We start from the raw sequence: 57,671 nt of genomic DNA, 5'->3' as shown, positions 1-57,671 counted from the left end.
GTTTGTATCCCACCGGAGATATAAATCGAGCTGGCATCAAGATAGATAATTTGGTCTTTATTCCATGCATTAACCTTTCTAACTAGGGCATTATCAAGCACTTGTTTTGCAGGTTGTGAATCTTCACGACCAATTGCCGCATCACGGTCAATGACAAACATCCAATCTGGATTAAGTTTTAGCAGTAGTTCTGAGTTAACAATATTACCGTGAGAGCCTGGGCTATCGAAAGTATATGCAGGTTCAAAGCCCAATACATCGTAGATAAAACCAAAGCGAGAGCCTGGGCCATAAGCGGAAATTTTACCGCCACTGACTAATACGACCATTGCTTTACCCGCATCTGGGGTTTTTGCTTTTACCGTATCAATTTTGCTATTGAAGTCAGCTAATAATTTTTTAGCTTGTTCTTCTTTACCAAAAATTTGACCTAAAGTCGTTGTACGCTCAGTGAGGCTGTCAATAAAGCGTGTGCTGTCGATATCCATAGAAATGGATGGTGCGATTTCACTTAATTTGGCATATGCATCGCGAGCACGACTACCCGTTAAAATCAGATCAGGGGCAGTAGTACTGAGTTTTTCGTAGTTTGGTTCAAACAGGCCACCTTCGTTGATGTACTCATTTTCGTTGGTGTATTTCTCTAGAAATTTAGGTAAGTGGACGTTTGTTTGTGGTAGGCCAACAACAGGTACGCCAAGAGCATCAACAATATCAAGTGTTTCCATGTTCATCACAACCACTTTTTGTGGGTGAGCAGGGATCTCAGTGGTGCCTTGAGCATGTTCGATAGTGAGAGTTTGTTTCTCTGTGGATTGCGTTGTTGAGGTATCTTGTGCGTTATCACAACCTGCGATAACCAGAGAAGACAGCAATAAGAACAGTGGGCTTAATGATTTTTTAAACATTCTCTTTCCCATATTGTTGCGATATGAAATAGCACAGTTGACTAGCTGTGACCTAATAATGAGCTTCACAAAGGAAACAATGATTATACCAAAAAACTAAAGAGTAATGATACTAATTCACATTCTCACAATAATAAAGGATTAACTTATATTATTGTGCTGAATCTTTGCATCAGATCATGTGAAGAGAAGAATGGACAAATTTTGTAACGCGAAACAATGCTAAAGATTTTTTGCTTAATTTGTGAAGAGGGTCAATACACTAGGTCAATCAGAGACAATTATGTGTCAGTAAAAAATATCGTTAGTGAGTATCATTGCGTATACTTTATTCAATCAGAAACAATCTTAATTGCTAAATTTTACTTTAATTCTGTACTGACATCTTAATCAATGCACATGAGAAAGTAGCATTATCTCTAGGGCAGAGTGTGGCCAATTTGAGAGGGTTTTATGCAAAAGAAATATATTTATCTATTTTGTTCTGCTGGCATGTCAACATCTCTTTTAGTGACAAAAATGCGTGCACAAGCAGAAAAATATGATGTACCCGTTATTATTGAAGCTTTTCCAGAAACATTAGCAGAGCAAAAAGGCCAAGAAGCGGATGTCGTTTTATTGGGGCCACAAATTGGTTGGATGCTCGCTGATATTCAAAAATTATTACCCAATAAACCTGTCGAAGTCATTGATTCATTGTTATATGGGAAAGTGGATGGATTAGGTGTATTAAAAGCAGCAGTAGCCGCCATTAAGAAAGCATCAGCAACAACTAATTAATTATTTTTATTGTTATTTTTATTTATTCCAGTCAAAGAGTGAATTTTTCAGCTAGCCGAGCAATTAGCGGCATTTTAAGGGTATTTTTCTATGAGTAAGGTCATTGGTTCACTTGAAAAGGTACTCCTTCCTTTTGCGGTTAAAATTGGAAAGCAACCTCATGTTAATGCGATAAAAAATGGTTTTATCCGTTTAATGCCATTAACACTTGCCGGGGCAATGTTTGTACTTATCAATAATGTTTTTCTCAGTTTTGGTGAGGGCTCCTTTTTTTACTCTCTTGGTATTCGTTTAGATGCCTCAACAATTGAAACACTTAATGGTTTCAAAGCCATAGGTGGTAATGTCTATAACGGTACGTTGGGAATAATGTCATTGATGGCGCCGTTCTTTATTGGTATGGCGCTAGCGGAAGAGAGAAAAGTCGACCCTATTGCGGCGGGATTACTTTCTATCGCCGCCTTTATGACGGTAACACCTTATGACGCTGGTGGCGCTTATGCTGTGGGGGCGAACTGGTTAGGAGGTGCCAATATTATTTCAGGGATTATTATTGGCCTTGTGGTTGCCGAAATGTTTACCTTTATAGTGCGTCGTAATTGGGTTATCCGTTTGCCCGATAGTGTACCTGCCTCCGTTTCGCGCTCTTTTTCTGCCTTAATTCCTGGTTTTATTATTTTATCAATTATGGGAATTATCTCTTGGGGATTAGCGCATTACGGTACACATTTCCATCAAATCATTTTAGATTCTATTTCAACGCCATTGGCTTCGTTAGGATCGGTTGTTGGGTGGGCTTACGTTATTTTTACCTCTTTGCTGTGGTTCTTTGGTATTCATGGTTCATTGGCGTTGGCGGCACTTGATAGCGGTATTATGACACCTTGGGCATTAGAAAACGTCTCTATTTATACCGAGTATGGTTCAGTTGAAGCGGCACTTGCAGCAGGCAAAACGTTCCATCTTTGGGCAAAACCGATGCTAGATTCGTTTATCTTCTTAGGAGGAACAGGGGCGACGTTAGGTCTGATATTAGCTATCTTTATTGCATCGCGTCGAGCAGATCACCGTCAAGTGGCGAAGTTAGCATTACCTGCGGGTCTATTCCAAATTAATGAACCTATTATTTTTGGTTTACCTGTGATTATGAATCCAGTGATGTTTATTCCTTTTATTCTTATTCAGCCAATCCTTGCTGCTATTACCGTAACCGCTTATTACCTTGGGATTATTCCGCCGGTCACAAATATTGCACCTTGGACGATGCCAACAGGGTTAGGGGCATTTTTTAATACCAATGGCAGTATTGCCGCACTGTTATTAGCACTCTTTAACTTAGCTGTTGCAACACTGATTTATCTGCCTTTTGTGATTATTTCGAATAAAGCACAAACCGAAATTGATAAAGAAGAAAGTGAAGAAGATATTGCTAATGCATTGAAATTTTAACGAATAGACAATGGCTGTGCAGTGCTTATTTTGCACAGCTAAGCACCAAAGAGGGGGAATGATGTTAGATATTGAGAATTGCGTTGATAGCTCAGCGACAGATGATGAATTTGAAGAAATTATCATGGGGTTAATTATTAATTCAGGGCAAGCACGGAGTATCGCTTATGCAGCGTTAAAAAAAGCGAAGCAAGGTGATTTTGCACAAGCCAAGAAAATGATGGAACAATCTCGAGCAGCATTAAATGAAGCTCATAAAATACAGACCCGCTTAATTGGTGATGATCAAGGATTGGGTAAAACGAAAGTGAGCTTGGTACTGGTGCATGCTCAAGATCATTTAATGACATCTATGTTAGCCAGAGAGCTTGTCACAGAGCTTATCGAGTTACATGAAAAAATAAAGTAAGGCGAATGATGATGCACTCATTAAAAGCGCAAGCTGAAATACGCATGGTATATGAAAACCAATTATTTAATGGTAAGAATTTTCATGTGTTTATTTATAACAAAACAGAAAGCGTCAGTGGGTTGCATCAGCATGATTATTATGAATTTACTATTGTTTTAACAGGGCGCTATTATCAAGAAATTAACGGTAAAAAGGTGTTATTAGAGCGTGGTGATTTTGTCTTTATTCCTATTGGCTCACATCATCAAAGTTTTTATGACTTTGGTGTAACTCGTATTTTAAATGTGGGAATAAGCAAAGTTTTTTTTGATAAACATTATCTTCCTTTATTGCCCGCTTATTTTGTTGCTTCTCAAGTTTATGCATTAAAAAATGAGTTTCTTTCTTATATTGAATCCGTGATTAGCTCATTAAATTTCAGACATACAGAATTTAATGAATTTATTGAAATTGTCACCTTTAATGTGGTGAATAGATTACGACATTATAGAGATGATCGTATTGAAGATGATATTCCCTTATGGCTAAAAGACGCCATTGATGGAATGCATGATAAAAGCCGATTTGGGGAGAATGCATTGGCAAATATGGTGCAATTATCAGGAAAATCGCAAGAGTATTTAACTCGAGCAACTCGCCGTTATTATGATAAAACGCCGATGCAAATTATTCATGATATTCGAATTAATTTTGCTAAAAAACAATTAGAAATCACGAATTACTCCGTTACCGATATTGCTTTTGATGCAGGTTATAGTAGCCCGAGTTTATTTATTAAGACTTTTAAGAAGATAACATCGCTGACACCAAATAGTTATAGAAAGAATTTATACAGTATTAAAGAGACTAACTAATTTATAATTAAGCGTAAAAAGCAATCAATAATATCAATTGATTTTTATTAAATAGAGAGAGAAAGAAGAAAATAACGTTATTTTCTTTAGGGATTTTTACGCCTTAATTTTGCCATTAATAGACAAATAACAGCATGATTGTGCTGTATGGGAGTATTTTATGAGTCATAAGTTAAAAGTGGTCACCATTGGTGGAGGAAGTAGTTATACACCTGAATTATTAGAAGGATTTATTAAACGTTATCATGAATTGCCGATCATGGAATTATGGTTGGTTGATGTTGAAGAAGGCAAAGAAAAACTGGATATTATTTTTGCGCTTTGCCAGCGTATGATAAAAAAAGCGGGTATCCCTTTAACCATTTATAAAACTCTTGATCGTCGTGAGGCATTAAAAGAGGCTGATTTCGTCACAACACAGTTGCGAGTTGGTCAATTAAAAGCAAGAGAATTGGATGAAGCCATTCCGTTAAGCCATGGTTATTTAGGCCAAGAGACCAATGGTGCCGGTGGGCTATTTAAAGGATTACGTACTATTCCGGTTATTTTTGACATTATTAAAGATGTTGAAGAAATTTGCCCTAATGCGTGGATCATAAACTTTACTAACCCTGCAGGTATGGTGACGGAAGCGGTTTATCGCCATACCAATTTTAAGAAATTTATTGGTGTTTGTAATATTCCTATCGGTATGAAAATGTTTATTACTGATGTGCTTAAGCTAACGGAGCAAGATACGCTTTCTATTGATCTGTTTGGCTTAAATCATATGGTGTTTATTAAAGATGTGATTGTTAACGGTCAATCCCGTTTCCCTGAATTATTAGAAGGAGTCGCTTCGGGGACGTTAACCGCAGGATCGGTGAAAAATATTTTTGATTTACCTTTTAGTGAGGGGCTAATTCGTTCTCTTAATCTGTTGCCATGCTCTTATTTACTTTACTACTTTAAACAAAAAGAGATGTTAGCCATTGAAATGGGGGAATACTATAAAGGTGGCGCTAGGGCTAAGGTTGTTCAGCAAGTCGAAAAACAACTGTTTGAATTGTATAAAGATCCACATTTAAATATTAAGCCTAAAGAGTTGGAATTACGTGGAGGAGCTTATTATTCTGATGCCGCTTGTGAAGTGATTAATGCGATTTATAACGATAAACAGGCGGAACATTACGTCAATATTCCTCATCACGGCCATATTGATAATATCCCTGCAGACTGGGCAATTGAAGTGACGGCTATTTTAGGTAAAGACGGAGCCAAGCCACATCCACGTTTAACTCATTTTGATGAAAAAGTGCTGGGGCTTATTCATACTATCAAAGGGTTTGAGATCGCAGCCAGTCAAGCGGCTATTAGTGGTGAGTTTAATGATGCATTACTTGCGATGAATTTAACGCCGCTGGTACTTTCCGATAAAGATGCTGAAGTACTGACTCGTGAGATGTTATTAGCACACAAAGCGCACTTACCTAATTTTGCTCATGCGATTGCACAATTAGCAGCATCAAACTAAGTGATTTAGACTCAATAAATCATAAAAAGGAGACAGAATGGCACATTTGTTAATTGTCAATGCCGATGATTTTGGGCTGAGTAGAGGGCAAAATTATGGCATTGTTGAATGTCATCGTCATGGCATAGTGACATCAACGACAGCGTTGGTGAATGCTGAAGGTATTGAGCATGCTGCACAATTATGCAAGGAGCTACCTCATCTTGGTGTCGGGCTTCATTTTACATTGACTATGGGACAGCCGCTGTCTCCTATCCCTTCTTTAACGCGTAATGGGGTGTTAGGTAAATGGCTATGGCAAATGGCAGAGCAAGAGCAGTTACCTTTAGATGAGATACGAGTGGAGCTTAATGCACAATATCAGCGCTTTGTTGAGTTGTTTGGTTGTCCCCCCGACCATATAGACAGCCATCATCACGTGCATATGTTTAAACAAATTTTCCCCATCGTGGCAGAGTTTGCACAACAAAAAGCATTACCGATACGTGTTGATAGACTGTTGGCACAAAAAGAAAGTCTTAATACTCAAGGGGTTATTAGTAGTGATGGTTTTGATAGTCAATTCTATGGTGATGAAATCAGCCAAGCCTTGTTTTTAAAGACACTGGATGACGCTAAAGCACGTGGTGAACAATCGCTTGAAGTGATGACACATCCTGCTTTTATTGATAATCCTTTACGTGCGAGTGGTTACTGTTTCCAACGTTTAACGGAATTAGAGGTGTTGACGCAATCATCGTTAAAACAAGCGATTGCTGAGCGTGGATATCAATTAGGTACTTATCAAGATTTAATTTAATAATATTATCTCGTATTTTAAAAATATCCCAGAGTGTGTCTGTGAAATAATTTGCCTCTGTTATTGATAATGACAGAGGCTTTTTTTATAATTTAATTAAATCAATAATTAGAAGCTATAACCAATATTTGCAATAAAGCCATCAATAATTAATTTATTATCACTTAATTTATTCATTTTATAACGGCTGTTTTCATAGCCAACGGAAACAGAAAGCATATCGATAGGGTTAATGGTAACACCGGCTCCCCAGCTAAAAGCATTTTTCTTGATTATACTTTCAGGTACTTGTCTAGTATCTAAACCTTTAAATTCGATTTGAGCCATACCTGCCACACCATATACACTAATATAGTCATTGAGGCGTAGGGTTGGCCCCGCCATCACTGAATAATAGCGGGCATCAACATCTTTTATTAATTGTTTTAAAGGCTTATTTAAATCATATTCATTTTGCGCATAGGTAGCAATTGCCATAATACCTAGCTGTTGATTGAATTCTTGACGTATAGAAAGATTACCACCGCGCATAATACCTGATTGGCCGGCAATTTTTATTTGTGCATAACCTGCAGAAATTGTTGTTTTATCTAATGAGGTATTTTCATGTGCTTGAACGGTAGAAATAGAAAATATTCCACTGATAAATAATGCTGATAATAGTTGTTTTTTCATTTTTAATATTCCATTTACTTACTATTTAGAATGGTGAATTATAGTAATGACAATTGTTTAAATTGGAATAAAAAAAGATAAGTGAGATGAAATAGGTTTTTTTTATACAAAAATAATAATTTATTGGCGTGTTTGTTTTTATAAATAAATAGCGTTTATATCAATATAAAACGCTATTTTTAATTTTATTTAATACCTAAATTATTTATTTGTTGTTAGGTTATCTTGTTTATTAGTCGTATTAGTTGTAGCTGTCATCGTTGAGGTAGAGTGAGTTGCGACAGCGGTCGCTGAAGTATCATTGATAGAAGGCGTTGTATTGATATCAAAACATCCTCTTAACCATGAGACTAAGGCAATTAAAACCAATAATAATACCAGTAACCAACGTAACCAACGGTGGCGAGTTTTTGGTGATATTTTTGCAAGCGCCGCTCCGGCAGACGCTGCACTAGAGCCAGCAGTGACTTGTGCAACAGTCGGCGCTAAAGGTGTGGTACGAGGCCACCAAGTAATAATGGGTTTTCCATTAATGATATAGATGCTCTCTGCATCGGGTAGGGTTGAGGCGGTATCAAGCAGATGGCGCTCTTCATCGGTAATGCGTTGCTGTGAAGCAAGTAATGCCGTTTGCTCTTTAAGATTTTTTAAATCATCATCGAGAGCATCTCTTATCTCTTGGCGTTGTTGCTCTGACAATGCATTTAATGCCACTGGCTGACCGGATAATTCACCATACCATTCAATAGTATCTTCTGCGGTTTTTTGCGGGGTTGCAAACAAGGTGTGATATTTAGCAGGAAAGTGTTGTATCAGTAACTGTATTAATTGCTGTTGATGAGCTAAGGCAAAATCAGCACGAGTGGTATTGGTTGTTAATCGTGAAATGAGATCCATATGAGAGTGCCTTTATTGATAGCGAAAAGAAAATTATCAATCAACATGACTATCTAATCACTATAGCGCTTTTGTGTGCAAGAAGAAATCAAGGCCGCTATTTTTTATCCTTAATAAGAACACTATTTGGGCGACGTAATAGCGGTTATTAAGCTATCTGCGCAAATTGTTTCTAGATCTTCTCTATCGTCAGTATTAGCCTAAATTCTGTTTGCTTGGTATCCATTTTACACCTTACGATAACGCGTTTCGGTAAAAATCGATGTGAGTCAACGAAAGCCAGCTTGCCTTTGGAGAGCTAAAAATCATTGATATAGCACATGGAGGATCTCGAAACTAAAAGGTAAGGTGGCTGACGAAAACACACAATCCCCTTCTTTTTCTCGTTTAGGGAATTTTTACCTCTCTTATGTTGATACAACAGCAGGTTTTTGATGACAAATAAAATCGATAATAACCAATTACTTCATGATGTGACCCGTTACTGGAATATCCGCGCTGAAAGCTATAGTGCTGCCAACCAGCAAGAGTTATTAAGTGAAAAACAACAAAAATGGCGTCAGTTATTGTTAAGCCATGTCAAAGAAGGGGAGACATTAAAGGTTCTTGATATCGGTACGGGGCCGGGATTCTTTGCTATTTTATTAGCGTTGTCGGGCCACCAAGTCACTGCAATTGACGCCACGCCTGGGATGTTGCTTGAGGCTAAAAATAACGCCAGCCAACATAATGTTTCTATTAACTTTGTTTGTGGTGATGTGCAAGATCTTCCCTTTGGCGATGAACAATTTGATTTGGTCGTCAGCCGTAATGTGACATGGAATTTAAAATCACCCTGTGAGGCTTATCAAGAGTGGTTTCGCGTATTAAAACCTGGGGGAAGCTTAATTAATTTTGATGCCAATTGGTATTTACATCTGTTTGATGATGAATATTGGCAAGGTTTTCTTGCTGATAGAGAGCGAGCGGCGCAAAAGCAAGTTGCTGATCACTATGTTAATACTGATACAAAAGAGATGGAAAGAATTGCTCGCCAATTACCATTAAGCCAAGTTAAGCGTCCACAGTGGGATATTAATACACTACTAGATATCGGTTTTATTCGTTATAGCGTGGATATTCGTATTGGTGATCACGTTTGGGATGAAGAAGAAAAAATTAATTACGGCTCAACCCCTATGTTTATGATCCATGCTCAGAAAAATAATCGATGAGAATGATAAAAGGAAAATAATGTGAAACCTCTATTTACAGTTATTCCTACACTATTATTAACATTGGCGTGCGTATTTCCTGCTTTTGCCAATCAAAGTAATAATATATTGGATTATGCCAGTACAAAAGATATCCGTGATATTAACCCCCATCTTTATTCCGGTGAAATGGCCGCACAAAACATGGTATTTGAACCTTTGGTTTTAAATACCGATAAGGGTGTTGCACCTTATTTAGCACAACGCTGGGAAATTTCTCCTGATGGTAAAAGTTATACCTTTTTCTTGCGCCAAGACGTTACATTTAGTGATGGCGAACCTTTTAATGCGCAAGCGGTAAAACTTAATATTGAGGCTGTATTAGATAATTATCAGCGTCATGCATGGCTAGAATTGGTACGTCAAATCGACAGTGTCGAGGTTATCGATCAGTATACTGTTAAGCTAAATTTAAAAAATCCCTATTATCCAACCTTAACTGAACTTGGCTTAACTCGCCCATTTCGTTTTATTTCACCTAAATCATTTATTAACGGTAAAACTAAAACAGGGGTGAGTCATTATATTGGTACGGGGCCTTGGGTGCTCACGGAACATAAGAAAGATCAATATGCTGAATTTAAGGTTAACCCTCATTATTGGGGGCAAAAACCAGCATTAACTGGGGTGATGTGGCGAGTGATCCCCGATAGACAGACAATGCTATTATCCTTACAAAAAGGAGATATTCAGCTAATTTTTGGTGCAGATGGCGACATGTTAGATATGGACTCTTTTGACGCATTAATGGCATCTGATAAATTTAAAACACAAATGAGTGCACCTATTGCTTCTCGTGCTATTGTGCTCAACAGTAGTCGCCCTATTACTTCAAGCCAAAAAGTACGCCAAGCATTAGAGTATGCCGTTGATAAAGAAGGGATTGCTCAAGGTATTTTAGCGGGAAGTGAAAAAGTCGCTGATACATTAATGGCAAGAAGTGTACCTTATTGCGATTTTGATTCACCAACTTATATTTATCAACCGGAAAAAGCTGCCTCGTTATTAGAAGAGGAAGGCTGGCTATTACCTGCGGGTAAAACAGTGCGTGAAAAACAGGGAAAACCGTTGCAGTTATTGCTCTCTTATAATGTGAATAATGCGGTTGAAAAAGAGATAGCCGAACTATTGCAAGATGATTTTAAGAAAATTGGCGTGGCACTGACGGTATTAGGGGAAGAGAAACAGGCCTTTTTAGATAGACAGAAAAGTGGTGATTTCGATTTACAGTATTCTCTTTCGTGGGGAACACCTTACGATCCCGCCTCTTTTGTCTCATCCTTTAGAATTCCAGCTCATGCTGATTACCAGGGACAGAAAGGGTTAGCCAATAAAGCACAATTAGATGCGATGATTGGCGAGTTGTTGATTACGCCAGATGAACATCGCCGTCAGACATTATATCAACGCTTATTTACCTCATTAGCGGAGCAAGCCGTCTATATACCATTAACCTATTCGCGTACTAAAGCGATTTACCGTAGTGAATTGGAAAACGTTAGTTTTAATCCATCTCAATATGAAATACCTTTTGAAAAGATGCGTTTTAAAGCCGAATAACCGATTAATTTAAGAGGTTACTTCAATATGGCACTGATCCGGTGCCATATTGGTTAAAGCAGATGTTACGTTATCTATGTTGGCGCCTATTGGCGATATTGCCACTAGTGTTGATTATTTCGTTTATTGCCTTTGTTTTGCTGAATTTAGCACCGTCTGATCCGGCAGAAGTGGCTTTGCGTGTTAACGAAATTGTACCGACGCCCGAAGCGATTGAAGGTATGCGCCGTGAGCTTGGTTTAGATAAGCCTTTTTTCACACGCTACTTTTTATGGCTTGTAGCGGGATTTCAACTGGATTTTGGCACCTCTTTTTTGACCCGAAAACCGGTGATACAAGAGATGTTAACTGCTCTCCCCCCCACGCTTTGGTTAGCGGCTACCGCATTATTATTTACGCTTATTATCGCGTTGCCTTTAGCCTTATGGTGTGTGGCAAAACCACATAGCTTGATAGACAAAAGTATTCGGCTGATTGTTTTTGTGTTAACCGCAATTCCTAATTATTGGTTAGGGTTGTTGTTAATTTGGGCGGTGGCGGTTCATTTAGATTGGTTACCTGTCAGTGGTATGTTGACACCACAATCGGTCATTTTACCGGCATTTGCACTCTCTTTAGGTTATATCGGTACTTATTTACGTTTGTTACGGGGCGCAATGCTTAATCAATGGCATCAGCCTTATGTATTTTATGCCCGAACAAGAGGATTACCTGATAAGCTGATTTTGCGTCGCCATATATTACGTAATTCACTTGCTTCTGCGCTGACGGCGCTAGGAATGAGTATTCCGAAACTTATCGCGGGCACGGTCGTGATCGAGAATATTTTTGCATGGCCTGGGGTGGGGCGACTGTGTATTAGTGCTATATTTGGACGCGATTATCCGATGATACAAGCTTATATTTTAATGATGTCATTGTTATTTCTCTTTTTTAATTTTCTGATAGATATCATTCAGATGAAAGTCGATCCTCGTCTAAGGCGGTAACAATGTGGCGGTTATTCTGGCAACGACTTGCGCAAGATAAAAGTGCACAACTCTGTTTATTGGTGATGGTTATTATTACTATCGCCGGAATAGGTGCACCTTGGTTTGCACCTCATGATCCCACTTTAACATCGATACGCTTAAAATTTCAGCCAATCAGCTTTCACTATCCATTGGGTACAGACAATTTAGGGCGTTGTGTATTTTCACGTTTACTCTTTGGTATTCGAACCACCGTTTTTTATGCCATTTATGCGATGAGTATAACACTGCTGATCGGTTGGCTAATGGGGATGTTGGCGGGCTATTTTCACGGTAAAACGGATACAGTGATTATGCGTTTATGTGATGTGGTATTGTCATTTCCTGCGGAAATTATGATCTTAGCCTTAGTGGGCATAATGGGGCCTGGAATAGGTAACATCTTGATTGCGGTGATCTTGGTTAAATGGGCTTGGTACGCCAGAATGATACGAGGCATTGTTCGACAATATTCACATCGTCACTATATTGCTTATGCCCAAGTGATTGGCGCACCACCAACACATATTTTACGACGCCATTTATTACCCGTGACATTAGCTGAAACTATCGTTTTAGCCTCAAGTGATATTGGTAGTGTTATTTTAATGATCTCTGCTCTTTCATTTCTGGGGTTAGGGGTACAGCCACCCACCCCAGAATGGGGCAATATGCTGAGTGAAGCAAAAAATGTCATGGTATTACATCCCGAACAAATGCTACCTGCGGGGATAGCGATTACGGTTGTTGTTACTGCATTTAACTTTTGGGGCGATTTTTTACGTGATGTGTTCGACCCCGATAATCGTCAATCAGTCGGGGATAAATATGAACAATTTACTGACGCTTAATCAAGTCTCAATCTATGATCCTCACAGCGAAAAAAAGCGGGTAGATAATCTCTCCTTTAGCCTTAAACAGGGGCGAACGTTAGCTATTGTCGGTGAGAGTGGTAGTGGTAAAAGCTTAATCAGTAAAGCCATTATTGGCTTACTTCCAAGTACACTTGCACTATCGGGAGAAATTTTTTTTGATGAAAAGCCCCTTCATTTATATTCAGAGCAACAACGGCGTGCCCTATTAGGGACATCGCTAGGTATGATTGTGCAAAACGGCATGAGTGCTTTTGATCCGTTGATAAAAATAGGCAAGCAAGTCAGCCAAACTTTAATTTACCATTTTTCTTATACTAAATTGCAAGCATTCAATGCCACTAAACAAGCATTGGACGAGGTGTTTGAGCATCAATCTTTAATGATTATGCAGGCATTTCCTCACCAATTAAGTGGGGGGGCAATTACAACGTGTGATGATTGCCATGGCTTTGGCGTTATCACCAAGGTTATTAATTGCTGATGAACCTACTACCGCATTAGACGCTCCCTTGCGCAGAGAAATATTACAGCTATTGCAACGTATCACGATATCTAAAAACACCACCTTAATTTTTATCTCTCATGATCTAGGATTAGTCAGTCAGATTGCTGATGATATTTTAGTGATGAAAGAGGGAAAATTAATTGAGTTTGGTGACAAAAACAGCGTATTAGATACACCTAAGCAAGCCTATACCCGTTATTTAATTGAGGCTAGAGCTAAGCTTTCCCAACGTTTTGCACAGGTACTTTATGCTCGGTGATCAGCATGAAACGGCGATAAACAACAAGAGGATCGAATGCTATTACGAGTAGACAACGTCAGTAAATATTATTATCAAAAAGGGGCGCGCTTTTTTAAAGAAAAAGTGACTATTCTCGATGCGCTCTCTTTTAATATACAAAAGGGTGAAGCTTTCGGGTTAGTTGGAGAAAGTGGCAGTGGAAAAAGTACCCTTGCACGGTTAATCAGTGGCTTAGAATTACCTGATCAAGGGACTATTTATTTAAATGATAAGCCAGTGACGAAACGATGTTATCGACAAGGGGTAATAAGTATTGTGTTTCAGGATCATATCGCTTCAGTCAATCCGACTTTTACAGTGGGTGAAATGATTGCTGAACCTATTAAACTGATTAATCCGACTCTTCGTCATAACGAGTTAGAAACAATTATTTTTTCTTTTTTAGAGAAGGTGCAATTACCTAAAAGTTGTTATCAGCGTTATATTTTTGAATTGTCTGGTGGGCAAGCTCAACGAGTTTGCTTATGTCGTGCGTTAGCATCTTACCCACAACTAATTATTTTAGATGAGGCAATAAGCTCTCTCGATATACCTACACAAGTTGAAATATTGGATTTATTAAAATTATTAAAAGAGGAACTCCAATTATCCTATCTTTTTATTAGTCATGATATTCAAACAGTGACTTATTTTTGCGATAAAGTCATGTTCATTTTACAAGGTCAACAAATTGAATTATGCGAGATAAATAAATTAAGTACTGTTACTCATCCTTATGCTAAAAAACTAATTCAATCTGTTATTTAATCAACAAGCAATAATGTATTATCGCATCATTGCTTGCTATATTTACTCTATTTAGAGATTATTCATTAAATGCGTTTGAATAGCGTTGGCATCATTTGCAGCATTAAAATCAATACCAAAATTCAGTGTCCCATCTTTAAGTTCAATACTACGAGGTGACGCTTTAGAGCAGGTAATATTCTGTATTTTCTCTTTTACGGTTTCTTGTGCTATTTTCGAGCTTTCACAGGTATTAATGACACCTTTTAACCCTTCACTGCAATAACCATCAATACCTGTTGTTTTTAGATCCTCAACAGTAAATGCCGACCAATCAAACGCAACTTTTATATTAGCATCACAGCTTTTATTTAAGTCTACAACACGGGATTGAATATTTTCTTCAAATTTCTGTTGTAATTCTCTTTCTGCCAGTGTGGCTGAAAAAGCCGAAGAAGTGATAAGAAGTAAAGAAAGACTGATAGCAATATTTTTCAACATAATTTAATACTCCAAAAATGAATATATAACTAAAGATTAGTCTATTAAAAATAAAATGATTGAATATGATAAAAATAGAAAAATGGTTGTTTTTAACATATTACTCTTTTTAAAAATAAATTTTACTATTAGTTAGGTATATTTTAATAACATCCTATATTGATAGTGATATTAATATGTTAACCACGGTTTTTATTCTCATTGATAGCTAAATGTTCGTTTGTTTTATAACGAACATAATCGTTTCAGTTCGCTATTAAAATGGTGAACAAAGCGAAATAAATAAATTTCTTTCTAAATCAATGTATTAAATTATTGATGTAGATCTGCATCACAAACTAATCCTATTGTGATTGTTTTTTCTCCATGCTCGAATTAACTTGCTAACTCGAAGTAGCAAAAATTAGCATAGCGTTAGCAAATGATGAGGGTTCGCATGGAACAACAATATTTTATTGGCGTTGATGTTGGCTCAGCCAGTGTCCGTGCAGCAGTATTTGATAGCTTTGGAAAGCGTTTGGGCTTTTCAGTGCGTCCAATTGCACAATTTCGCCCGAAAACGGATTTTGTCGAGCAATCTTCCGCTGATATTTGGCAACAAGTATGCACCACTGTAAAAGAGTCGGTGAAATTATCGGCCATCGATCCTCTCCATGTGAAGTCTATTGGTTTTGATGCCACCTGCTCTTTAGTGGCCGTTGGTAAAGAAGGGCAAGCACTTTCGGTTTCACCCAGTAATAAACCTGAGCAGGATATTATTATGTGGATGGATCACCGGGCAGTACAAGAAACAGTGACCATTAATCTGACTAACGATCCCGTTTTGCGGTATGTCGGGGGCGAAGTGAGTATTGAAATGGAATTGCCTAAAATTCTATGGTTAAAAAATCACTATCCGGAGCGTTATAAACATGTCTGGCGATTCTTTGACTTAGCTGATTTTTTAGTGTGGAAAGCAACCACTGCTGATGTTGCCAGTATCTGTACATTAACGTGTAAATGGAACTATTTGGCACACCAAGGGCATTTTAGTGAAAGCTTGTTAGCTGATGTTGGTTTGGATGAATTATTAGAAAAAGTACCACAAACTATTTTGGCTTTAGGTGAATCGGCCGGATGTTTAACTACCTCTGTGGCTGAGGCTTTTGGATTACATACTGGCGTCATAGTTGCTAGTGGCATTATTGATGCTCATGCGGGTGGGTTGGCGTTAACCGCATCACAACCTGAGGGAAGTTTGGCCATTATCAGTGGTACATCTAACTGCCATATGATTGTCAGCCAATACCCGATTATGGTGCCCGGTGTGTGGGGGCCTTACTTTGGCGCAATGTTACCAGAGTTATGGCTAAACGAAGGGGGGCAAAGTGCTGCCGGTGCGCTCGTTGAATGGTCTATCCGCCGCCATGAGTCATGGGCTGACTTAGAACAAGAAGCGAAAGAAAAAGGTGTTAGTTACTATACCTTATTAAACCAAGCCGTCGCTGAATTGGAAGAAAATGAACCTTATCCAACAGCACAATTTCATGTTTTAGCTGACCATCATGGCAATCGCTCTCCACGTGCTAATCCTGCCGCCAAGGGAATGGTCAGCGGATTAACCCTTGAAAGTGGTCGAGTTGCCTTGGCTCGTTATTATCTTGCGACACTGCAGTCTATTGCCTATGGCACTCGCCATATTATTGACACCCTTGAAGATGCAGGGCACCAAATTAATCGCCTTGTTATGTGTGGGGGGGCGACCAAAAATCCACTGTGGTTACGTGAATATGCCAATGCAACAGGTCGTGAGATCCATTTAGCACAAGAAGAAGATGCGGTGAATCTAGGGGCTGCTTTATTAGGTGCCGTGGCATGTAAAGCCTTTGATAACTTTTCTCAAGCAGCAAATACCATGGTACGAGAAGGCGGCGTTATTACACCCGATAGTGACACCTTTGCTTTCCATCAAGCGAAATACCAAGTTTATTTACAGATGTATCAAGATCAGCAGCGCTATAACGACATGATGGCAGATTGCTGACCATAAATTTTTCCGATTATGAATCGAGTTTACCTTACCAGGGATATCTTATGTTGAACTTAAATCTACCAAAATTACCGGACGTTATCAGTGCAGAAGCTAATGAGATCCTGATGGTCACTAACGCAGACTTACGTGAGCCTGCAAACGTAACATGCTGGCCTGTGCAGAAAAAATTTGAAGATAAGCTAGCCGCTGCATTAAAAGCACAAGGTTACACCATGAAACGTGCACATAAAATTGATGAAGCACGAGGCCATGGTTTTATCAGTAGTCAGCGTGAAGGTTGCGATATGTTTGCGGCTATCGATCCTGATGCACCCGTTATTGTGCTATTAACCGCATGGCAATACTCACACCATATTGCCTCTTCATTAGCGCATCATCGCGGGCCAATTCTGTTGCTGGCTAATTTTGATGGTACATGGCCGGGGCTAGTTGGCATGTTGTGTTTAGCGGGGACGTTAACCAGTTTAGGTAAAAATTATTCACGCTTATGGTCAGAAAATTTTGACGATACATTTTTTATTGATGGCTTAGCAACATGGTTGAAATATGGTTATGTAAATCATCAGCTTAGCTATCTTAAAGAAGTTGCGCCAACACACAGGGTAATGGCGACAGAAGCTGGCGAAGTGGGTCGAAAAGTCGGCGAATATATAATTAAAAATAAAGAAATAATAGGTTTGTTCGATACATTCTGTATGGGAATGATTAATGGGGTCTTCCCACAACAGGCAATGATCGATATTGGTATGCCCATTGAATCACTCTCTCAATCTGCATTATTGGTCGAAATGGCAAAAGTACCTGATGCATTAAGAGAAGAGTGTGTGCAATGGTACGAAAATAATGGCATGACGTTTAAGTTTGGTACAGATGATAAAACTGAACTGACTCGTGAACAGGTGAAAGAGCAGTGTGCCATGATGATTGCAATGGCGCGTTTCGTTAAACGCTTTGGCTTAACCGCTGTAGGCGTGCAATATCAGCAAGGATTAAAAGATTGTTGTCCTGCCTCTGATTTTGCCGAAGGTGCAATTGGGTCAACGGCACGCTTCCCGTTACCGGATGAAAATGGCGACATTATCAGCCCTAACACACCGATCCCTTGTATCAACGAAGTCGATATGGGTACAGCTATTCCACAAACGATGTTATGGCGTTTATTAACCTCGTTAGGCTTGCCTGCAGAAACAACATTACACGATATTCGTTGGGGGAGTGAGTATCAGGGAACCTTCTACTGGGATATGGAAATTTCCGGCTCTGTGCCTTTTGAACACCTTAAAGGTGGGATCAAAGGCGCAACAGGTTACCGTCAGCCACCTATGTTTTTCCCTAAAGGGGGATCAACTATAGCGGGTCAAGGTAAAGCAGGGCGTTTGTTATGGGCACGTGCACACTATCAAGGTACAGATGTGATTATGCATATTGGTACAGGTATGGCGGTGGAATTACCGGAGGCAGAGTTTGAACGTCGCCGTCGAGCCACTAACTACGAATGGCCATTACTCAACTGTACTTTAGATGGTGTAACTCGTGATGATCTTATGGCGGGACATCAAAGTAACCATATTACAGTGGCTTATGTTGATGACGATAAATTGGCGTTTGTGCTACAAGCCTTTGTTGCTCAAGCACTGACTCAAGGTATTCAAGTGAAAGTGGCAGGTGATGCCATTAACTTACTGTAAGGAATTTATAATGAGTCAGCAAAAATACGTTGGTGTTTGGCCTGTGATGCTCACTCCTTTTGATACTAAAGGAGAGATTGATTGGGCGTCATTAGAGCGCCTTGTCGATTGGTATATCGATGCGGGCGTACATGGGTTATTTGCCGCCTGTCAATCAAGCGAAATGTTTTATTTGAGTGATGAAGAAACACAAGCACTCACCCGCTTTATCGTTGAAAAAGCGGATGGAAGAGTACCTGTTGTTGCTTCTGGTCATACGGCAACGGCCTTAAGCCAGCAAAAAGAACAATTGCAGGCAATGGCGAGTACCGGCGTTGATGGCGTTATTATGATCAGTAATCGCTTAGCGCAAGTGGGTGAGTCTGATGATAAGGCGCTGGAAACACTACAATCCTTAACCCATGCTGTACCTAAAGAGATTGATTTGGGTATTTATGAATGTCCTTATCCTTACAAACGCTTGTTATCTGAAGAGATAGTAGAATGGTGCGCACAAAGTAATCGCTTTACCTTTATTAAAGATACTTGCTGTTCTCTTCCTCTCATAGAACGTCGCTTAGCATTATCAAAAGGAAGTCGTTTGCATCTAGCCAATGCTAATAGTCAAACCTTATTAGCGTCATTCCAAGCAGGATGCCAAGCATATAGTGGTGTTATGGCTAACTTCCACCCCGAACTTTATGTCTGGCTGTATGAAAATTGGCAGGATAAACCAGAGCAAGCTGCGCTATTAGCTGATTATTTATCAACAGCTGCGATGACTGAAACGCTGGATTATCCTGCCTGCGCTAAATATCATCAGCGCCTGATCGGCAATTTCGCGACACTGGTTTGCCGCTCTCGTAATAGTAGTCAGTTTGAAAACTCATTTTTCCCTTCTGCTGTTAATAGCATGACGGCATTGGGTGAAAATATGAAGAAGTGGCTTTCGTTAAATTAATTTAGGACACAGGAGTAGGAATATGCCTTTCGTGATGAAGGAAACCCAGTTTGTGCTGGATAATGCACATTCACTTTTTAATCACTGCCATGCTTCAACGATTGTGCGTGTGCCTAACTCTGAGCGTTTATTAACCGCTTTTTTTGCTGGCGATAAAGAAGGTAGCGGTAATACCGCTATTTGGTTGGCGATAAAAGAGGGAAATGATTGGCAACCCGCTCAACCTGTGGTTAAAAATCCAGGTGTTGCGCACTGGAATCCAGTTTTACATGTTGACCCATCAACAGGTAATATCTGGCTGTTTTATAAAACGGGTCCTGATGTACATAGTTGGACGACCCAATACGTTATCTCGAAGGATGGCGGAAATAGCTGGAGTTTACCAAGTGAATTGGTTTCGGGTGATGTAACACCTAGAGGTCCTGTGAAAAACAAAGTATTAGTGATGTCAAACGGCGAGTGGTTAGCACCGGGATCGGTGGAGGATGATCGATACTGGGATGCGTTTGTCGATATTTCTAGCGACAATGGTCAACACTGGCAGCGAGTGGATATTCCGATTGCCCATCATCAAGGAGGGCAAGCGGAGCATGAAATCTGGCAAGGGCTAAAGGACGATGCCTTGTGGGAGACTGATCTACAACGTGTTTTTCAATGGGATGGCGTGATACAACCAACACTATGGGGATCTCAGCCTGGACATGTGCATGCCATGATGCGCAGTACGCGCGGTAAAATTTATCGTAGCGATTCAACGGATTATGGGCGCAGTTGGTGTCCGGCTTATGCAACAACCTTACCAAATAATAATAGCGGCATTGATGTCGTCTCCTTCGCAGATGGTCTGTTGGCATTGGTATATAACCCGAATTCAGGCAACTGGAGTCGTCGTTATCCTATCTCTGTCAGTCTTTCATCCGATAATGGCAGTACTTGGTCTGAACCATTCGATTTACTCGATGGGGAAGGCGAATTTTCATATCCGGCTATTATTGCTGAAAACAATACCCTACATGTGACTTTTACTTGGAACAGAAAAAACATTGTTTATCAGCAGTTAATAGCTACTCAATAAAAATGTGGAGAAAGGGTTTTATGAAAAAGAGTCTACTCGCAGCGTTGGCGCTTACGATGACATTGGGCATGGGGAATGCTGTAGCCCAACAGTTAACGTATCCTACTAAAAATATTGATGTGGTTATCCCAAAAAACCCGGGGGGAGGTACTGATACTTCTGCACGGACTATCATTGAATTTGCTAAAGATGTGATGCCAGCAGGGCGTATCTTTGTACCGGTTAATAAACCCGCAGGTAATGGTTTAACTGGGTTAATTGAAGTGGCAAATGCGCGTCCTGATGGCACTAAATTAGTCATGACGACGGTTGAATTAGCGATGTTCCCACATCAAGGTAAGTCACCCGTGACCTATAAAGACTTTACCCCGATTGCGACAACGATTGCTGATCCGGTTGTGCTCGTGGTGAATGCTAATTCACCTTATAAAACATTGGAAGAATTTATTGCCGGAGCAAAAGCGAACCCTGGTACATTAAAAATTGGTAACTCAGGTATGGGAGCTATTTATCACCTCGCGGGGGTGAATATCGAACGTACTACGGGAACTAAGTTTAATCATATACCTTATAATGAAGGTACAGGCCCCTCTATTGCGGCATTAGTGGGCGATCATATCGATGGCGTATTAACCACACCCGGTGCGGTTAAATCACAAGTTGATGCGGGTATTTTGCGTGTTCTCGGTGTGATGGATGAACGTCGTTTCCCTCTTATTCCGGATGTTCCAACCTTTAAAGAAGCCTTAAATCTCGATACCAACGTGAAAATGCGCGCATGGGCTGTATTAGCTACAACAGCAGGTGTGCCTGATAACGTTAAAAATGAGTTAGTGGGGGCATTTTCAGAAGTGGTTCAAAAACCAGAATATCAAGAAGCATTGAAAAAACAAGGTATTATGCCAGTATTTATCGTCGGTGACGATGCGTATCAAATGATGAAAGAAGATCATGAGATGTATGCTGAATTAATCTCAGCCACCCTAAAAAAATAACCTTTCTATAATAAACCACCCTATCCGCAAGTCGGATAGGGTCGGGGAGATCCCGACATGACTAAAATCAATACAATCATCGGTGCGATTTCAGTAGCTTTTGGGCTACTTATTATCTATCTCTCCCGTGATATGAGTATGTTTGATGAATATGGTGTACCTGGGGAGCGTTTTTGGCCTTACGGTTTAGCCATCTTATTTATTTTACTGGGGATTTTTCAATGGATAGGTGTCGTGGTTGATAAAATTAAACATGTACACCAGTCCGTAGATTTAAGTTCGACCGCAGTTAAGCGTGCTTATGGCTTAGGCATTTTTATGCTGCTATATGCAACAGGTTTATATCTATTTGGCTTTATTGTTCCATCATTGCTTCTTATCCCAATCATTATGTGGTTGATGAATGAGAGGAAACCTATTGCCATGGTGGTGATCCCGATTGTGATTGTAGCCGCGGTTTATGTTTTCTTTGACATTATTTTTAATTCACCTCTGCCAACCTCTGTCTTTTTTGAGTAAGCGGTAAAGGAGCCTTGGTATGGAAATTTTAGATGCTTTAATGGTCGTTTTTAGTTTAGAAACGATAACAATGATCCTGTTAGGGGTTTTCGCGGGGATTATTATCGGCGCATTACCGGGTTTAACAGTGAATATGGGCATTGCACTGTTACTCCCACTGACTTACTCCTTTCAAGGAATGACGGGGATCTTATTATTATTGGGAATGTATTGTGGGGCTGTTTATGGTGGCTCCATTACCGCAATATTAATTAGTACACCGGGTACACCTGCATCTGCAGCCACCGTCTTAGATGGCTATCCGATGGCTAAAAAAGGTGAAGCAGGGCGAGCATTAGGCTTATCAACCATGGGGTCGATGTTTGGTGGTGTATTTAGTACTATCGCTTTAATTGTTATTGCTCCTCAATTGGCAAAAGTGGCGACGGGATTCTCTGCTGCTGAATATTTTGCTCTTGCGGTATTTGGCATAAGTATTATTACCAGTGTATCATCGCAATCGATTGTGAAAGGATTAATGGGGGGCGCGATTGGTCTTGCAATTGCCACTATCGGGCTTGATCCTATGACAGCAGGGCCACGTTTTACGTTTGATACCGTGTATCTTATGGGGGGCGTCTCGTTTATTCCAATCCTCGTGGGACTCTTTGCATTTTCTCAAGGCTTGATTAGCTTTGAAGAAGAGTATCGTGAGCGCAAGCAGAAGAAAAGCGAGAAAATTAATGCCCGTATTCATCGTGTATTACCTACGTGGCTCGATTTTAAACGTGTTTTACCTACCTATTTTCGTTCATCAGCGATAGGAACGGCTATTGGTGCTATTCCTGGGACTGGGGGAGATATTTCATCTTTTATCTCGTATAACGAAGCAAAACGTTGGTCAAAACACCCTGAAGAATTTGGAAAAGGATCACCCGAAGGGGTTTCAGCACCGGAAGCGGGGGCTAACTCGGTGACGGGTGGCACCATGGTACCTCTAATGACTTTAGGTATTCCCGGTGATGGCGCAACGGCGATTATTATGGGAGCTTTTATGGTGCAAGGATTAGCGCTAGGGCCACAGTTATTTACGGATAATCCCGTTGAAGTGAACAGTATTTTTATCGGCTTAATGATGGCGAATATTTTTCTCGGTATCTTAGGCTTCTTGTGTATGAAACTGTTTGTACGTGTGATGGATGTACCAAGAAGAGTATTAGTACCCATTATCTTTGTGTTGTGTAGTGTGGGGGCTTATTCAGTTAACCATAGCATCATTGATGTTTTTGTGATGATGGGGGCAGGATTACTGGCTTATATTATGATTAAGCTCGATTTTTCGATGTCTCCGGTGGTGATAGGTATTATCCTTGGGCCGATGGCAGAATCTAACTTACGCCGTGCTTTAATGATGTCTCAAGGGGATTTATCGATTCTCTATACACGACCTATTACTGCGACATTCCTCGCTATTGCACTATTAACACTGCTGTTACCTATTGTCGGACCTGGGTTAAAATCAATGTGGAAAAAATGGCGTAGTCAATCTGCTTAATAAAGGTTAATCCGCCCTCATTGTTAGCAAAATGAGGGCAATATCAATGACGGAACATTAATGGCAAAAACAGTTGAACAAATTGCAAATGATCTGAATTTATCTATCACCACAGTGCGATTAGTACTCAATGGTAAAGGTGATCAATATCGGATCAGTGCAAAAACCCAGAAAAAAATTGCTGATTATGTCGAAGTTTTTGGTTATACCGTTAACCATGCGGCAAGAAGCTTAAAACTCAATAAAACAGATACCTATGGTCTGGTTATTCCTCGGCTGTCCAACCCCTTCTTTGCTGCTTTAGCGGAAAAGTTAGAGATGCATTGTCACCAGATTGGTTGCCAGCTGATGATAAGTTGTACCTATGGTGATATTAAAAATGAAAATAAGCTCGTAAAGTCTATGGATGAGCGTAATGTTGATGGGATTTTTATTGTTTCAGCGAGTCGAAAAAATCAGCAACATCACGTTAAACATCGTCAAAAGCCTTTAGTGTTCTTAGATAGAGATTTTTCTGTTAGTAATGCAATTTGCGTGGCGTCTGATAACTGTGATAGTGGTGCACAATTAACGAAAGCGATGATACAGCAAGATGCGCCAATCCACTTTTTTGCCGGTGATGCTCTTCTTCCTACTATTGCAGCTCGTTTGCGCGGTTATGTGCAGGCGATCAAAGCCCATTATGGTGATGAAAGCCATGTAACCGTTTCCTATGCAGAACATAACACCACCAAAGATGGTGAACAGATGATGAAGCAATATCTTGAACAACATCGGCAGATCCCCAGTCATTTTATTGCCTCATCACTGCCCATTTTAGAAGGCGTATTAAGTGCTATTCGCCAAACAGAAGGTGTTATTCCCGCACATATCAATATAGGTACTTTTGATGATCACGTTATGTTAAGTTTTTTACCTAATAATGTCTGGTCAATGAAGCAAGATGAAACCTTATTGGTAGAAAAAGCCTTTGAAATCATGACTGCTAAGATAGCAGGTAACGTAGTGAAAGCACCTCCATTAATTAAAACACAACTTATCAAACGCCTAATTGCAGGAGCATGAGTCAAATATCGTGATTATTCGCCTCACTTTGTGAGTAGAATAAGCTTTCTATTCGCCTCATTGGGGGGATATATGTGGTTAATGGCTATCCATTATCTTCTGATATGATGAATGTTATATCATCAGATATGCGACTTTAATGTAGGCTATGTATGAAAAAATATTTTCTTTTTTTTTAAAAGACCTTAAACAATCTTTAATATTAAGCATTATTGCTATTTTTTTTGTCCTTTATAGTGTTTTGATTGTTCGTTTTTTCCCTATTTCTATGGTCGAATACTATTAGTATCATTTGTGATTATTTGCTTAATATTTACCTTTCTTCCTATAAAGAAAGAAGGAAAGAGAAAATAATTATTTAGTCAGCGCTAGTGATCAGAAAATAAAAGAGAACTTAATGTAAATTTCGTGATCGAGTCGTTTTGATAATCAGTACAATGTATTGAGCACCTTTGGCGCTGGTGGACGTAGTGTAAGATATATTTTGCAAGATTAAATTTTTTATTATTGCAGCGATAATGGCCATTTTAATTTATGCGCTTTATGATCATTCTTTTGTATGGCTTGTCACGGTGTCATATTCTATTAAATCCCTAATGAAAATAGGGGCTCTTGATTATCTCTGGTTAGAGGCTCATAATTTAAGCAGATAGCTCCATTTTATTAATATAAAAGGATATTAAAGAAAGATGAACGATGATGTTGACCGATGTCCTGAGTGTCAAGTAAGGGCATACTATACGGATGATTTTGTCCGTGTTTACCAAGCCTATTCTACTACTATCGCTCAGAGCGCAGTCGCAAATGGTACTTTTGTTTCTCCCCCTTTTAGTATGACCCGTATGACTTGGGTAAAACCCTCCTTTCTTTGGATGATGTATCGCTCAGGGTGGGGGCGCAAAGATCCCAATCAAGCGTCTATTTTGGCTGTTGATATTACCCATGAAGGCTTTCAACAGATGCTAACACAAGGTGTGGTCAGTCATTTCGATCCAGACCACTATGTGAGTGCCAAAGAATGGCAAGAAGCAACAGAAACCAGTGATATTCGTATTCAGTGGGATCCTGAACGAGATATTTATCTTAATCGCTTAAGTTATCGCACTATTCAAATAGGGTTACGTAATCAAGCAGTAGAAAAATATTGCAATGAGTGGATTGTTAATATTACCGATATTACTGATAAAGTGCGTAAAATAGATACTTGTATTACTAATGGCGATCTAGATACTGCATATAGCTTACTTCCTATCGAGCAACCTTATCATTTTGCAAAATAATCTCGCCTAGAAAAACCCCGCCAATAGACTATGGGCGGGGTGATAAGACTAAACCTTCGCAAGTTGTGGGCGAACACCTAATGTATGGCAAATGGCGTAGGTCAATTCAGAGCGGTTAAGAGTATAAAAATGGAAATCTTTCACGCCCTCACGGCTTAAAATTTTCACCATATCAATAGCGATAGAAGCCCCAACCAGTGCGCGAGTTTCTGGATCGTTGTCTAAGCCATCAAACATTTTATGCATCCAACCGGGGATCTTCACATTGGTTAATCCGGCAAAACGTTTTAACTGTTTAAAATTGGTGACAGGTAAAATACCTGGAACAATTTCTACATCAATACCCGTTGAAACACAGCGATCACGAAAGCGTAAGTAACTTTCTACATCAAAGAAAAATTGTGTAATGGCTCGATTAGCGCCCGCATCCACTTTCTTTTTTAAATTAATAAGATCAGCCTGTGCGCTTTTAGCTTCGGGATGCACTTCTGGATAAGCAGCAACCGAAATATCAAAATCTCCTACATCTTTTAGTAAATGAACCAGATCAACGGCATACATATCTGGCTTCTGGCTGTTATCAGGTAAATCTCCCCGTAGCGCCACAATATGACGAATACCACTTTGCCAATAGTCTTGGGCAATATGCTGTAATTCTTCACGACAGGCATCAATGCAGGTTAAATGTGGTGCCGCCTCAAGGCCTGTACGCTCTTTTATATCTTTAATAATGGCATGTGTTCTATCTCGTTCACCTGAATTTGCACCATAAGTGACCGAAACAAAGCTAGGTTTTAAGGTATTTAGACGAGCCAGTGATTGCCAGAGTGTATTTTCCATCTCTTGTGTGCGAGGAGGAAAAAACTCAAAAGAAACTTGGATCTGGCCATCTAATTCAGCAAGATTTTGATTAAGCGCTTCATGCTGGCTTGCGTGATAAAAGCTCATACCTATACCTCATCAATCGTTGTGTCACATGTTGTTATTGTTATTCCGTTAAGTATCGCTACTTATTTACCCATCTAACCATTTAGACGTCTAGATGTAGATTCTCTTAATTCGGTTATTTAGTCAACAGTTATTCACCTTAGTTTCAATGAGGATAATTCAATCGGAAGAGGAGAAAATTTCATGTTGCACGATGACAACCTTAAATAACGTAAAGTCGCAGAAGGGATACGTTTGAAGATTTTCTTCTATAATAAAATTAACTCATTGATTGAATGGGAGTAGAAATGATCACTTGTAAACGTGTCTATGATGATAAAGACGGTAAGCATGAAGGTTATCGTGTATTAGTGGATAGATTATGGCCTAGAGGGGTGAAAAAGAGCGATTTTCATTATGATGAATGGAATAAAGCGCTCGCGCCTTCTACTGAATTAAGAAAATGGTTTCATGAAAATGGCGATTTCACACAATTTACGGCTCGCTATATAAAAGAATTAGAAGCAATACCGGAAAGTTGGCAACCACTATTGAAGGTAGCCAAAGAAAAACCATTAGTATTACTGTATTCCGCTAAAGATGAAAAACAGAATAATGCTGTGGTTTTAATGGAATTTTTGCAAAAACAGTGCAAAACCAGCTGAAGCAATTATCGATGGGTTTGTCAGGTGTAATGTCAATAGCATCATATGCGGCAATAAAAAAAGTGGCGCTATTATCGCGCCACAAAAATTGCTAATAAGAACATTGAACAGAGTCAGAGAATATTTTACTGCATTATGCTGTGTGCGTATTTGCCTCTAACCATTGCGTGATACGTTGTTTTTGTTCATCATTAAGCCACATACCAAGTTTGGTACGACGCCAAATAGCATCATCAAGATCAATCACCCACTCATGTTTAACTAAATAACGTAATTCAGCTTCGTAAAGATTATGACCGAAATTTTCGCCCATTCCGGCTAAATCAGTAATTCCTTCTAGCAACACTTCAGTATTGCTACCATAAGTGCGAGCAAAACGTAGTGCTAATGCTTCTGGTAACCAAGGATGACGTTGGCGAATAAGACGTGAATAGCCATCACGATCGTAACCTTCTAAGTTCCCCCCCGGTAATTGACCCTCTTTTGTCCACGCTTGACCCATATTAGGGAAATAAGCATTTAGCTTATCAACCGCGTGTTCACCGAGTTTACGATAAGTCGTTAATTTACCACCAAACACAGAGAGTAGTGGTGTTTTACCATTATCATCATGTACATCTAAGGTATAGTCACGAGTGATAGCTTGTGGCGAATCGGATTCGTCATCACATAATGGACGCACCCCTGAATAATTCCAGACGATATCGTCTTTGGTCAGTTGTTTCTTAAAGTGGTCGTTATAGACTTTTAATAAGTACTCAACTTCATTGTTATCAATAGCCACATCTTTTGGATCACCTTTGTATTCAACATCAGTGGTACCAATAATAGAGAACTCATCCATCCAAGGGATCACGAATACAATGCGGTTATCTTCATTTTGTAAGATATAGGCTTGGGGTTCATCGTGAGCACGTGGGATCACAATATGGCTACCTTTGATTAAGCGAATACCATAAGGTGATTTTAATTTTAACCCTTCATCGAATAATGTTTTAACCCAAGGACCGGCTGCATTCACTAATGCTTTTGCTTGATAGCGAGAAGTTTCACCGGTGCGTAAATCTTGTGCTTCCACCATCCATAAATCGTTTTCACGCCAAGCGCGCGTCACTTTGGTACGAGTACGAACTTCACCGCCACGACGAACGATCTCTTGCGCATTTAATACTACTAAACGAGCATCATCTACCCAACAGTCGGAATATTCAAAACCACGAGTTAATTCAGGTTTTAAGACAGAGTTTGCCCCGAATTTAATACTTTTACTGCCCGGTAAACTGACACGTTTGCCTAGGTGATCATAGAGGAATAAACCAATGCGGATCATCCATGCTGGGCGTAGATGAGGTTGATGCGGTAAACGGAAACGCATCGGAAATGCGATATGAGGTGCCAAACGCAATAAAACTTCACGTTCAGCCAATGCTTCACTGACTAAACGGAATTCGTAATGCTCTAAATAGCGTAAGCCACCATGAATTAATTTTGAGCTAGCAGAAGATGTTGCACTGGCTAAGTCTTGAGCTTCCAGCATTAATACTGAAAGGCCTCGGCCTGCTGCATCCGCCGCAATTCCAGCGCCGTTTATTCCGCCGCCGATGACAATCAAGTCTTTAGTTTCCATAACATCCTCCTAAGAATGCGCGAAACAATTCTTTAATGTTCGTTTTCGCTCATAATTGTAATGAATTTTGTTGGAAATGCCAACTATATAACCGATAAAAAACATTACTGCGTGATATAAATAACAATTTATTATCATATCCCTACATTTAGTGTGCTTATTAACTGAAAAGAACAAATGATGTTATTGATAAGAATAGGAAAGGGAATGGGGTTTGACAAAAGAATAAATAGGTAAAAAAAGCGGAAAATTTTAGGAAAAAGTACCCCGAAAGGTACTTTTTAATAGAGGGTTATCCTAGCAAAGCTCAAGCTGAACGTTATGTTGTTCAATAATTTTTTGAATGCCAGATGGTGGCTCTTGGTCGGTGAAAAGGTAATCAATCAGATTCATATTACCAAGATTGACCATCGCGTTACGGCCAAATTTAGAGTGGTCGGTCACTAGCATAACACAACGAGAATTTTCGATTATGGCACGTTTAGTGCGGACTTCATGGTAGTCAAATTCCAACAAAGATCCGTCCATATCAATACCACTTATCCCTAAGATGCCGTAATCAAGGCGGAATTGAGAGATAAAATCCAGGGTGGCTTCACCGACAATACCACCATCACGGGTACGCACTTCGCCACCCGCTAAGATCAAGCGAAAGTCTTCTTTATCCATCAATAAAGTGGCGACATTCAGATTATTAGTGACGATACGCAGATTTTTATGGTTAATCAGTGCATGGGCTACGGCTTCAGGGGTAGTACCAATATCAATAAATAGTGTTGCACCATCAGGAATTAAGCTAGCAACACGTTGGGCAATACGTGATTTTTCATCAGACCACATGATCTTACGGTCGTGGTAAGCGGCATTCACAGAGCTAGATGGTAATGCAGCGCCTCCATGATGACGTTGGATTTTGTTCTTTTCCGCTAATTCATTTAAATCACGTCGGATAGTCTGTGGGCTGACCTCAAAATGTTCCACCAATTCTTCGGTGCTGACATAGCCTTGTAAGCGTACCAGTTCGATGATGGCATCATGCCGTTGTGTTTGCTTCACAGGTGTCCCCTAAAGTTAAAAATATCATGTTAATTTTATTATGATTGACGAGATAATTGATGTCGATTATCCCACAAAGCCATCAATAAGCCGATAAGGAAGCCGGCAAAATGTGCAGCATTTCCGATAGAATCACCTAAAACGCCCATATAACCCGCGATTATCCACAATATGGAAAAAACAATTAAGCCGGTAGGAACACCGATCCCTTTTTCTGGAGCCCGCAAACCTGTTAAGCCAACATAGCTAATTAGCGCGTAAACAACACCAGAAAGTCCACCAAAGTTGGATTCTGCAAACAGTGATTGTGCCCAATTACTAAATAGCGCAGAAATGAGCATAATGACAAATAATTTGCCTGTACCCAGTTGTTTTTCTGTTTGGCTGGCTAAATACCACCACATCGCTAAATTAAAGGCGATATGCATGAGCGAAAAGTGAACAAATGCTGGGGTGATATAACGCCATAGTTCAAAATCGAGACTAGCATCGTATGGCCATGCAAGATGTAACATGACATTGTAATCGCCCACTATTTGCTGCCAGATAAAGACGAGCACACATAAAATAATGGTCAAAACCGTTAAAGGGCCTGATTGTTGCACCATGCTTTTGATTGAAAAAGCTGGGCGATATTGTAGACCCGTACGTTGAGGCGTACCTGTTTGCCAACTTGCCGCTTGGTAACGAGGGTGAAAAGGTTCACGAAGAAAGGTTTTTAGCTCACTTTCAACCTGATTGAGTTGTTGTTCGTTTTCCAACCAAAGGCTGACTTGTTGATTTTCTGTTTTTGCGTGGATCCGAACACCTTTTGTCGCCATATAATTGACGAACATATCAGCAAGTTGCGGGTTAGATAGTGTGATAATGTGGATCATTGAGAAACTCATCTGTAATTATTGCAGAGAAGTTATCGCTTGAGGAAACTCTCTTAGCCATGCTTCAAAACCGCCATTAATACTATATACGGTTTCAAAGCCCATATTGACCAGATATTGTGCTGCGCCTTGGCTACTATGACCGTGATAACACATCACCATCACAGGAACATCAAAATCCGCATCTTGTAGAAATTGGTTAAGCGTATCATTTGTTAAATGAAAAGCGCCAGTGGCATGACCAAGACGATAACTTTGCGGATCTCTTACATCAACTAAAATAGCCGATTGAGATACCCAAAATTGATAGGCTTGTTCAACACTAAGAAATTGAAAACTATCCATAATTGTCTTATTTATTATATTGTTAATTACATTGTTATGTTCTGAGCGAGAGAACGATATCACTATAATAACGTCAAATCAGTAAAGATGGCGTTACCTTTTGTAAATGATAATGGCATATACACAAATCCCCTAGGATATCTGTGCAGGTGAATATCAAAGGGGATTTGTAATAGAGGATCAGTAGTAGGAGTGATCACCACGTTGGTGTTCGGTTAAATCTTTCACGCCTTTTAACTCTTCTGGGAACAGGTTAAGTAGCTCTTTTTCGATACCATCTTTTAAAGTGACATCAATCATGGAGCAGCCATTACAACCACCACCGAATTGTAAGATAGCATAGCCATCTTCAGTGATTTCCATCAAGCTTACGCGGCCACCGTGACTCGCTAACTGTGGGTTGATTTGTGATTGCAGTACATATTCAACACGTTCAATTAAAGGCGCATCGTCAGCCACTTTACGCATTTTTGCATTAGGTGCTTTTAATGTTAATTGTGAGCCTAATTGGTCTGTGACAAAGTCAATTTCTGCATCTTCTAAGAAAGGTGCACTGATGTCATCAACATAAGCAGAAAGTTTTTCAAATTTAATTTCTGTGTCGTTCGGCTCTACTGCATCGGGTGGACAGTAAGAAACGCCACACTCAGCGTTAGGTGTTCCTGGGTTAATGACAAAAACACGGATTTGAGTATTGGGTTCTTGATTAGCCAATAGTTTGGCGAAGTGTGCCTGTGCGGCATCAGTAATAGTAATCATATCGTCTTGCTCAATAGTTGACTGTTCTGGTTGGTTATCATACGCCCAATTGACGGTTAACTACAAGGTTCGGCAAATAGCCCATACCTCAACAGAGCGTGCTCCAGCACGAAATAGCAAAGGTGCAATAGCATTGAGCGTCGCGCTTGTGGTGATAACATCATCAATCAGTGCCAGATCCTTGCCTGCCACTGACACTGTGCGATTTACGATAAAGGCATTATCTAAATTTTGTTGCCTTTGTTTGGCATTAAGATGTGTTTGTGCCAGTGTAGCACGAGTTCTTATCAAGGTATTAGGGTGATAAGGACAATTTAACCATCTTGCCAAAGGTTTAGCGATAGCCTCAACTTGGTCGAAGCCTCTACGCCAACGACGATGTCGATGTAGCGGTACGCTAATAATTTGCTCTGGCTTGCGAACTAAATTCTCGCGACGATGAGCAAGCCACCGTAATAAAAAAAGTTTCGCAAGACATAATGCTATCTGAGGGCGAGGATGATATTTATAAAGGTGTAATAATTTATTAAGCGGTGGGCGATAGTCAGTGACTGTCAACATCTGTTTCCAGCGAGGTGGTGATCGCAAACACCGTCCACACAATATCATTGAGTGGGTAGAGGGATACAAACATCCCGGACAACGATTATTTTGTTGTGGCAGATGACGAATACAACTTGAACAAATGCTGTGGTTACCATAACGCAATGGTTGACGACATAACCAGCAATATCCTGCTATTGTTATCAGCATAGTGAACATCCCTGTAAAATAAGAGAAGAGAGCATAACAATGAATAAATTGTATTGGCAGACTTTAGGTGAAGGAAAAACGCATCTTGTGCTGTTGCACGGATGGGGCTTGAATGCTCAGGTTTGGCAATCAATCATCACGCGATTAAGCTCGCATTTTACCCTGCATCTGGTTGATTTGCCGGGATACGGCAGAAGCCAAGGTTTTCCTGTGCTAACACTTAAAGAGATGGTTGATATTGTTTTTTCTCAGGCACCTGAAAAAAAAGCCATTTGGCTAGGATGGTCATTAGGGGGATTAGTGGCAAGCCGTATTGCACTTGATAATCCTAATAATGTACGGGCGTTAATTACCGTTGCCTCTTCCCCCTGTTTTGCTGCTCATGAAATATGGCCAGGAATTAAGCCAGACGTGTTAAAAGGTTTCGAGCAGCAATTGAGTGATAACTTTCATCGAACGGTTGAGCGCTTTTTAGCCTTGCAAACACTCGGTACTCAAAGTGCTCGTGAAGATACTAAGGCCTTGAAAGCGGTCGTGTTGGCACAACCTTTGCCTTCCGTTGAAACATTAAACGGCGGGCTGGAAATTTTACGTACAGAAGATTTGCGAGAACAGCTTACTACCTTATGTTGTCCTTTTATTCGGCTTTATGGTTATTTAGATGGTTTAGTGCCAAGAAAAGTCGCAGCTTTATTAGATGCTCATTATCCTGACTCTCCTTCGGTTATTTTTCGCCATGCCGCACATGCTCCCTTTATTTCTCATCCGGATGAATTTAGTGAAACCTTGTTAAAGCAGTGTGAGGCCTTATCAATTCTGGCATGAATGAAGAGGTTATAACGCTAATAGACTATTCAAGATGATATAGCGTTTCGCATTCTGGTGGGTTGGTTATGGTATCTAATATAGGGCAGGTTCGTTCAATAAAGGCGATAAAAGCTTCTATTTCTGTTTTACTATTATCTGCTTGGATATAGAAATGCGTCGTTATCTTACTAAAGCCGATTTTAGCCTGTTTATTCTTTCCCATAAAGCCATCGATATCTAGCTCGCCTTTTACCTCAATACGAATATTATGGAGATTAATATGGTGTAGGCGGGCGAAGCTCTTAGCAACAATGCATTTACAAGCACCGAGTGTGCCAAGTAGCGCTTCAACGGGGGTCATCGCGGTGTCGTTTCCACCCAATGAAATAGGCTCATCAAGTAATAATTGAAATTGGCGAGAAGCACATTGCATCTGCAACCCACCTTGTGTACCCGTAGAGATAATGGATGAGAATTCAGTAATCGGCATAATTTATTATCCTAATTAAGGTAAATGTATATAATTTCATTTTGGACATTTAGATGTCTTTATGGCTATTTAAGGATTGGATTATGCGCAGGTGGTGGGAAAAGTAAAATGAAGAATAACCAGCAAAAGTTGAAAAAAATTCATTTTGATTATCAGAAAAACCCCCTGTGAGATAGCAGGGGGATATGGAAGGTATGTGTTTAAAAGAGACAGTGAGTTAGGAGCGTAATTGATAAACTTTAGTCTGACATGCGGTGGCTTCAGGGCAGCTTTTACAGCTACCCACCAAGCACTCTTCTACATCGACCTCTTGTAATTTACCCATTAACGTAAGCCGCTCTAACATCGCTTTTACCATAGGTTCAGGCATATTAAGCTGATGGCTGACAAGACGAGCATCAGCCCGACCGTTAAGCGCGACACAATCACGAACTTGCATCAAACTTGCCATCTTATTTTTCCTTTTGTGACTTAGTGACAGCTACCTTGTTTACCACAGCACTGTTTCGCTAATGAGCGTTTGTTACTTAAATTAAAACTGAGACGATGACGAGATTTACGTAATAGTACAAAGACAATTAAGTTAAATATCAATACAGCAGCAATGGTGATGGTACTACTTTGTGGATGTTCGCTAAATGTCGCTGTTTGGTAGAATAACGCGGCAAGTGAGTAAGCAATATTTAATCCCCAAAGAATAGAGAATGTCATCCAACCACGACTGGTTTCACGAGCAATAGCCCCCATTACGGAGACACAAGGCACATATAGTAGAACGAAAATTAAGTAGCTATAGGCCGCTATTGCACTACCAAATTTGCTGCCCATGGTACCCATAGTCCCCGTATCCATTTCACCATCACCTTTACTTGCCTCAATAGGATTGGAAAGTGCGGCGAATGTAAAGGTTTCTTTTAAGCTATCCCAAGTTTCAGCAAAGGCGTCACCAATTTCGCCCCATAGATCAAACTCTTCAGGAACGAAAGGTTCATTAACAATACTTTCTGCGGTGTACAGTGTATTTAATGTTCCCACAACCACTTCTTTTGCCATTGCCCCAGTGACTAAACCAACGGTAGCTTGCCAGTTATCGTTATGCACACCAATAGGTTGCAATAACGGAGTGATTACTTTACTGACGGAAGCGAGGGCAGAATCATTAATACTATCAGCCGCTTTACCGGAAAAAGTGAAGCTATTTAATGCACCAATAAACATACTGGCGATGATAATCACTTTACCCGCGCGGATAACAAAGCCTTTTAAACGTTGCCAAGTTTGTATTAATAAGGTTTTGATATGGGGAACGTGATAAACCGGCAACTCCATGACAAAAGGAGAAGCTTCACCTCGCATAATGGTATGTTTGAGTAGTAAACCCGTCAAAATAGCAACAAGGATCCCTAATAAATAAAGTGAAAAAACCACGCTGGCGCCATTTTTACCAAAGAATGCGGCAGCAAAAACAGCAAATATGGCTAAACGTGCACCACAAGACATAAAGGGAGCCATTAAGATAGTAATTAATCGCTCTCTTGGGGCGTCTAGAGTACGTGCCCCCATAATGGATGGGACGTTACAACCAAATCCAACAATCAGCGGTACAAAGGATTTACCGGGCAATCCTAGCGCTTGCATTAATCTATCCATCACGAAAGCAGCACGTGCCATATAGCCAGAGTCTTCAAGGATAGATAAAAAGAGATACATCATGCCGATTTGTGGTACCAGAGGGAGTACAGTATTAATACCACCACCAACACCTTGAGCAAGGAAAATAGTTAACCATTCAGGGAAATTGAATGTTGCACCTAGCCATTGGATCCCATGTATAAAGATAGCTTCAGAGCCACCTTCAAACGCGGGCTGCAATGCTCCACCAATATTGATGGCAAGCACAAACATTAAATACATGACAAACAAGAAGATAGGAACACCTAACCAGCGATTTAATATCACTTTATCGATATTTTGTGTGAGCTGATTGGGCTTAATGAACTCCATATTAATGACTGCATGGCAAATACGCTCAATGTTTTGATAACGTGCATCGGCAATCACTAATTCTGGCTCATTACTATGCTCAGTTTGAATGCGCTGACGAATGGCTTTTATCTCTTGTGAGGTAATTTCAGCACGTTGATGAGTATAGATATCCCCTTCTAAACATTGTAATGCCATCCAACGGCGTTGCTGTAAATTGAATTCATCGTGATTAATTTTTTCAGCTAAAGATTCAACTTCGTTTAATAACCATATTGGATAAGAAGTTAGTAACTCTTCGGGTTTTCTTTTGGTAGCAGGAAAGCTATCAATAGTGTCTTTCAGTTTATCAATCCCTGATGCCTTGGTTGATACCATAGGGATCACTGGACAACCGAGTTGTTCAGAAAGCGCTTGAATATCAATTTGCATATTTTGGTGTTCAGCAATATCAAGCATATTTAGTGCCACGATACAGGGAATACCGAGTTCAAGCAGTTGTAATGTGAGATAAAGATTACGTTCAAGATTGGAAGCATCTACAACGTTAATCAACATATCTGCTTCATTACTTAAGATGAAGTGACAAGCAATTTGCTCATCAAGAGAGGTCTGTTCTGAAATTGTTGTTAAAGAATAAGTGCCCGGTAAGTCAACTAATTCAATTTTATGATTTTTGGTTGTAAAGCGACCTACCTTACGTTCAACAGTAACACCCGCCCAGTTACCGACACGTTGACGAGAGCCTGTTAACTGATTAAAAAGCGTTGTTTTACCCGCATTAGGATTACCGATAAGACCAATAGTAAGAGGAGTCATAATAGTGATGCCAGTAGTTGTATTGCCTGAGTAGTTGATAAATAAGCTGTTATTTTTCGTTATGAGCGATTTCGCTAAGATTTATCAAAGCGAGATCTTTTTTACGCAAAATTAAAGAGACCCGATGAGTTTCAATTTGGATAGGATCACCTAAAGGTGCGATACGGATCACATTGAAAATAGCGCCTGGCAGCATCCCTAATGATAATAGCTTCTGCCGATAGGCAGGGCTAATTTGCGGGGAATAGCTGAGGATCTTGTAGCTATGATTTGGAATGAGAGACATAAAACGTCCTTCCACTAATTATATTGATACAAAAAATAATGATACTGATAATTATTAACGCATTTAAAAAGAAAACGCACAAGAAAAATAGGGTGATTAGGTAAATATTTAATGCAAATGAGAATTATAACCATCTTTATTGAGTATAATTTAGCCCACAATGGCTATGTGTTCTCTTGATGTACATCAATTTAATTTATAATAATGGTCGAAAAGCTATCAGATAAATGCCGTGAAGGCTGTACTGTTATTCATCAAAAAACAAACTGTAACAGTTAGAGATAATTGCGCATCATTAGTGTAACAATCAGTGAATGCTATTAACGGGATCTATCATCAAGGTCATACTGACAGATCCCGTTGCAGAGAATAGTGCTACTTAATTAGTGGGATTAGTGAGTCTGCTGGTGGCTAAAAAGTTGATAAATCGTATTAGGGGTATAACTATAACCTTCATAAGAGATAACCCAATCAGTGATGAACGCAATATCAATGGGATAAATGCCACCTTCTTCCATTTCTTGTACATAGAATGGTACGTTAAGTAACTTAGCATAAATTCGGTCACCTTCTCGAGACTGAGGGATAAACCACATGTGCTCAAGCTCTTTTTCTTCCTTATCACCATAAGGAATACCAAACTTAATCATAAATTGCCATGGGCTCTCAGTTTCTTCATTGCTCTCTTTACTACCTAATAATTTTGCCAAGAAACCGGTTTTTTTCTCTACGGGGGGCTGATGGTAGTTATCAAACATGGAGAGAAAATATTGCCAACGCCTTTTGGCCTTTTCTGCCATTTCGTAGGTTTCTTCGTTACTGCGTAGTAGCATCATGGCTTGTTGTTCTTCATAACCTTTAAAGAAAGTTTCTAAAATAGGGTTTTCTTCATTAGTTCTAAATAACATCGATGATGGGTGCTGATGATATTCGTCTCTATCAGCCATATCGCCCAGAAATACGCCATGTGGTGCCCCTTGAGTGTTATAACGCATCTCTTCTAATGGTCTAAGACTATCTAAAGGTGTGGACTGATTAACGTGACGTATACCTTCTTCAAAGGGCAGCGCGACTAAATATTCTAACCCTGACGAAGTTTGTCCGCAAAGCATCGGCTCGCCAAATTCAATTTGGCGGTTGTTAATACTGTTATTGACAAAACAACGGAAAAGATCAGGAATACCGTAGTAAGATTCCAACATGCTTGGGATCACTAAATCAACTTCAGTTAAGCCACAACGTTGCAAGCCATGGGTATGAAACCAGAACATGGTTGGTGGATCATTTTCTGTATCGTAAACTGCATGAATAACATACAAACTTTCTACTTCAGGATAGAGATCGGGTGTCTCCAATTGAAAGCGTATCCATTCGGGAGTTAATCCTTTACCTGCGGCAGATTCATCCAGTGCGAGGATCATTTCTGGCGCAATTATGTTCAGTAGATTGAGCTGATGGCGATAACTCGCTAAAGGATGTAGGGTGTCAGAGAACATCGTTTCTAATAAGATGTCTTGAGTGGTGGCATTGGCATGGGCTAATAGCTCAGGAGTCATCTCATCTGTCGCATACATAGGACGTATTTGATAATCTTCTGATCGTGGTAGCAGACAGATAAAAAAATGGAGCTCATCATCGCCATGTTGGCAATGATAGAAAAAACCTTCATCAAGATCATCACTAAGATAGCTTATCTCACCATCTGTGTATTCGGTCTGTTCCTCTAGGCGTTGTTCTATCAATGCATAGTTTAGTGGCTGTGCAGGGAATGCCACTATACGAGAGGGCTCTTTTTTTCCTTGCCCTGCGGCGATATCTAAATAGTGTTGTTTATTATCCATACTTATTATTACTCGTATATTAAAAGAAGAAAAATAGAATATCAGGGTTATTTAATAAGAAATAGATAGAGTTGTCTGAGCTTTTATTTAAAAAATAAATTTAAATAAAAAATCATAATTTCTAATTATGACTCTCTAAAATAGAGAGAAAGGAAATGAACAGATACCAATATATATTTGGTATCTGTCAGATTAAGATAGGGTAACGATAAATTACTTACCTTTTAATAACTGCATAATATCTTCTGTTTTTTCTTCATCGTCATCTTCTTCAAACTCAATGCCTAATTCCGCCATTAACGCATCGATGCGATCAAGGGTTTTTTCAGTATAAGCTTGCTCTTCAGGATTGAGTTTACCCCCTTCTTCCAGACGAGAGAGTAATTCATCTAAACGAGTATCATTCTCTAAGAGTGCTAACTCTTCTTCTAACGATAAGCGCATAGGCTCCATTTTTGTTGGCGCGGATTTTTTCTTATCTACTTTAGGCGCCTGATTATCCACGATGAGTGGAATTGGTTTTTTACTACCAATACGTGGATCTTTCTGTTCATTGGTTTGCGCTTGCTCTTTTTTCATCGCTTCCTGCTGACGGTTACCAGCAGGATTGCCACGATGCTTTTTCTGGCGCTTACGTTCACGTCCTTCTGCATTTAGCTCTTCACGTGTTTTTTTACGCGTTTTAGCTGCGGGTTTTCTTTTAATCATATTCATAATGGTAACTCGATTTGTGATCTTATTGGTTGCGCAATCTATCAGAAACTATTTTGCGATAAAAGCACGAATTTAAGACAATTTAATATTTACTCACGTACAATGTAGCGCTCGGTTTACTATACTTTACTGTATTGTGATAGCAATTAACTATAAATTTAAACTAATTAACTTAACATTCTGTTTATTATGACATTATCATTTGCTCGATTACGCAAACCAGTTTATTGGTGGATAATTGGTTATGCGGTTTTATGGATTATCGTCAGCTATTTATTTGATCCCACCGTACCTTATGATGCCGTAGAAGCGGTTAACTGGGGTACTAATGGCGGTTGGGGCTCACCTAAAAACCCTTGGTTTGTTGGTTTTATTATGTGGCCAGCCATTTATGGTGGTATTGATTTTAGCTTTTATTGGTATTTTATCCACTTTGTGATGATAGCCATCGGCTTATTAGGTGTTTGGAATTTAGCCTATAAGTTAACCAAAAATTATCACCTAGCTTGGTTTGCCATGTTAGGTTTAAATTTATCAGGAATTATTAATTTCGATATCATTCCTTATAACGATAATTATATTTTAGTGGGTTGCTGGCCTTGGGCGCTCTATTTCTTTTTATGCGCTATCAATGACAACCCCAAATATTGGTGTGGATTCGCTGCAGTGATGGGGGTGGCTACTATGGGGAAATACTCCTCATTAGCCCTGATTGGTGCGGTATTCTTATTAAGCGTATTAGTACCTAAAGTTCGTCAAAGCTATCGCTCCCCTTATTTTTACTTTGCGATAGCTATTTGGTTGGCGTTTGTCATACCTAATTTTATTTGGTTGTGGCAAAACGACTTTGCCGCCTTTAAATGGGTCGACTCACAAATAGAAGCACGTTTTAATTTACGTACGTTACGTGCCGCTTTAACGGTTTTCTATCCAGTGCTACTAATGTGGGGAATTGTACGTCTTTATGGTGGGCGAGTTAGTTGGCGTACTTCTCAAGATAGTCAATTATTGAATTTTATTTTGCTATTCCCATTAGCGATTATTTTTATTTGGTTTAGTTTCCATGAAGGGGGACGTATCACTGAGTGGTTACAACCTTTTATGTCAGTGGCTACTGCTCTTTTTGTCGGCTCAATTAGCGTCATACCTAAGCGTTCATTACGTGGTGTGTTATATGGTTTAGCGGTTTTTGGTATGTTAGTGGTATCTGGTTATACGGTAGTACAAGCTGCTAATGTGCGTAATGCGGGTCAAAAGTTTATTGGTGTTAAAACCTTTGTACAAGATGTCGAGAATGCTTGGCATCAGCATTATCATCAGCCTTTATCTTATGTAGGGGGTGAGTATATGCATGAGTGGGTCACTTTTTATGGCAAAGATAGACCGCTATCAGCCCAACCCTGGATTGTCGAGAAAGATGTTCAGCCCCCTAATATTTATAACCGTCATATTACGTTGGCGCAATTAGAGGACAAAGGTGTCTTATTGATTGGCCCGGTGGGGTATTACTGTGATAAAGCCCATTTCGATGCGGGATTACAATATTGGCCGAGTTTAAAAATAGCAGATACTCAAGAGATCATGTTTCGCTCTGAGCCTGATGCACTGGCAGAGCCGGTATGTATCGCTTTTGTCTCGCCTAAACAGCAATAAGAGAAGTTGTAAAATGCGTTATGCTGATATTCGTATTGAAACAGAGCGATTATTATTACGCTCTTTTGCCATGAAGGATGCTCAAGAGTGGTTCCAGATCATGAGCTCTCCTGAGGTTACTCGTTATTGGAGCCATCTTCCTTGGCAAAATATACAACAAGCGAAGGAAGATATTATTCAGGATATTACGCATATGGAGCGTAAGGAATATCTGCGTTTAGCCATTATTGATAAAGCAACAGATAAACTTATTGGCATGTGTGTATTCTTCAATCATCATCTCCATTCTTGCCGTGGTGAAATTGGTTATTGTCTTGATAACGTCTTTCAAGGAAAAGGGTTGATGTATGAGGCAATGATTGCTTTTATTGATTATTTAAGAACACATCTATCAATACGCCGTTTAGAAGCGGATATACATCCCGATAACCAAGCCTCTAGGGCATTATTAACCAAGCTTGGTTTTGAGCAAGAAGGCTATTTAAAGCAACGCTGGATTGTTGGTGATGAAGTGTCTGATTCCGCTATTTTTGGTTTGTTGCTACCAACTTATATCAAGTAATTTAAGATAATAAAAAGCACCAGTGATGAATATTATTGGTGCTTTTTTATTATCAATAAATTAATTTATTAAATATTAAAATAAATTATTTAAATCAATGACATGAGTGTCAATTAATAATATTTTTAGAATAAATAACAGTGAAACGATCACCACACAGAGATTAATTTCTTTCCAGCGTAGAGTACCCACTTTCATCACACAATAGGCGATAAAGCCAAGGGCGATACCTTCGGTGATAGAAAAGCTAAATGGCATCATCACGGCGGTAATAAACGCTGGTACGGATTCAGTTAAATCATCCCATTTTACGCGCGTTAAGCTGGAGGTCATCAGCACCCCGACGTAAATTAATGCCCCTGCGGTAGCGTAGCTTGGCACCATTCCAGCCAGTGGTGATAAGAAAATGGCGAGTAAGAAAAGAATACCGACCACAACTGCAGTTAATCCGGTACGACCACCAACAGAAACACCAGAGGTACTTTCAATAAATGCGGTAACAGATGATGTCCCCATGGCGGAGCCTGCGACAGAACTTAAACTATCTACATAGAGCGCTTGTTTCATCCGTGGAAATTTACCTTTATCGTCAGTTAAACCCGCCTTATCGGTGACACCAATTAATGTACCGGATGAGTCAAATAAGTTAACCAACATAAAAGCAAAGATAACCCCAGACAAGCCAATATCTAATGCGCCAACAATATCAACCTGCCCTACAACGGGAGCAATAGAAGGGGGGATATCAAAGATACCTTGATATTGAACATCCCCTAATAACAGGCCAATCACCGTAGTGATAATAATCGATATTAAGATTGCCGCATGAATATTACGAGCCGCAAGGATGGCGATAATAAAAAAGCCTAGAGCACCTAATAACACATTGTGGGAGGCAAAATTACCGATAGTCACAATGGTGTCGTTGTTAGGAATAATGATCCCAGAGTTTTTTAGGCCCATCATGGCAATAAACAGACCGATACCGCTGGTGATCCCAACACGTAAACTAAGCGGAATATGCGCTATTATCCAATAGCGTATACGAAAGAGAGTAAGCAAAAAGAGACCTACTGCGCCCCAAAAAATAGCGCCCATGGCCACTTGCCATGAATACCCCATCGCTCCTACTACGACAAAGGCAAAAAAGGCATTTAGACCCATCGCGGGTGCGACGGCGATAGGTAGATTAGCCACCAGTCCCATTAAAATACTACCGAACGCGGCAATTAAGCAGGTAGTAACAAACACTGCTTTAATATCCATATGGGCTGCAGCAAGAATTTGTGGGTTAACAAAGATAATGTAAACCATGGTTAAAAAAGTGGTGACACCGGCGATCAGTTCTGTGCGAACCGTGGTGCCGTGTTCCTGAAGTTTAAACAGGCGTTGGAGCAAACTCTGCGGAGCAGAATTTGGTGGTGACATGCTCATAGACAAAAGATCCCAAAAAAAAATGTTTTTCGCTTTATCCTACACAAATAAATTAGAAACTGCACCTAAAAAGTAATCGATTGCGTTTTAAGACGAACATATCACGAAAAAGTGTTGTAGAGATAAAGGAGGTATAGGTTTTAATTAAGCATTAATACCTATAGTAATAATGCTTGTTATTAGAAATAAAATGATATCTCTATTGGTATTATTTTTATCAGAGTAATTATTTATATTGTTTTCATTTTATTTAGTTCGGGATCTAATTAATTATGAATATGCTTTCCTATTGCCAAATAAATATATTTCTCTAAAGTTAACTCACCAGTAAATTTCAATCGATTTTTTGTTTTATATTTTATTTGTCACCTGTTAGTGCTTAATAGATCTTTTAAATAAAGAGAGATCTTATTATTTAATTAACTTTTGTGCTTAATATAAGGTAATTATAATGAATAGGAAAAAAATTGTTTCTTTTAAAATTAATTTATTAGTTTTCTCTGTATTATCAACGTTAAATATGGCGACTGTAGTACAGGCGGATCCGTCTGCTCATATTGTTGTGCAACAACAGCAAAAAAATAGTAGTGTTGATATTCTTAATATTGCCGCAGCGATTAATGGCTATTCCAGTAATTCATTAACCAGTTTTGATGTTTCTGAAGCAGGGTTAATATTAAATAATAGTCCTGATGGCGCTGATACTCAATTATCGGGGCATATTGACGGTAATAGTAATTTATCTAGCGGTGCGGCAAAAGAGATTACTCTTGAGGTTAATGCTAAAAAAGCCATTACGTTAAATGGCCCTGTTGAGGTGGCCGGAACAAAAGCACGGGTTATTTTATCTAATCCTGCTGGAATTATTTGTAGTAGCTGTAACTTTCTTAGTGCTGACCGTGTTGTGTTGACTACTGGGAAAGTGAATACACAAAATGATACCGTTGATAGTTATAAAGTGGAAAAAGGGAATATTACTGTTAAAGGTAATGCCACTTTTGATAAAAGTGCGCAACAGATTGATTTAATTGCCCGCAATGTTTCCATTGAAACGCCTCTTGATGCATCTGGTATTAATGTGAATGTGATAACTGGCGCTAATGAAGTTAAAGCACAAGATAATACGGTGGTTGCACAAAAGCCAACAGGCGTTGCTAGTAAATATAGTTTGCAGATAGTCAAGAATGCAGGAGTGAGAAGCTCATCGCTAAAATTTATAGGTACTGAAGCTAACTCACCACTGAAAAATAATGGTAATGTTGAAACTGCTGGGGGAGGGATCGAGCTTATTCATAGCGGTGCACTTGATAATAATAAAGGTAACTTCTTATCTGAGGGGGATATCTATTTTGCTTTCGATAAAGGTGTTACAAATAGTACTGGTGAAATACAAAGTACTAAAACTATCTCAATAGAAACAAAAGAAGCGAAAGTTGATAATATCTCTGGTGGTAATATTTCTGCGGATGGAAATGTAACTATCAATAGTGGTGAATTTAAAAACAATGCCTCCTATATTGCAAGTAAAGATAAATTAGATATTCAGACAAACGGTAAACCAATAACGAATACTGCAACGGTCGGTGAAGGCGTCGGTATTTCTGCTACTAATGGTATTAAGATTAATAGTGGCTTATTTAATAATAAAGAGGGTGAAATCAATTCTAAAAGTGTCATTGATATTAATACTAACCTAAAAGATTTCAATAATATTGATGCTTATATTGATGCGTCAGGGGATATTAGTATTAATAGTGGCGCAATGAATAATACCCATAGTCGTCTACGCTCAGTTACTCGTGTTGAAATTGATACTAATGGTAAGGCACTGAAAAATACCGGCATGACGGCAGATACTGCTAGCGATGATTCATTAGGTATTCTTAGTGGTCTGGATGGTATGACAGTTAATATTGCTGGACTGAATAATGACCAAGGGATTATTGCCACCGATGGCGATATGAACTTCACTAACAAAGGCGACATTACCAATAAATGGGGACATATAAAATCAGGGGGATACTTGACATTTAGTAGTGATAAGATCAAAAACCTCTATGGTGGCTTAGCATCTAAAACTGGTGCTAATGTGACTTTCTCCCAGACATTAGATAATAACTTTGGTGTTTTTTACTTAGAAGGCGATAGCGTTACCATCAGTGCGCCTTATATAAATAATAATAAAGGTGTTATTAAAGGAGACGCTATTTATTTTAAAACAGATAAATTTAATAACACATCAGGATTTGTGATCACTGAACAGAAATTAGAGATTGATACACCAGAACTGACGAATAACAGCAGTTTAGATTTCAAAACAGAAATGGGCTTTTATCTGGGGCAACCTGATCAGAAAGGGGGATTAATTAGTAAAGGAGAAATGAAATTAAGCGGTAATAAATTAGTGAGTAATAAAGGACGTATTGTAACAGAAAATGGGGATATGGAGCTTAAATTCACCTCTGTTGATAATACCAGTGGTACTATTGCATCACATAAAAATGCCTCTGTAGTGACAAGCACCTTTACCAATTCACAAGGCACATTGTTTGGCCAGGATAAATTAACACTACAAACCGATACACTGAAAAATAACAGTACAGGTTCGGTTGAAAGTAATACCTTAAAAGGTGTTATTGCGTCGAGTGGTGATACTGAAGTGACGGTTAATCGTGATTTTGAAAACAATGGCGTCATTTCTGGTGTAGAACATTTACGTGTAAATATAAATGGTAAATATACCAATGCCAGCAATAGTATTATGTCAGGTAAAAATAGTTTCGAATTAGGTGTGACAGGAAATATTATTAATCGCGGTATTCTTAATTCAATAAAAGACACGACTATTTCTGGTGAGAATATTACTAATGAAAAATCAGGTATTATTGTTGGTAGAGAAAGTATTACTATCGATAATAAAGGCACTTTTACTAATAAAGGTAAAGTTGTCGGGCCGTTAAATAAATAACATTTTAGCCTATCTATGAGCGATATTTTGTCGCTCATAGATCAAAGGATACACCATCTTGAGTATGAAATAATATGGGAATAGGAACTGATATTATAGAAATAAAAAAGGTGGCTATTGCAATATGTAGAAGTGGTGAACCGTTAACTCAGCGATTATTAACTGAATATGAAAGAAACAGTATCGGTAGAATTCATGAAAATTATCATCGTGTTGCAGGGTTTTGGGCTGCTAAAGAAGCCGCTGTAAAAGCAATAGGTACAGGATTTCGTTTGGGGATTTTATTTCATGATATTGAAATAAGGCATGATGAATATGGCGCACCTTGTTATTTTTTTACAGGCCATTTTTCTAATTTATTAAAGCAGAAAAAAATAACCCAATCATTATTAAGTATTTCTCATTGTGATCATTATGCTGTCGCTGTTGCAATTTTTAATTGATGCTTTTATAGGTGTTTTATTATGTTTATATATTCTGATCTAAAGAATAAGAATGTGATTGTTACAGGAGCTAATGGTGATATAGGTATTGCAATTTGCCAGAAATACCTTGAACAGCAGTGTCATGTTTATGCATTATATCACCAAAATAGAAATAACTTAGATAAGCTAAAAAAAGAGAGTGAATATTGTCAGCGCTTACATATATTACAATGTGATATCAATAATGATAAATCAATTCATGATTTTTTAGATAAACTAAAGGCATATGCTAATGCTATTCATATATTAATCAACAATGCAGGTGTGATTAAAGATGAATTATTTTCTGCTATAAATATAAGTGAATTTGAATATGTTATTAAAACCAATTTATTAGGAACTTGTCAATTTACTAAACAGTTATTGCTTTTATTAAGATCGGCAGAAAAAGCGACCATTATTAATGTTGCTTCTATTGCAGGGATTGTTCCAAGTATTGGGCAAAGTAACTATAGCGCCGCTAAGGCTGGAATTATAGGTTTTACTCATACGTTGGCTGCAGAGTTGGCAGGTAAAGGAATTCGAGTCAATGCGGTGGCACCAGGTATGATTGAGTCTGACATGGTCAAAAAAGTGTCACGCCAAGTCGTCCGTCATATTAAATCGGTTATTCCATTACAACGATTGGGAGCAAGTGCTGAAGTTGCCAATACCATTGTATTTTTAAGCTCCGAGGCATCGAGCTATATTGTTGGGCAAACATTAATCGTTGATGGTGGGATGGTGATGCGATGAGAGGTAACCCTTATGAGTCTCTATAATCAATCGTTATTGCCTCCTACACTATTTTTAAAATTAGGCGCATGGCGACAACCGACCATTATGGTTGATAGGATAGTCGATTTTGTCCCTAGTGAAAAACCTATTATCAAAACGATTAAACATGTCACCTTTAATGATCCCTATTTATTAGGACATTTTCCAACCGATCCTGTTATGCCAGGGGTTATGGTGGCGGAAATCTTTGGTCAAACGAGTGAGTATTTATCTTTTATTGATGACTTTTGTTCAATTTATAAAATAGAACACAATATTGAATTAACTACATTTAAAGAAATAGCCAAAGCCCTCAATGAGCCGAGATCAGAACGAATTTTAATTCAGCATCGAAGAAAGATTTCCGGTGTATTGGCCTCACAAAATTTAAGGTATAAAAATGCTGCTTACCCAGGGGATACCATAGAGATAACAAGCATTCTATTATTTTCTGATAAAAGCAATTTTAAACACTATTCTGTTGAGGCAAGAGTGGGAAAGAAAATTATTGCTAATGGCACCATAGTTAATTTCAGAGAATATAATCATTCTGAACAAAATAAAAATTAGGATATTAATAGTATGGAAAATGACGATAAGTTAAATGAAAAAATTGAACAAAGAAAAAAAATGTTAAAGCGAGTCAAAGAAGGGCTTATTGAACGACTCAATTTAAATAAGAGTATTAATCAAATTGATGATGATACTCCGTTATTTGGTAGTGGTTTAAAATTAGATTCTGTTGATGCCACAGAGATAATTGTCTTTCTTAATGATGAATTTAATATTCAAGTTACAGAAGGTGATGATCCTTCTTATATGAGAACAATAAATAGCCTAACAACCTTTATTTTAAATAAACAGCGAGAAAAACAAGAAAAAAATGAGAGTAATAATAATTAAGTTATATCATTTTTATTTATTGGAGATGTTATGAAATACTTTGAAATGGAAAATAAAGCGAATGTATTATTCGGTGAATATAATGGAGTGACACTTCCCAAACGTTATACTAATGAACATGAGGCTTATTTCTCGGTAAGAAATAGCATATTAATGACAGACTTTTCTCATTATGGCATGGTGAAAATTTCTGGTGAAGATGCTTGGCGGTTACTCAATTATCTTATTTCTGCAGACATTTCATCTATTCGTGATGAACAACTACTTTATACATTGTTGCTAGATAAAGAAGGGAAAATAATAAGTGATGCCTATGTACTATGTGATAATGAACACTATTTTTTAATTTCAGAGTGGATGAATAGTGATGCCATATGCCAGCAGATAAAAAAAGTATTAGATAAGCAAGATGAATGGGGTGAATGCTACCTAATTGATGCTATCGCTTCTCTTACTCCAGATTGGCGTATGATCTGTCTAGAAGGCCCCTATGCTTGGGAAATTTTATCTGAAATCGTCGGTATGGATATTATTGGATTACCTTTTCATGAGTTTATGTATGTTGATGAAGATGTCATTACTATGCGTGTTGGTAAACACGGTGAATATTGTTATCACATTATGGGAGATGAAGAGAAGTTAATGTCTATTTGGCGACATTTATGCACTTTATCTGAGAAATTTGATTTAAAGATTGGCGGGGTTGATGATTTAAAAAATATACGACTAGAAAACCCTTGTTGGGAGCCTCAAGTGATTAATCCTTTTAGTCGCTGTCCTATTGAGTTACAAATGCAATGGGCGATTAGTTACGATAAAGATGTATTTATTGGTCAAGATGCAATAAAACAACGTGCTGATAATGGGGTAGATCAGAAAATAGTGGGCGCAAGAATAATTAATATGCCTCAGAATGCTGCAATTTTACAAGGCGATGCAATCTATTACCAAAATGAACAAATAGGCGTAGTTATTCAAGTGGGATACTCTTTTATATTAAAAGAACATATTGCTAGAATATTATTAAAACGAGAATTTGCTTATGTTGATATTGATGACTATAAAATAAAAACGGCTTATGGTGATATTGATTTTATCACAACGAGTATTCCCTTTGTTAATAATTTAAGTTTAATAATTAATCCAACCGAAGATAGTTATCTTGAAAGACATCAATAATGAAAGATTAAATTTATAGCAAAGATATTTATTAAACATAATAAATATTATATAGGAATTAACATGAATAGTAGACGCCGTCGGGTTGTAATAACCGGAATGGGGATTTTATCATCTTTAGCTAAAGATGTGCCTCAATTTAAACAGGTTCTTTTTAATAGACAATGTAATATTAAGCCCAGCCAACGTTATTTAAAATGGTTTAAAAATGCCAATGCATCTGAGATTGAGATGGCATTAGATTATTCAGATATACCGCAGCATATCGCTCGATCACTAGATAATGCGGCATTATGGGCATATCGAGTCTGCAATGAGGCATTACAACAAGCAAACTTAATAGATAATCAGTCTATTTTAGATAATACCGCGATGATCGTGGGCGTCTCTTCAGCAGGAACGGAAGCCTTTCTGCCATTATTTGAACAACATATTGATGATTTTTCGATAAAAAAAGCCATTTTATCCGGTGGATTTTCATCATGTTGTTCGAGTGTATCAAGTCTACTTGGCTTACGTGGTGGCCTTGAATTAGTGGCGACGGCCTGTACCGCAAGCCCTAACGCGATAGGTATGGGGTATGATTATATCCAAAATGGCAAAAATCCTGTTGTGCTAGCGGTCGGAACAGAACCCATTTATCTTCCTACCTTTGCGGGTTTTTATGCCCTTAATGTGATGAAAACAACACCAACTTCCCCATTTTCAGGTACTCCTGGTATGTCTATTGGTGAAGGTGCTGGGGCGTTAGTATTAGAAGATTATCAACATGCGGTTGAACGTGGTGCGACAATATATGGTGAAATTGTCTCTTACGCGACATCTTGTGATGCTTACCATGAAACTAGCCCTGATCCTCGAGGAAATGGTGCAGTGCAAGTTATGTATAAAGCACTGGATAATGCGGGTATTACTCCTAATGATATTGATTATATAAATGTGCATGGTACAGGTACTGAAGCAAATGATCGCATTGAAACCATGTCGATGAAAAAAGTATTTCCTAATATTTATCATATCCCATTAAGTTCAACAAAATCTTATGTTGGTCATAATATTGGTGCTGCGGGTATTGTTGAAATCATCGCGTGTTTTATTTGTTTAGCCGAAGATAAACTTCCCCCTACATTAAATTTCACTCAGCCAAGGCATAGCTGTGATTTAAATTATGTACCGAATTTCTTTCAAGATAAAAAAGTAAAATTTTTTATGAAGAATAATTATGCTTTTGGAGGAAATAACTGCTCTATTATCGCAAGCCCTTATATTACAGATAAAACACCGACGGAATATAAAGCTAAAAAAGTGGTTATTACCGGGGTGGGGGCGATTACGTCTATTGGCAATAATATAATGGAGATAATAACAGCGATTTTGGCAGGAGATAAAACAGGTACATTAAAACCTATTGTATTTGCGAGTGATGTGCAGAAAGATATCGACAATTTGATGTCTGTTGTCATAAAAGATAATGATTTTGAGCAATCGTTAGGACATCCTTATTTTGATCTCGACATTGATCATCGCTTAAAAAATAACGCCTGTTATCATGCTATCACTGATGTTAATCCGAAAAAAACATTACGTTATTATGATCCAAGAAAAGCTATTCCTAGCGGGACTTATGCTTTATTCGCTTTAAATGAAGCACTTGCTAATGCTGGACGCAAAATTAAACGTGATGGTGATAACTTAGGTTTTATTGTTGGAATGTCAAAAGGGCCACAAAGTACCGTTAATCGTTATTTACAAAGTTTAATTCCTGATCCGCAAAAAGTAAGAACATCAGAATTTCCTGGTACTTTAATGAATGCAGTACCGACATTTTGTGCCATCACAGAGGGAATAAAAGGTTATACCACGACATTGGCAACAGGGGTTAATGCTGCATTAGGAGCGTTAACTTATGGTTATGAAATTATCAGGCAAGATCTACAACCTCAGGTAATTGTCGGAGGGGCAGATGAGCACTTCAGTTCTATTTCACTCTATTTTCAAGCGATGAGTAAGAAAGTTAATCTGACCAAGAATGCGACAGATTATCAGGTTTATTCTAATGCAAGTGCCGGCTATATCCCCGGAGAAGGGGCAGGGATGTTATTTCTTGAAGATAAAGAGTATGCCAAGCAACGAGGCGCTAAAATTTATGCTGAAATTATTGGCTACGGTAAAGCGAATGATAATACTTTTTTAGTAGACGAAAATATTACTGATAGAGTGGCCGCCTTATGTAAGGCTATCCAACAAGCATTATCTGAGGCGCAACTCAGTTGCCAAGATATTGATATTATCTGTGGTACCAGTGATGGTAATAAAGAGAATGATGAAGTTGAAATCCGTGCGATTCGGCAACTATTTTATCAAGCGGCAAATCATGTACCAGTAGTTAATTACAATGCCTTTTTTGGTTTAGTTGAATCATGCGCTGGGATATTGGCGATCTCTTTAGTGATTCATATGATGCAAAGCAACACGATAATACCTATTCCTTATACAAAAAGTTTTATAGCTGATGATATTCATTTTGTTACCCAACCGATTAATAAGCAGATAGAAACTGCTTTAGTTCTTGGTTCATCAGAAGGATGTAACCACTATGCAATTATCATCAGGAAACCGTTATGAAAAATGTTGCGATAAGTGGATGGGAACTTAATTTACCTTCAATAGTAAATTTTGAACAACTTTCTGAACAACTCTTATTAAAAAGAACAATTAAAACAGAGAAATACTTCTCTGATGATTATTTTGTAGAATATTTTAAATTTAATCATAATCCGGCGGTGATCCCCTATCAAAATATTCCCAATGATCATTTTGAAATATTAACGCGATTAATTCATAACAGTTTAAAACGGGCTAATATCACCCTAGAAAAGCTTCGCGCTTCACGTACCATAATGTATCTTGCAGGTCACGGGCCTAGAGCCGATTTTATGGATTACCAAGGGTTTTATGATAAAAACGATGCCGAAGATGTTCAATATTCTCCGCAGATAAAATCACTCCATGCAGCCTCTTTTGCACAGGATGAATTAGCGAATAAATTGTGGGCTGAATATCAGTTAGATTTTCCACCTATCCCTATCTATTGTGCCAGTAATTCTGCGTTAATGGCTGTGCATATAGGACATAATGAAATAAGCCAAGATATGGCGGATATTGTAATAGTATTGTCGTGGAATAGCTTACTTTTACAAGATATAGCCTTTATGGATAGCCAAGGCATGTTAGTTGAAGCGCACGCTCAACCTTTGAGTAAATACAGTGATGGGGTCACCTTATCAGATGGTTATGCCGTGATGATTTTAGAAAGCCAACAACAGATAAACTCGAGACAATATCTTGCACCTGCTTATATCTATCATTCCGTTTTTATGCAAAGTAATGCTGAACGGACAATGGGAGGCACATTATTTAACTTTTATACAATATCAAAAGTGATTTCTCAGCTTCTCGATCTTAGTCATTATTTACCAAGTGATATTGGTGCTATTTTTATTCATGGTAATGGTTCGATTATTAGTGATAAAGCTGAGACGGTAGCTATTACTAACATCTTTAAACAACCCATCCCTATTATTAGCTATAAAGGGCAGATAGGTTATATTTCTAATTGCTCTGGTATTATTGATTTAATGATTATAGCTGATTCATTAAAAAATAATCGATTGATCCCCTCAACTACACATTATCCAATAGATGATGGAATGGAGGTTAATTTCCTCACTAATCAAGAGTGTGTGAACTATAGCGCTAAACCTATTTTAAAAATCGGCTTAGGTATGGATGGCTCTATTATTGCCATGTTATTAATCGCAAATGGAGAGCAAGGATGAGGCGATTATTACCCTATGATGCTATTAATTTGGCCGCTTATGCTTTTTTTGAGCCACAAGAGCCACTGATCCCTTTTATTCCTTCATGGTATAACGTATGGGAATCTCATATGTTACGTTTAGCGGGTAAAAAAAGCGCAGGAAAAAGTTGGAGTTTTCAACGCTATGGGGTCAATCATGATATGTATCTACGTGAAGGAATAAGAAAAACAAATTGTCGTCCTTACCTATCTGCAATAGAGCATGTGGTCGATCATGCTGTTGGTCAATTAGATACAAAATCACAATTCCTCTTAAAAAAAGAGCGAAATGGACTGATTTATATTGATGCATGGGGAGAGCTAACTGCTTTCGAGCAGATAGATAGTTTAAGAGATGTGTTCACTCTTAATATTATTCCTAGAAATATCGTAAAAAAATACAGTATAAAAAATTTCTCTTGCAAAATAAGAGGCGAACGTAATGGTATGATGTCGGCACTATTATTAGCACAAAAGCTCATTAATAGTGATTTACTTGATAATATATTTATTTGTGGTGGTTTTCGGGCTGTACCAATTTTATCTTTTAGTGAAATAGAAAGACAACCGATAACCCTTTTTTTCAAGCCTAATACATTGGAAAATATAAATAGTATTGAAAGAGTCGCCTGCATCATTATCAATAAAAAACAGTGTTCAGATATTTCGATTTCTATCAATCATTATTTTTCTATGAGTCAAAATAGAAAAAAGGCAATAAAGCAATTAGTTAAAAATTGGCACCGTTGTATTAATAAACAGACGGGTTCAATTTATATAACTGCGTTACTGACTTATAAATATATTTCTATACTTGAAACCGCATTCACAGCGTTACCTGTTAATCTTAATTGCTATTTTTTAAATTGTCTTTATGGTGATAGTGGGTTTATCACACCGGCTCTTATGTTCGATCATTTACAAAAAGCAGCAGATAGTGCCTCTCATTACCTTTTGAGTGCGTTTGATGGAGAAAATGGTGTTTGGCTGGTTGATTGTTGGAAACAATAATAAGGTATTTTATGTATGGAATAACAAAAGCACGCCAATTAGCACTATTTTCACTAACAAATATTAATAAATTTAATCATGATAAAAGTAATGCTGAAATAATTTTTAAAAATCTCACATTCGATATTAATAATGAGCATTTTACATTAATAAAATATCAACAAGAGAATGAAAAGAATGCATTGTTTGATATTATTTCAGGAGTTGATATTCAATATACTGGTTATACTTATTTTTTAGGTAACTATATAAATATTCTAGATGAAAAGCAGCGAGCTTTATTAAGGAATAGAATGATCGGTTTTGTTTTCAAAGAAAATTACTTTTTTAATCATTGTAATGTATTTGATAATATTTATTATTCAGTAGTCGATCATAAAGATAAAAAAAAGCTAAAGAATAATATTATAAATACACTTAAATCTATGGGCATAGAAAAACTCTATAATAAAACCCCAAAATCGTTATCAACAGATCAATTGCTAAAGGTTGCCTTTAGCAGAGCTTTAGTGAAAAAACCTAAGTGTATCATTGCTAATTATAATAATGATTGTTTCAGTCAGAATAACTTTGATTATTTTATCCAATTATTATCACAAGTACATAAAGATTTATCTATACCAATATTATTAATCACTAATTGTAATCATCTAAACATGACTGTAGATAAAATTATAACGCTTAAACATGGAGAGTTATATGATGGGGAGAAAACTTAATTGTATCGGTATTATTTTAATAATAATTTCTCTATTGCTCTCGCAAGTAGAGAGTAAAATAGACATTAAAAATAGTGATAAACGTTTTTTATTATTTATATCACTGAATACATTTACTGCCAGTGATAAATTGACCTCATTAATTTCAGAGTTAGAATACAGTATAAAACAAGGTGATCATCCATTTGATAAAGTCATTTATGGTTATGTTAGTGTATTTTTATCCGCTTATTATCATAAAAATAAAGCTTATTCTCAGGCTGCACAGACAATAAAAAAGGCCTTTTTTTATCTTGATGAAGTTGTTGAAAAAAATCCAACTAATTGGCGGTTGATCTATCTAAGATTAAGAATGGATGCTTTTACACCTCGTTATTTAGGGCGCTGTGTGGTGGCTAAAAAAGACAGTCAGCAATTACTTGAGAATATTAATATCAATAGTGAACTTATACCCATGATTAACTATATGTATGCGCGTGCATTATTTAGTTGTGAGCAAGTGACACAAGCAAAAAAGATCATGGCTCAATTACTTCAAGAAAATGAAGCGAGTAAAAAAATTGCTCGATATAGTTTCACTAGCGTTCCTCCTTGGTTATCTATTGAAAAGACCGCGGTTATTCAACCAATAACATTAGAGAGTGATTAATGGAAAATATTATTATATTCATCTCAATATTTATTTTGATAGTATTACTTTCTAGTTCATTATCTTGGTTTTATATCAAATACACATTAGGGTTACTTTATATAACCCTTAGCCATTTTTATCGAAATTTATGTTTTATCGTTTTACTCTGTGTCGCCATCTCGATTTTGGAGGGTTTTTATCATCACCTCACGCTACTGCTCAAAGAGCAAGTAGCATATTCCAATTTAGGGCATATCGAAATTTATAAAAAAGATAATAAACAGGATATTACTGATAAGAAAGATTATTTGGAAATAACCAATGCTGAAGAAATCATCCATTTATTAACTTATGATAAGCAGTTATTAGAAAAAATTCAGGTAATTTCACCACAAATTATTTTTTCAGGCATGATAGAAAATGTTATCAATAAAAAAACAGTATTGTTTTCTGGCCTAGCTATCGAGCCTAAGTCATTATTAACCATAGGAGCATACGATCTAACTGTTTCAGGGAGTGAATTGTCTCATGTCAGAAGAACAGAAATCACGATAGATAAGTTTATTGCTGATGCTATAAATATAAACTATGGGGATTTAGTTAATGTTGTATTTATTCATAATAATGAAAAAATGGTATTACCAACTTATGTACGTGGTATTTTTAACACACAAATAAATAGTTATCCTTATGCCATGATCAAAATTCCATTAGAAACACTACAATATATAAAAAAAAGTAAAAGTGTCTCAAAAATAAATATTCTATTAAAAAATGTGCATGATATGGATAGCGTAATAGCTAAAATAACAAGGATTAATAAAGAAAAATCTTTAAATTTGCAAGTGATCCCTGTTATTGAGAGACAAAGTTATATTATTTCTATTGTGACATTCTTTAAGTGGTCAATGCTATTATTGTATAGCATTATTGCTATTTATTATTATTTTTTAGTGAATAAAATCATTATCATCACTATCAAAAAAGCTATTGGTGATCTGTTCGAATTTAATCGATTAGGTATTTGGCGAGGTAGTTTTTCTCGATTATTTATTTTATTGGCTATTTTTATGACTATAACAATTTCTATAACGATATTATTAATTAATCAGCTATTATCTTGGTTGATTAATTTGAAACAAATCAATATTTCTTTATCTGATAATAATAGCTATTCATTAATGATCCCTTGGCTATGGCAATATGATGCTATGTTTAAAATCCCTCTATTATTATTTTTTTCCGCAACAATCGCTTCGTGTAACTCTATTTTTAAAGTTAGCCACTATTTACAAAAATATCAAAAAAATAATATTACTATTTAGGAGTATGGTCTATGCCATTGAGAGAGAAAAAGTATCACCAAAATCAAGAGAGCATTTTATTTTTTCCAGGTCAGGGTAGGCCTTATTTAG

The 57,671-nt window shown here is 38.1% G+C and carries 57 protein-coding genes (2 of these 57 cut by a window edge); 39 read left to right on the top strand and 18 right to left on the bottom strand.

Going from position 1 to position 57,671, the window contains the following annotated elements; all coding sequences use genetic code 11:
- Positions 1-908, bottom strand: the 5' portion of a protein-coding gene (locus tag ACYUCW_RS00540) for a siderophore ABC transporter substrate-binding protein (RefSeq protein ID WP_004250023.1). It extends 64 nt beyond the left edge of the window; 908 of the gene's 972 nt are visible here — the first part of the coding sequence; it begins with the start codon at positions 906-908; the stop codon falls past the left edge of the window.
- A 453-nt stretch (positions 909-1,361) separates the two neighbouring features.
- Between ACYUCW_RS00540 and ACYUCW_RS00535 the strand changes: the two genes are divergently transcribed.
- From ACYUCW_RS00535 to chbG, 6 genes are all read left to right on the top strand, one after another.
- Positions 1,362-1,688, top strand: coding sequence for a PTS sugar transporter subunit IIB (locus ACYUCW_RS00535; RefSeq protein WP_004246718.1), 327 nt, complete (start codon positions 1,362-1,364; stop codon positions 1,686-1,688).
- A gap of 90 nt (positions 1,689-1,778) precedes the next feature.
- The gene (gene chbC / locus ACYUCW_RS00530; RefSeq protein ID WP_012368566.1) at positions 1,779-3,137 is read left to right on the top strand and encodes a PTS N,N'-diacetylchitobiose transporter subunit IIC; all 1,359 of its coding nucleotides are present in this window, start codon (positions 1,779-1,781) and stop codon (positions 3,135-3,137) included.
- 61 nt (positions 3,138-3,198) lie between these two features.
- Positions 3,199-3,546: a PTS N,N'-diacetylchitobiose transporter subunit IIA gene (gene chbA, locus ACYUCW_RS00525; RefSeq protein ID WP_012368565.1), complete on the top strand. Its 348-nt coding sequence runs from the start codon at positions 3,199-3,201 to the stop codon at positions 3,544-3,546.
- A gap of 8 nt (positions 3,547-3,554) precedes the next feature.
- A complete protein-coding gene (gene chbR / locus ACYUCW_RS00520; protein ID WP_074923989.1) occupies positions 3,555-4,403 on the top strand; it encodes a transcriptional regulator ChbR in 849 nt (282 codons plus the stop codon).
- Between the two features lie 160 nt (positions 4,404-4,563).
- Positions 4,564-5,916 carry a 6-phospho-beta-glucosidase gene (locus ACYUCW_RS00515; RefSeq protein ID WP_074923991.1) on the top strand — a complete coding sequence of 451 codons (1,353 nt, stop codon included), beginning with the start codon at positions 4,564-4,566 and terminating at the stop codon, positions 5,914-5,916.
- Between the two features lie 37 nt (positions 5,917-5,953).
- Positions 5,954-6,715, top strand: a complete 762-nt coding sequence (gene chbG / locus ACYUCW_RS00510; protein WP_004246724.1) for a chitin disaccharide deacetylase — start codon at positions 5,954-5,956, stop codon at positions 6,713-6,715.
- A 108-nt stretch (positions 6,716-6,823) separates the two neighbouring features.
- Here the strand turns inward: chbG and ACYUCW_RS00505 are convergent, their stop codons facing one another.
- Together ACYUCW_RS00505 and ACYUCW_RS00500 are read right to left on the bottom strand one after the other, a co-directional pair.
- Positions 6,824-7,390, bottom strand: coding sequence for an Ail/Lom family outer membrane beta-barrel protein (locus tag ACYUCW_RS00505; protein ID WP_004246725.1), 567 nt, complete (start codon positions 7,388-7,390; stop codon positions 6,824-6,826).
- A gap of 201 nt (positions 7,391-7,591) precedes the next feature.
- The gene (locus ACYUCW_RS00500) at positions 7,592-8,287 is read right to left on the bottom strand and encodes a hypothetical protein (protein WP_460408043.1); all 696 of its coding nucleotides are present in this window, start codon (positions 8,285-8,287) and stop codon (positions 7,592-7,594) included.
- Between the two features lie 434 nt (positions 8,288-8,721).
- On the opposite strand from ACYUCW_RS00500, the gene ACYUCW_RS00495 reads away from it, so the two are divergent.
- The 7 genes from ACYUCW_RS00495 to ACYUCW_RS00465 all read left to right on the top strand — a co-directional run bounded on the left by ACYUCW_RS00495 (position 8,722) and on the right by ACYUCW_RS00465 (position 14,538).
- On the top strand, positions 8,722-9,501 hold the full coding sequence (locus ACYUCW_RS00495; RefSeq protein ID WP_004249044.1) for a class I SAM-dependent methyltransferase: 780 nt from the start codon (positions 8,722-8,724) through the stop codon (positions 9,499-9,501).
- A gap of 21 nt (positions 9,502-9,522) precedes the next feature.
- Positions 9,523-11,100 carry a nickel ABC transporter substrate-binding protein gene (gene nikA, locus ACYUCW_RS00490; protein ID WP_074923992.1) on the top strand — a complete coding sequence of 526 codons (1,578 nt, stop codon included), beginning with the start codon at positions 9,523-9,525 and terminating at the stop codon, positions 11,098-11,100.
- A gap of 62 nt (positions 11,101-11,162) precedes the next feature.
- Positions 11,163-12,089: a nickel/cobalt ABC transporter permease gene (gene opp1B / locus ACYUCW_RS00485; protein ID WP_004249045.1), complete on the top strand. Its 927-nt coding sequence runs from the start codon at positions 11,163-11,165 to the stop codon at positions 12,087-12,089.
- Between the two features lie 2 nt (positions 12,090-12,091).
- The gene (opp1C, locus tag ACYUCW_RS00480; protein ID WP_049208278.1) at positions 12,092-12,961 is read left to right on the top strand and encodes a nickel/cobalt ABC transporter permease; all 870 of its coding nucleotides are present in this window, start codon (positions 12,092-12,094) and stop codon (positions 12,959-12,961) included.
- Complete coding sequence (locus ACYUCW_RS00475) at positions 12,939-13,466, top strand: ATP-binding cassette domain-containing protein (RefSeq protein WP_460408040.1); 528 nt, start codon at positions 12,939-12,941, stop codon at positions 13,464-13,466. Before opp1C ends, ACYUCW_RS00475 begins: the two co-directional genes overlap by 23 nt.
- Positions 13,420-13,749 (top strand): hypothetical protein, encoded by a 330-nt coding sequence (locus ACYUCW_RS00470; RefSeq protein ID WP_460408077.1) that lies wholly within the window; start codon positions 13,420-13,422, stop codon positions 13,747-13,749. Before ACYUCW_RS00475 ends, ACYUCW_RS00470 begins: the two co-directional genes overlap by 47 nt.
- 36 nt (positions 13,750-13,785) lie before the next feature.
- A complete protein-coding gene (locus ACYUCW_RS00465) occupies positions 13,786-14,538 on the top strand; it encodes an ABC transporter ATP-binding protein (protein ID WP_020946423.1) in 753 nt (250 codons plus the stop codon).
- 51 nt (positions 14,539-14,589) lie between these two features.
- Here ACYUCW_RS00465 and ACYUCW_RS00460 read toward each other — a convergent pair whose 3' ends face one another.
- Positions 14,590-15,018, bottom strand: a complete 429-nt coding sequence (locus tag ACYUCW_RS00460) for a hypothetical protein (RefSeq protein WP_004249048.1) — start codon at positions 15,016-15,018, stop codon at positions 14,590-14,592.
- 436 nt (positions 15,019-15,454) lie between these two features.
- On the opposite strand from ACYUCW_RS00460, the gene ACYUCW_RS00455 reads away from it, so the two are divergent.
- The 9 genes from ACYUCW_RS00455 (at position 15,455) to ACYUCW_RS00415 (ending at position 26,146) form a co-directional block, all read left to right on the top strand.
- Positions 15,455-17,041 carry an FGGY-family carbohydrate kinase gene (locus tag ACYUCW_RS00455; protein ID WP_017628631.1) on the top strand — a complete coding sequence of 529 codons (1,587 nt, stop codon included), beginning with the start codon at positions 15,455-15,457 and terminating at the stop codon, positions 17,039-17,041.
- Between the two features lie 50 nt (positions 17,042-17,091).
- The gene (locus ACYUCW_RS00450; RefSeq protein ID WP_004249051.1) at positions 17,092-18,738 is read left to right on the top strand and encodes a signal transduction protein; all 1,647 of its coding nucleotides are present in this window, start codon (positions 17,092-17,094) and stop codon (positions 18,736-18,738) included.
- A 10-nt stretch (positions 18,739-18,748) separates the two neighbouring features.
- Positions 18,749-19,678, top strand: coding sequence for a dihydrodipicolinate synthase family protein (locus tag ACYUCW_RS00445; RefSeq protein WP_004249052.1), 930 nt, complete (start codon positions 18,749-18,751; stop codon positions 19,676-19,678).
- A 22-nt stretch (positions 19,679-19,700) separates the two neighbouring features.
- Positions 19,701-20,753, top strand: coding sequence for a sialidase family protein (locus ACYUCW_RS00440; protein WP_004246737.1), 1,053 nt, complete (start codon positions 19,701-19,703; stop codon positions 20,751-20,753).
- A 20-nt stretch (positions 20,754-20,773) separates the two neighbouring features.
- A complete protein-coding gene (locus ACYUCW_RS00435; RefSeq protein ID WP_460408036.1) occupies positions 20,774-21,748 on the top strand; it encodes a tripartite tricarboxylate transporter substrate binding protein in 975 nt (324 codons plus the stop codon).
- A gap of 57 nt (positions 21,749-21,805) precedes the next feature.
- Positions 21,806-22,267 (top strand): tripartite tricarboxylate transporter TctB family protein, encoded by a 462-nt coding sequence (locus ACYUCW_RS00430; RefSeq protein ID WP_004246739.1) that lies wholly within the window; start codon positions 21,806-21,808, stop codon positions 22,265-22,267.
- Between the two features lie 19 nt (positions 22,268-22,286).
- Complete coding sequence (locus ACYUCW_RS00425; RefSeq protein WP_004246740.1) at positions 22,287-23,801, top strand: tripartite tricarboxylate transporter permease; 1,515 nt, start codon at positions 22,287-22,289, stop codon at positions 23,799-23,801.
- 60 nt (positions 23,802-23,861) lie between these two features.
- Positions 23,862-24,866, top strand: a complete 1,005-nt coding sequence (locus ACYUCW_RS00420; protein ID WP_004249055.1) for a LacI family DNA-binding transcriptional regulator — start codon at positions 23,862-23,864, stop codon at positions 24,864-24,866.
- 689 nt (positions 24,867-25,555) lie between these two features.
- On the top strand, positions 25,556-26,146 hold the full coding sequence (locus ACYUCW_RS00415; protein WP_004246743.1) for a DUF4291 domain-containing protein: 591 nt from the start codon (positions 25,556-25,558) through the stop codon (positions 26,144-26,146).
- A 48-nt stretch (positions 26,147-26,194) separates the two neighbouring features.
- Here the strand turns inward: ACYUCW_RS00415 and metF are convergent, their stop codons facing one another.
- Positions 26,195-27,094 (bottom strand): methylenetetrahydrofolate reductase, encoded by a 900-nt coding sequence (gene metF, locus ACYUCW_RS00410; protein WP_004246744.1) that lies wholly within the window; start codon positions 27,092-27,094, stop codon positions 26,195-26,197.
- A 287-nt stretch (positions 27,095-27,381) separates the two neighbouring features.
- On the opposite strand from metF, the gene ACYUCW_RS00405 reads away from it, so the two are divergent.
- Positions 27,382-27,738, top strand: coding sequence for a DUF488 domain-containing protein (locus tag ACYUCW_RS00405; RefSeq protein ID WP_004249056.1), 357 nt, complete (start codon positions 27,382-27,384; stop codon positions 27,736-27,738).
- 133 nt (positions 27,739-27,871) lie between these two features.
- Here the strand turns inward: ACYUCW_RS00405 and glpD are convergent, their stop codons facing one another.
- The 6 genes from glpD to ACYUCW_RS00375 form a co-directional block, all read right to left on the bottom strand.
- Positions 27,872-29,365 (bottom strand): glycerol-3-phosphate dehydrogenase, encoded by a 1,494-nt coding sequence (gene glpD / locus ACYUCW_RS00400; protein ID WP_163748119.1) that lies wholly within the window; start codon positions 29,363-29,365, stop codon positions 27,872-27,874.
- A gap of 297 nt (positions 29,366-29,662) precedes the next feature.
- Complete coding sequence (locus ACYUCW_RS00395) at positions 29,663-30,421, bottom strand: DeoR/GlpR family transcriptional regulator (protein WP_004246753.1); 759 nt, start codon at positions 30,419-30,421, stop codon at positions 29,663-29,665.
- 38 nt (positions 30,422-30,459) lie between these two features.
- A complete protein-coding gene (gene glpG / locus ACYUCW_RS00390) occupies positions 30,460-31,299 on the bottom strand; it encodes a rhomboid family intramembrane serine protease GlpG (RefSeq protein ID WP_004246754.1) in 840 nt (279 codons plus the stop codon).
- An 18-nt stretch (positions 31,300-31,317) separates the two neighbouring features.
- Positions 31,318-31,644, bottom strand: coding sequence for a thiosulfate sulfurtransferase GlpE (glpE, locus tag ACYUCW_RS00385; RefSeq protein ID WP_004249057.1), 327 nt, complete (start codon positions 31,642-31,644; stop codon positions 31,318-31,320).
- A gap of 180 nt (positions 31,645-31,824) precedes the next feature.
- Positions 31,825-32,403, bottom strand: a complete 579-nt coding sequence (nfuA, locus tag ACYUCW_RS00380) for a Fe-S biogenesis protein NfuA (RefSeq protein ID WP_004246756.1) — start codon at positions 32,401-32,403, stop codon at positions 31,825-31,827.
- A 60-nt stretch (positions 32,404-32,463) separates the two neighbouring features.
- On the bottom strand, positions 32,464-33,156 hold the full coding sequence (locus ACYUCW_RS00375; protein ID WP_239506406.1) for a DNA utilization protein GntX: 693 nt from the start codon (positions 33,154-33,156) through the stop codon (positions 32,464-32,466).
- A 39-nt stretch (positions 33,157-33,195) separates the two neighbouring features.
- Between ACYUCW_RS00375 and bioH the strand changes: the two genes are divergently transcribed.
- Entirely contained in the window at positions 33,196-33,981 is a 786-nt protein-coding gene (gene bioH, locus ACYUCW_RS00370) for a pimeloyl-ACP methyl ester esterase BioH (protein ID WP_460408031.1), read from the top strand.
- Positions 33,982-34,006: 25 nt separating this feature from the next.
- On the opposite strand, the gene ACYUCW_RS00365 is transcribed toward bioH, so the two are convergent.
- The 6 genes from ACYUCW_RS00365 to yihI form a co-directional block, all read right to left on the bottom strand.
- Positions 34,007-34,453 (bottom strand): OsmC family protein, encoded by a 447-nt coding sequence (locus ACYUCW_RS00365; RefSeq protein ID WP_004246759.1) that lies wholly within the window; start codon positions 34,451-34,453, stop codon positions 34,007-34,009.
- Between the two features lie 217 nt (positions 34,454-34,670).
- A complete protein-coding gene (locus ACYUCW_RS00360; protein WP_004246761.1) occupies positions 34,671-34,904 on the bottom strand; it encodes a FeoC-like transcriptional regulator in 234 nt (77 codons plus the stop codon).
- Positions 34,905-34,924: 20 nt separating this feature from the next.
- A complete protein-coding gene (feoB, locus tag ACYUCW_RS00355; RefSeq protein WP_087726327.1) occupies positions 34,925-37,255 on the bottom strand; it encodes a Fe(2+) transporter permease subunit FeoB in 2,331 nt (776 codons plus the stop codon).
- Between the two features lie 49 nt (positions 37,256-37,304).
- Complete coding sequence (gene feoA, locus ACYUCW_RS00350; RefSeq protein WP_004246763.1) at positions 37,305-37,541, bottom strand: ferrous iron transporter A; 237 nt, start codon at positions 37,539-37,541, stop codon at positions 37,305-37,307.
- A 392-nt stretch (positions 37,542-37,933) separates the two neighbouring features.
- Positions 37,934-39,382 carry a DUF4026 domain-containing protein gene (locus ACYUCW_RS00345; protein ID WP_004249059.1) on the bottom strand — a complete coding sequence of 483 codons (1,449 nt, stop codon included), beginning with the start codon at positions 39,380-39,382 and terminating at the stop codon, positions 37,934-37,936.
- Positions 39,383-39,595: 213 nt separating this feature from the next.
- Positions 39,596-40,096: a Der GTPase-activating protein YihI gene (gene yihI, locus ACYUCW_RS00340; RefSeq protein ID WP_004249060.1), complete on the bottom strand. Its 501-nt coding sequence runs from the start codon at positions 40,094-40,096 to the stop codon at positions 39,596-39,598.
- A gap of 189 nt (positions 40,097-40,285) precedes the next feature.
- Between yihI and ACYUCW_RS00335 the strand changes: the two genes are divergently transcribed.
- Positions 40,286-41,749, top strand: coding sequence for a glycosyltransferase family 39 protein (locus ACYUCW_RS00335; protein ID WP_026164605.1), 1,464 nt, complete (start codon positions 40,286-40,288; stop codon positions 41,747-41,749).
- A 13-nt stretch (positions 41,750-41,762) separates the two neighbouring features.
- Positions 41,763-42,311 (top strand): GNAT family N-acetyltransferase, encoded by a 549-nt coding sequence (locus tag ACYUCW_RS00330; protein ID WP_110706872.1) that lies wholly within the window; start codon positions 41,763-41,765, stop codon positions 42,309-42,311.
- 75 nt (positions 42,312-42,386) lie between these two features.
- Here the strand turns inward: ACYUCW_RS00330 and ACYUCW_RS00325 are convergent, their stop codons facing one another.
- Positions 42,387-43,745 carry an NCS2 family permease gene (locus ACYUCW_RS00325; protein WP_460408026.1) on the bottom strand — a complete coding sequence of 453 codons (1,359 nt, stop codon included), beginning with the start codon at positions 43,743-43,745 and terminating at the stop codon, positions 42,387-42,389.
- A gap of 451 nt (positions 43,746-44,196) precedes the next feature.
- On the opposite strand from ACYUCW_RS00325, the gene ACYUCW_RS00320 reads away from it, so the two are divergent.
- The 13 genes from ACYUCW_RS00320 to ACYUCW_RS00260 form a co-directional block, all read left to right on the top strand.
- Positions 44,197-46,713, top strand: a complete 2,517-nt coding sequence (locus ACYUCW_RS00320) for a two-partner secretion domain-containing protein (RefSeq protein ID WP_049195158.1) — start codon at positions 44,197-44,199, stop codon at positions 46,711-46,713.
- A 74-nt stretch (positions 46,714-46,787) separates the two neighbouring features.
- Complete coding sequence (acpS, locus tag ACYUCW_RS00315) at positions 46,788-47,156, top strand: holo-ACP synthase (RefSeq protein WP_004246770.1); 369 nt, start codon at positions 46,788-46,790, stop codon at positions 47,154-47,156.
- 21 nt (positions 47,157-47,177) lie between these two features.
- Positions 47,178-47,933, top strand: coding sequence for an SDR family oxidoreductase (locus tag ACYUCW_RS00310; RefSeq protein ID WP_004250039.1), 756 nt, complete (start codon positions 47,178-47,180; stop codon positions 47,931-47,933).
- Between the two features lie 12 nt (positions 47,934-47,945).
- On the top strand, positions 47,946-48,524 hold the full coding sequence (locus ACYUCW_RS00305; protein ID WP_004250041.1) for a hotdog family protein: 579 nt from the start codon (positions 47,946-47,948) through the stop codon (positions 48,522-48,524).
- Between the two features lie 12 nt (positions 48,525-48,536).
- Complete coding sequence (locus tag ACYUCW_RS00300; RefSeq protein WP_004246773.1) at positions 48,537-48,857, top strand: acyl carrier protein; 321 nt, start codon at positions 48,537-48,539, stop codon at positions 48,855-48,857.
- A 30-nt stretch (positions 48,858-48,887) separates the two neighbouring features.
- On the top strand, positions 48,888-50,036 hold the full coding sequence (locus tag ACYUCW_RS00295; protein ID WP_004250043.1) for an aminomethyltransferase family protein: 1,149 nt from the start codon (positions 48,888-48,890) through the stop codon (positions 50,034-50,036).
- Positions 50,037-50,099: 63 nt separating this feature from the next.
- A complete protein-coding gene (locus ACYUCW_RS00290) occupies positions 50,100-52,661 on the top strand; it encodes a beta-ketoacyl-[acyl-carrier-protein] synthase family protein (RefSeq protein ID WP_036972128.1) in 2,562 nt (853 codons plus the stop codon).
- Positions 52,658-53,875, top strand: a complete 1,218-nt coding sequence (locus tag ACYUCW_RS00285; protein ID WP_004246776.1) for a beta-ketoacyl synthase N-terminal-like domain-containing protein — start codon at positions 52,658-52,660, stop codon at positions 53,873-53,875. Before ACYUCW_RS00290 ends, ACYUCW_RS00285 begins: the two co-directional genes overlap by 4 nt.
- On the top strand, positions 53,872-54,906 hold the full coding sequence (locus tag ACYUCW_RS00280; protein ID WP_163748116.1) for an ATP-binding protein: 1,035 nt from the start codon (positions 53,872-53,874) through the stop codon (positions 54,904-54,906). The genes ACYUCW_RS00285 and ACYUCW_RS00280 overlap by 4 nt, the downstream gene beginning before the upstream one ends.
- An 11-nt stretch (positions 54,907-54,917) precedes the next feature.
- On the top strand, positions 54,918-55,625 hold the full coding sequence (locus ACYUCW_RS00275; RefSeq protein WP_004249068.1) for an ATP-binding cassette domain-containing protein: 708 nt from the start codon (positions 54,918-54,920) through the stop codon (positions 55,623-55,625).
- Positions 55,606-56,274: a hypothetical protein gene (locus ACYUCW_RS00270; RefSeq protein WP_121910277.1), complete on the top strand. Its 669-nt coding sequence runs from the start codon at positions 55,606-55,608 to the stop codon at positions 56,272-56,274. The genes ACYUCW_RS00275 and ACYUCW_RS00270 overlap by 20 nt, the downstream gene beginning before the upstream one ends.
- Positions 56,274-57,581 carry an ABC transporter permease family protein gene (locus ACYUCW_RS00265; RefSeq protein ID WP_036895758.1) on the top strand — a complete coding sequence of 436 codons (1,308 nt, stop codon included), beginning with the start codon at positions 56,274-56,276 and terminating at the stop codon, positions 57,579-57,581. The genes ACYUCW_RS00270 and ACYUCW_RS00265 overlap by 1 nt, the downstream gene beginning before the upstream one ends.
- Positions 57,582-57,592: 11 nt before the next feature.
- On the top strand, positions 57,593-57,671 hold the 5' portion of the coding sequence (locus ACYUCW_RS00260) for an ACP S-malonyltransferase (protein WP_012368540.1). The gene runs 860 nt beyond the window's last position; only the first 79 of its 939 coding nucleotides appear in the window; the start codon lies at positions 57,593-57,595; its stop codon lies beyond the right edge, outside the window.

The organism is Proteus sp. MB838, assembly GCF_054767435.1.
The sequence above is the reverse complement of the archived record's forward strand: the minus strand, read 5'-3'. Positions and strand labels throughout refer to the sequence as shown.

Bases quoted from the DNA above. Each gene is read 5' to 3' on its own strand.
- ACYUCW_RS00535 (WP_004246718.1), top strand. From the start codon at position 1,362: ATGCAAAAGAAATATATTTATCTATTTTGTTCTGCTGGCATGTCAACA.
- chbC (WP_012368566.1), top strand. From the start codon at position 1,779: ATGAGTAAGGTCATTGGTTCACTTGAAAAGGTACTCCTTCCTTTTGCG.
- chbA (WP_012368565.1), top strand. From the start codon at position 3,199: ATGTTAGATATTGAGAATTGCGTTGATAGCTCAGCGACAGATGATGAA.
- chbR (WP_074923989.1), top strand. From the start codon at position 3,555: ATGATGCACTCATTAAAAGCGCAAGCTGAAATACGCATGGTATATGAA.
- ACYUCW_RS00515 (WP_074923991.1), top strand. From the start codon at position 4,564: ATGAGTCATAAGTTAAAAGTGGTCACCATTGGTGGAGGAAGTAGTTAT.
- chbG (WP_004246724.1), top strand. From the start codon at position 5,954: ATGGCACATTTGTTAATTGTCAATGCCGATGATTTTGGGCTGAGTAGA.
- ACYUCW_RS00505 (WP_004246725.1), bottom strand. From the start codon at position 7,390: ATGAAAAAACAACTATTATCAGCATTATTTATCAGTGGAATATTTTCT.
- ACYUCW_RS00500 (WP_460408043.1), bottom strand. From the start codon at position 8,287: ATGGATCTCATTTCACGATTAACAACCAATACCACTCGTGCTGATTTT.
- ACYUCW_RS00495 (WP_004249044.1), top strand. From the start codon at position 8,722: ATGACAAATAAAATCGATAATAACCAATTACTTCATGATGTGACCCGT.
- opp1B (WP_004249045.1), top strand. From the start codon at position 11,163: ATGTTACGTTATCTATGTTGGCGCCTATTGGCGATATTGCCACTAGTG.
- opp1C (WP_049208278.1), top strand. From the start codon at position 12,092: ATGTGGCGGTTATTCTGGCAACGACTTGCGCAAGATAAAAGTGCACAA.
- ACYUCW_RS00475 (WP_460408040.1), top strand. From the start codon at position 12,939: ATGAACAATTTACTGACGCTTAATCAAGTCTCAATCTATGATCCTCAC.
- ACYUCW_RS00470 (WP_460408077.1), top strand. From the start codon at position 13,420: ATGATTGCCATGGCTTTGGCGTTATCACCAAGGTTATTAATTGCTGAT.
- ACYUCW_RS00465 (WP_020946423.1), top strand. From the start codon at position 13,786: ATGCTATTACGAGTAGACAACGTCAGTAAATATTATTATCAAAAAGGG.
- ACYUCW_RS00460 (WP_004249048.1), bottom strand. From the start codon at position 15,018: ATGTTGAAAAATATTGCTATCAGTCTTTCTTTACTTCTTATCACTTCT.
- ACYUCW_RS00455 (WP_017628631.1), top strand. From the start codon at position 15,455: ATGGAACAACAATATTTTATTGGCGTTGATGTTGGCTCAGCCAGTGTC.
- ACYUCW_RS00450 (WP_004249051.1), top strand. From the start codon at position 17,092: ATGTTGAACTTAAATCTACCAAAATTACCGGACGTTATCAGTGCAGAA.
- ACYUCW_RS00445 (WP_004249052.1), top strand. From the start codon at position 18,749: ATGAGTCAGCAAAAATACGTTGGTGTTTGGCCTGTGATGCTCACTCCT.
- ACYUCW_RS00440 (WP_004246737.1), top strand. From the start codon at position 19,701: ATGCCTTTCGTGATGAAGGAAACCCAGTTTGTGCTGGATAATGCACAT.
- ACYUCW_RS00435 (WP_460408036.1), top strand. From the start codon at position 20,774: ATGAAAAAGAGTCTACTCGCAGCGTTGGCGCTTACGATGACATTGGGC.
- ACYUCW_RS00430 (WP_004246739.1), top strand. From the start codon at position 21,806: ATGACTAAAATCAATACAATCATCGGTGCGATTTCAGTAGCTTTTGGG.
- ACYUCW_RS00425 (WP_004246740.1), top strand. From the start codon at position 22,287: ATGGAAATTTTAGATGCTTTAATGGTCGTTTTTAGTTTAGAAACGATA.
- ACYUCW_RS00420 (WP_004249055.1), top strand. From the start codon at position 23,862: ATGGCAAAAACAGTTGAACAAATTGCAAATGATCTGAATTTATCTATC.
- ACYUCW_RS00415 (WP_004246743.1), top strand. From the start codon at position 25,556: ATGAACGATGATGTTGACCGATGTCCTGAGTGTCAAGTAAGGGCATAC.
- metF (WP_004246744.1), bottom strand. From the start codon at position 27,094: ATGAGCTTTTATCACGCAAGCCAGCATGAAGCGCTTAATCAAAATCTT.
- ACYUCW_RS00405 (WP_004249056.1), top strand. From the start codon at position 27,382: ATGATCACTTGTAAACGTGTCTATGATGATAAAGACGGTAAGCATGAA.
- glpD (WP_163748119.1), bottom strand. From the start codon at position 29,365: ATGGAAACTAAAGACTTGATTGTCATCGGCGGCGGAATAAACGGCGCT.
- glpG (WP_004246754.1), bottom strand. From the start codon at position 31,299: ATGATCCACATTATCACACTATCTAACCCGCAACTTGCTGATATGTTC.
- glpE (WP_004249057.1), bottom strand. From the start codon at position 31,644: ATGGATAGTTTTCAATTTCTTAGTGTTGAACAAGCCTATCAATTTTGG.
- nfuA (WP_004246756.1), bottom strand. From the start codon at position 32,403: ATGATTACTATTACTGATGCCGCACAGGCACACTTCGCCAAACTATTG.
- ACYUCW_RS00375 (WP_239506406.1), bottom strand. From the start codon at position 33,156: ATGCTGATAACAATAGCAGGATATTGCTGGTTATGTCGTCAACCATTG.
- bioH (WP_460408031.1), top strand. From the start codon at position 33,196: ATGAATAAATTGTATTGGCAGACTTTAGGTGAAGGAAAAACGCATCTT.
- ACYUCW_RS00365 (WP_004246759.1), bottom strand. From the start codon at position 34,453: ATGCCGATTACTGAATTCTCATCCATTATCTCTACGGGTACACAAGGT.
- ACYUCW_RS00360 (WP_004246761.1), bottom strand. From the start codon at position 34,904: ATGGCAAGTTTGATGCAAGTTCGTGATTGTGTCGCGCTTAACGGTCGG.
- feoB (WP_087726327.1), bottom strand. From the start codon at position 37,255: ATGACTCCTCTTACTATTGGTCTTATCGGTAATCCTAATGCGGGTAAA.
- feoA (WP_004246763.1), bottom strand. From the start codon at position 37,541: ATGTCTCTCATTCCAAATCATAGCTACAAGATCCTCAGCTATTCCCCG.
- ACYUCW_RS00345 (WP_004249059.1), bottom strand. From the start codon at position 39,382: ATGGATAATAAACAACACTATTTAGATATCGCCGCAGGGCAAGGAAAA.
- yihI (WP_004249060.1), bottom strand. From the start codon at position 40,096: ATGAATATGATTAAAAGAAAACCCGCAGCTAAAACGCGTAAAAAAACA.
- ACYUCW_RS00335 (WP_026164605.1), top strand. From the start codon at position 40,286: ATGACATTATCATTTGCTCGATTACGCAAACCAGTTTATTGGTGGATA.
- ACYUCW_RS00330 (WP_110706872.1), top strand. From the start codon at position 41,763: ATGCGTTATGCTGATATTCGTATTGAAACAGAGCGATTATTATTACGC.
- ACYUCW_RS00325 (WP_460408026.1), bottom strand. From the start codon at position 43,745: ATGAGCATGTCACCACCAAATTCTGCTCCGCAGAGTTTGCTCCAACGC.
- ACYUCW_RS00320 (WP_049195158.1), top strand. From the start codon at position 44,197: ATGAATAGGAAAAAAATTGTTTCTTTTAAAATTAATTTATTAGTTTTC.
- acpS (WP_004246770.1), top strand. From the start codon at position 46,788: ATGGGAATAGGAACTGATATTATAGAAATAAAAAAGGTGGCTATTGCA.
- ACYUCW_RS00310 (WP_004250039.1), top strand. From the start codon at position 47,178: ATGTTTATATATTCTGATCTAAAGAATAAGAATGTGATTGTTACAGGA.
- ACYUCW_RS00305 (WP_004250041.1), top strand. From the start codon at position 47,946: ATGAGTCTCTATAATCAATCGTTATTGCCTCCTACACTATTTTTAAAA.
- ACYUCW_RS00300 (WP_004246773.1), top strand. From the start codon at position 48,537: ATGGAAAATGACGATAAGTTAAATGAAAAAATTGAACAAAGAAAAAAA.
- ACYUCW_RS00295 (WP_004250043.1), top strand. From the start codon at position 48,888: ATGAAATACTTTGAAATGGAAAATAAAGCGAATGTATTATTCGGTGAA.
- ACYUCW_RS00290 (WP_036972128.1), top strand. From the start codon at position 50,100: ATGAATAGTAGACGCCGTCGGGTTGTAATAACCGGAATGGGGATTTTA.
- ACYUCW_RS00285 (WP_004246776.1), top strand. From the start codon at position 52,658: ATGAAAAATGTTGCGATAAGTGGATGGGAACTTAATTTACCTTCAATA.
- ACYUCW_RS00280 (WP_163748116.1), top strand. From the start codon at position 53,872: ATGAGGCGATTATTACCCTATGATGCTATTAATTTGGCCGCTTATGCT.
- ACYUCW_RS00275 (WP_004249068.1), top strand. From the start codon at position 54,918: ATGTATGGAATAACAAAAGCACGCCAATTAGCACTATTTTCACTAACA.
- ACYUCW_RS00270 (WP_121910277.1), top strand. From the start codon at position 55,606: ATGATGGGGAGAAAACTTAATTGTATCGGTATTATTTTAATAATAATT.
- ACYUCW_RS00265 (WP_036895758.1), top strand. From the start codon at position 56,274: ATGGAAAATATTATTATATTCATCTCAATATTTATTTTGATAGTATTA.